Annotated in this window: 47 protein-coding genes and 1 riboswitch (2 of these 48 running past the window's edge); of the genes, 19 read left to right on the plus strand and 28 right to left on the minus strand. The window is 66.4% G+C overall.

The window, feature by feature from the left end; genetic code table 11:
• From AC5P6X_RS13315 to pnuC, 7 genes are all read left to right on the plus strand, one after another.
• Positions 1-313, plus strand: partial view of a response regulator gene (locus AC5P6X_RS13315; RefSeq protein ID WP_005407620.1) — the end only. The gene continues 326 nt to the left of window position 1, outside the view; 313 of the gene's 639 nt are visible here — the last part of the coding sequence; its start codon lies off the left edge, out of view; the stop codon is at positions 311-313.
• A 378-nt stretch (positions 314-691) separates the two neighbouring features.
• Positions 692-1,462, plus strand: a complete 771-nt coding sequence (locus AC5P6X_RS13320; RefSeq protein ID WP_049449306.1) for a hypothetical protein — start codon at positions 692-694, stop codon at positions 1,460-1,462.
• Positions 1,463-1,574: 112 nt separating this feature from the next.
• Positions 1,575-3,566 carry a peptidoglycan-binding protein gene (locus AC5P6X_RS13325; protein ID WP_049449557.1) on the plus strand — a complete coding sequence of 664 codons (1,992 nt, stop codon included), beginning with the start codon at positions 1,575-1,577 and terminating at the stop codon, positions 3,564-3,566.
• 245 nt (positions 3,567-3,811) lie between these two features.
• A complete protein-coding gene (locus AC5P6X_RS13330; RefSeq protein ID WP_014645533.1) occupies positions 3,812-4,219 on the plus strand; it encodes a glycine zipper 2TM domain-containing protein in 408 nt (135 codons plus the stop codon).
• A 125-nt stretch (positions 4,220-4,344) separates the two neighbouring features.
• Positions 4,345-5,469 carry a phosphotransferase enzyme family protein gene (locus tag AC5P6X_RS13335; protein WP_049449304.1) on the plus strand — a complete coding sequence of 375 codons (1,125 nt, stop codon included), beginning with the start codon at positions 4,345-4,347 and terminating at the stop codon, positions 5,467-5,469.
• A 123-nt stretch (positions 5,470-5,592) separates the two neighbouring features.
• A riboswitch (TPP riboswitch) is annotated at positions 5,593-5,688 on the plus strand.
• Positions 5,689-5,758: 70 nt separating this feature from the next.
• Entirely contained in the window at positions 5,759-7,948 is a 2,190-nt protein-coding gene (locus AC5P6X_RS13340) for a TonB-dependent receptor (protein WP_329755839.1), read from the plus strand.
• An 8-nt stretch (positions 7,949-7,956) separates the two neighbouring features.
• Positions 7,957-8,526, plus strand: a complete 570-nt coding sequence (pnuC, locus tag AC5P6X_RS13345) for a nicotinamide riboside transporter PnuC (RefSeq protein WP_049449555.1) — start codon at positions 7,957-7,959, stop codon at positions 8,524-8,526.
• A gap of 104 nt (positions 8,527-8,630) precedes the next feature.
• Here pnuC and AC5P6X_RS13350 read toward each other — a convergent pair whose 3' ends face one another.
• The 5 genes from AC5P6X_RS13350 to AC5P6X_RS13370 all read right to left on the minus strand — a co-directional run bounded on the left by AC5P6X_RS13350 (position 8,631) and on the right by AC5P6X_RS13370 (position 12,132).
• Positions 8,631-9,047 carry a hypothetical protein gene (locus tag AC5P6X_RS13350; protein WP_329755838.1) on the minus strand — a complete coding sequence of 139 codons (417 nt, stop codon included), beginning with the start codon at positions 9,045-9,047 and terminating at the stop codon, positions 8,631-8,633.
• A gap of 84 nt (positions 9,048-9,131) precedes the next feature.
• Positions 9,132-10,106, minus strand: coding sequence for a Dyp-type peroxidase (locus AC5P6X_RS13355; RefSeq protein WP_024957753.1), 975 nt, complete (start codon positions 10,104-10,106; stop codon positions 9,132-9,134).
• 123 nt (positions 10,107-10,229) lie between these two features.
• Positions 10,230-10,598 carry a VOC family protein gene (locus AC5P6X_RS13360; protein WP_049449296.1) on the minus strand — a complete coding sequence of 123 codons (369 nt, stop codon included), beginning with the start codon at positions 10,596-10,598 and terminating at the stop codon, positions 10,230-10,232.
• 67 nt (positions 10,599-10,665) lie between these two features.
• Complete coding sequence (locus tag AC5P6X_RS13365) at positions 10,666-11,433, minus strand: helix-turn-helix transcriptional regulator (RefSeq protein WP_329755836.1); 768 nt, start codon at positions 11,431-11,433, stop codon at positions 10,666-10,668.
• A 123-nt stretch (positions 11,434-11,556) separates the two neighbouring features.
• The gene (locus AC5P6X_RS13370) at positions 11,557-12,132 is read right to left on the minus strand and encodes an OmpO family porin (protein WP_005411880.1); all 576 of its coding nucleotides are present in this window, start codon (positions 12,130-12,132) and stop codon (positions 11,557-11,559) included.
• A 206-nt stretch (positions 12,133-12,338) separates the two neighbouring features.
• Between AC5P6X_RS13370 and AC5P6X_RS13375 the strand changes: the two genes are divergently transcribed.
• From AC5P6X_RS13375 to AC5P6X_RS13385, 3 genes are all read left to right on the plus strand, one after another.
• Entirely contained in the window at positions 12,339-13,289 is a 951-nt protein-coding gene (locus AC5P6X_RS13375) for a DUF2268 domain-containing putative Zn-dependent protease (protein ID WP_088435799.1), read from the plus strand.
• 214 nt (positions 13,290-13,503) lie between these two features.
• Positions 13,504-13,776 (plus strand): hypothetical protein, encoded by a 273-nt coding sequence (locus AC5P6X_RS13380; RefSeq protein WP_005407606.1) that lies wholly within the window; start codon positions 13,504-13,506, stop codon positions 13,774-13,776.
• A gap of 157 nt (positions 13,777-13,933) precedes the next feature.
• On the plus strand, positions 13,934-14,626 hold the full coding sequence (locus AC5P6X_RS13385) for a L,D-transpeptidase family protein (protein WP_049402849.1): 693 nt from the start codon (positions 13,934-13,936) through the stop codon (positions 14,624-14,626).
• A gap of 34 nt (positions 14,627-14,660) precedes the next feature.
• On the opposite strand, the gene arsH is transcribed toward AC5P6X_RS13385, so the two are convergent.
• Positions 14,661-15,389, minus strand: a complete 729-nt coding sequence (gene arsH, locus AC5P6X_RS13390; RefSeq protein ID WP_049402850.1) for an arsenical resistance protein ArsH — start codon at positions 15,387-15,389, stop codon at positions 14,661-14,663.
• 17 nt (positions 15,390-15,406) lie between these two features.
• Between arsH and AC5P6X_RS13395 the strand changes: the two genes are divergently transcribed.
• The 4 genes from AC5P6X_RS13395 to AC5P6X_RS13410 all read left to right on the plus strand — a co-directional run bounded on the left by AC5P6X_RS13395 (position 15,407) and on the right by AC5P6X_RS13410 (position 18,182).
• Complete coding sequence (locus AC5P6X_RS13395) at positions 15,407-15,736, plus strand: ArsR/SmtB family transcription factor (RefSeq protein ID WP_024957759.1); 330 nt, start codon at positions 15,407-15,409, stop codon at positions 15,734-15,736.
• A 37-nt stretch (positions 15,737-15,773) separates the two neighbouring features.
• Positions 15,774-16,277 (plus strand): arsenate reductase ArsC, encoded by a 504-nt coding sequence (locus AC5P6X_RS13400; protein ID WP_329755835.1) that lies wholly within the window; start codon positions 15,774-15,776, stop codon positions 16,275-16,277.
• A gap of 8 nt (positions 16,278-16,285) precedes the next feature.
• Positions 16,286-17,317 carry an ACR3 family arsenite efflux transporter gene (gene arsB / locus AC5P6X_RS13405; RefSeq protein WP_329755833.1) on the plus strand — a complete coding sequence of 344 codons (1,032 nt, stop codon included), beginning with the start codon at positions 16,286-16,288 and terminating at the stop codon, positions 17,315-17,317.
• A 490-nt stretch (positions 17,318-17,807) separates the two neighbouring features.
• Positions 17,808-18,182: a hypothetical protein gene (locus AC5P6X_RS13410; protein WP_081113750.1), complete on the plus strand. Its 375-nt coding sequence runs from the start codon at positions 17,808-17,810 to the stop codon at positions 18,180-18,182.
• 60 nt (positions 18,183-18,242) lie between these two features.
• Here AC5P6X_RS13410 and AC5P6X_RS13415 read toward each other — a convergent pair whose 3' ends face one another.
• On the minus strand, positions 18,243-18,917 hold the full coding sequence (locus tag AC5P6X_RS13415; RefSeq protein WP_049449282.1) for an Ivy family c-type lysozyme inhibitor: 675 nt from the start codon (positions 18,915-18,917) through the stop codon (positions 18,243-18,245).
• Between the two features lie 136 nt (positions 18,918-19,053).
• On the opposite strand from AC5P6X_RS13415, the gene AC5P6X_RS13420 reads away from it, so the two are divergent.
• Positions 19,054-19,509 (plus strand): YybH family protein, encoded by a 456-nt coding sequence (locus tag AC5P6X_RS13420; protein ID WP_049449279.1) that lies wholly within the window; start codon positions 19,054-19,056, stop codon positions 19,507-19,509.
• Between the two features lie 149 nt (positions 19,510-19,658).
• Here the strand turns inward: AC5P6X_RS13420 and AC5P6X_RS13425 are convergent, their stop codons facing one another.
• From AC5P6X_RS13425 to AC5P6X_RS13445, 5 genes are all read right to left on the minus strand, one after another.
• Positions 19,659-20,684: an NAD(P)H-dependent glycerol-3-phosphate dehydrogenase gene (locus AC5P6X_RS13425; protein ID WP_005407597.1), complete on the minus strand. Its 1,026-nt coding sequence runs from the start codon at positions 20,682-20,684 to the stop codon at positions 19,659-19,661.
• 20 nt (positions 20,685-20,704) lie between these two features.
• Complete coding sequence (secB, locus tag AC5P6X_RS13430) at positions 20,705-21,223, minus strand: protein-export chaperone SecB (RefSeq protein ID WP_005407596.1); 519 nt, start codon at positions 21,221-21,223, stop codon at positions 20,705-20,707.
• 99 nt (positions 21,224-21,322) lie between these two features.
• Positions 21,323-21,760, minus strand: coding sequence for a rhodanese-like domain-containing protein (locus tag AC5P6X_RS13435; RefSeq protein ID WP_005411869.1), 438 nt, complete (start codon positions 21,758-21,760; stop codon positions 21,323-21,325).
• A gap of 57 nt (positions 21,761-21,817) precedes the next feature.
• Positions 21,818-22,243, minus strand: a complete 426-nt coding sequence (locus AC5P6X_RS13440) for a hypothetical protein (protein WP_005407594.1) — start codon at positions 22,241-22,243, stop codon at positions 21,818-21,820.
• A 32-nt stretch (positions 22,244-22,275) separates the two neighbouring features.
• Positions 22,276-22,743: a YiiD C-terminal domain-containing protein gene (locus AC5P6X_RS13445; RefSeq protein WP_005407593.1), complete on the minus strand. Its 468-nt coding sequence runs from the start codon at positions 22,741-22,743 to the stop codon at positions 22,276-22,278.
• Between the two features lie 35 nt (positions 22,744-22,778).
• Here AC5P6X_RS13445 and AC5P6X_RS13450 point away from each other — a divergent pair, with 35 nt between their 5' ends.
• The 3 genes from AC5P6X_RS13450 to AC5P6X_RS13460 all read left to right on the plus strand — a co-directional run bounded on the left by AC5P6X_RS13450 (position 22,779) and on the right by AC5P6X_RS13460 (position 25,972).
• On the plus strand, positions 22,779-23,588 hold the full coding sequence (locus AC5P6X_RS13450; RefSeq protein WP_108269931.1) for a uroporphyrinogen-III synthase: 810 nt from the start codon (positions 22,779-22,781) through the stop codon (positions 23,586-23,588).
• Between the two features lie 104 nt (positions 23,589-23,692).
• On the plus strand, positions 23,693-24,670 hold the full coding sequence (locus AC5P6X_RS13455) for a uroporphyrinogen-III C-methyltransferase (RefSeq protein ID WP_049449273.1): 978 nt from the start codon (positions 23,693-23,695) through the stop codon (positions 24,668-24,670).
• A gap of 6 nt (positions 24,671-24,676) precedes the next feature.
• The gene (locus tag AC5P6X_RS13460) at positions 24,677-25,972 is read left to right on the plus strand and encodes a heme biosynthesis HemY N-terminal domain-containing protein (protein ID WP_012478739.1); all 1,296 of its coding nucleotides are present in this window, start codon (positions 24,677-24,679) and stop codon (positions 25,970-25,972) included.
• Positions 25,973-26,054: 82 nt separating this feature from the next.
• On the opposite strand, the gene AC5P6X_RS13465 is transcribed toward AC5P6X_RS13460, so the two are convergent.
• Positions 26,055-27,350 carry an acetyl-CoA C-acetyltransferase gene (locus tag AC5P6X_RS13465; RefSeq protein WP_088435804.1) on the minus strand — a complete coding sequence of 432 codons (1,296 nt, stop codon included), beginning with the start codon at positions 27,348-27,350 and terminating at the stop codon, positions 26,055-26,057.
• 93 nt (positions 27,351-27,443) lie between these two features.
• Between AC5P6X_RS13465 and AC5P6X_RS13470 the strand changes: the two genes are divergently transcribed.
• Positions 27,444-28,331, plus strand: coding sequence for a hypothetical protein (locus AC5P6X_RS13470; protein WP_005407588.1), 888 nt, complete (start codon positions 27,444-27,446; stop codon positions 28,329-28,331).
• 309 nt (positions 28,332-28,640) lie between these two features.
• Here the strand turns inward: AC5P6X_RS13470 and AC5P6X_RS13475 are convergent, their stop codons facing one another.
• From AC5P6X_RS13475 to AC5P6X_RS13545, 15 genes are all read right to left on the minus strand, one after another.
• The gene (locus AC5P6X_RS13475; RefSeq protein ID WP_012478735.1) at positions 28,641-29,267 is read right to left on the minus strand and encodes a superoxide dismutase family protein; all 627 of its coding nucleotides are present in this window, start codon (positions 29,265-29,267) and stop codon (positions 28,641-28,643) included.
• Between the two features lie 31 nt (positions 29,268-29,298).
• Positions 29,299-29,868, minus strand: coding sequence for a superoxide dismutase family protein (locus AC5P6X_RS13480; protein ID WP_005407586.1), 570 nt, complete (start codon positions 29,866-29,868; stop codon positions 29,299-29,301).
• A gap of 93 nt (positions 29,869-29,961) precedes the next feature.
• The gene (gene ntrC, locus AC5P6X_RS13485) at positions 29,962-31,410 is read right to left on the minus strand and encodes a nitrogen regulation protein NR(I) (RefSeq protein ID WP_012478733.1); all 1,449 of its coding nucleotides are present in this window, start codon (positions 31,408-31,410) and stop codon (positions 29,962-29,964) included.
• Entirely contained in the window at positions 31,403-32,464 is a 1,062-nt protein-coding gene (locus tag AC5P6X_RS13490) for a two-component system sensor histidine kinase NtrB (RefSeq protein ID WP_088436486.1), read from the minus strand. Before AC5P6X_RS13490 ends, ntrC begins: the two co-directional genes overlap by 8 nt.
• Positions 32,465-32,578: 114 nt before the next feature.
• On the minus strand, positions 32,579-34,624 hold the full coding sequence (locus tag AC5P6X_RS13495; protein ID WP_123959343.1) for a TonB-dependent receptor: 2,046 nt from the start codon (positions 34,622-34,624) through the stop codon (positions 32,579-32,581).
• Positions 34,625-34,731: 107 nt separating this feature from the next.
• Complete coding sequence (locus AC5P6X_RS13500) at positions 34,732-35,046, minus strand: hypothetical protein (RefSeq protein WP_049423150.1); 315 nt, start codon at positions 35,044-35,046, stop codon at positions 34,732-34,734.
• Positions 35,047-35,154: 108 nt separating this feature from the next.
• Positions 35,155-36,321, minus strand: coding sequence for a murein transglycosylase A (gene mltA, locus AC5P6X_RS13505; protein ID WP_123959341.1), 1,167 nt, complete (start codon positions 36,319-36,321; stop codon positions 35,155-35,157).
• A gap of 67 nt (positions 36,322-36,388) precedes the next feature.
• A complete protein-coding gene (locus AC5P6X_RS13510) occupies positions 36,389-37,135 on the minus strand; it encodes an N-acetylmuramoyl-L-alanine amidase (protein WP_049449259.1) in 747 nt (248 codons plus the stop codon).
• A gap of 146 nt (positions 37,136-37,281) precedes the next feature.
• Positions 37,282-37,674: a hypothetical protein gene (locus AC5P6X_RS13515; RefSeq protein WP_099605664.1), complete on the minus strand. Its 393-nt coding sequence runs from the start codon at positions 37,672-37,674 to the stop codon at positions 37,282-37,284.
• Between the two features lie 94 nt (positions 37,675-37,768).
• Positions 37,769-38,092: a hypothetical protein gene (locus AC5P6X_RS13520; protein WP_142807956.1), complete on the minus strand. Its 324-nt coding sequence runs from the start codon at positions 38,090-38,092 to the stop codon at positions 37,769-37,771.
• Between the two features lie 339 nt (positions 38,093-38,431).
• The gene (locus AC5P6X_RS13525; RefSeq protein WP_142807957.1) at positions 38,432-38,776 is read right to left on the minus strand and encodes a DUF596 domain-containing protein; all 345 of its coding nucleotides are present in this window, start codon (positions 38,774-38,776) and stop codon (positions 38,432-38,434) included.
• Between the two features lie 269 nt (positions 38,777-39,045).
• Positions 39,046-39,390: a DUF596 domain-containing protein gene (locus AC5P6X_RS13530; protein ID WP_099605663.1), complete on the minus strand. Its 345-nt coding sequence runs from the start codon at positions 39,388-39,390 to the stop codon at positions 39,046-39,048.
• Positions 39,387-54,482 (minus strand): hemagglutinin repeat-containing protein, encoded by a 15,096-nt coding sequence (locus AC5P6X_RS13535; RefSeq protein WP_329755829.1) that lies wholly within the window; start codon positions 54,480-54,482, stop codon positions 39,387-39,389. Before AC5P6X_RS13535 ends, AC5P6X_RS13530 begins: the two co-directional genes overlap by 4 nt.
• Before the next feature lie 106 nt (positions 54,483-54,588).
• Positions 54,589-56,313, minus strand: a complete 1,725-nt coding sequence (locus AC5P6X_RS13540) for a ShlB/FhaC/HecB family hemolysin secretion/activation protein (RefSeq protein ID WP_329755827.1) — start codon at positions 56,311-56,313, stop codon at positions 54,589-54,591.
• Positions 56,314-56,620: 307 nt separating this feature from the next.
• Positions 56,621-57,671 carry the 3' portion of an ammonium transporter gene (locus tag AC5P6X_RS13545; protein ID WP_099605661.1) on the minus strand. 380 nt of this gene lie beyond the right edge of the window, so 1,051 of the gene's 1,431 nt are visible here — the last part of the coding sequence; its start codon lies off the right edge, out of view — the gene reads right to left on this strand; the stop codon is at positions 56,621-56,623.

The following is a 57,671-nucleotide window of genomic DNA, read 5'->3' on the forward strand; positions in this document are numbered from 1 at the left end:
CTCGTCGATGGACGAACTGCCGCAGGCCATCCAGGCGGTCTATCGGGGCCAGCCCTACATCAGCCGGAGCCTGCGTGAGCGGGTCGAGGCTGCGGGCAGCTGGCGCATGCGCGAGGGCGACGGCAAGCCGTTGTCGCCACGCGAGGTGGAAGTGCTGCGGCTGCTCGGCACCGGCATGACGGTGAAGGAGATCTCGCTGCAGCTGCACAAGAGCGTCAGCACCATCAGCCGGCAGAAAGGCGACGCCATGCTCAAACTGGGCCTGAAGGGCGACGCCGAATTGTTCGACTACCTGCGCGACGGCAAGATCTGAGAACCAGATCACACTGTAAGGGCATCTGTCACCGCCCTCTTTGACCGGCCGCCGTTCTGTGCCAAGATGACCCGGCATGGGTTTTCAATGCGAGGTCGAAGGAATCGACCGGCTCATGTCCTCGCTCCCGTCCCAGGTGGATGGGGTGCGGTTTCCTGCCGGCCGTCTGGCCCGGCAACGCTGACCATGGAGAGGCGCATGCATCACCCCCCCGAGCCATGTTGGACCCTGCCGTTGCGGCCCCTGCGCGCATTCGCGGCGTGCCTGCTCGTCTCTCTTTCCGCTGCGGCCTGCAGCGCCGCCGATCCGGCCCCCTCGTCCTCCCAGCCTGGCGCCCCCGTGCAGGCTGCCGATGCGTCCCGACAGGATGTTGCCCCGATGCAGAACACCTCTCCCGACACCGCCGTCACCCCGCCCGACGCGCCGACCGTGATGTATTTCACCTACCAGGTGGACGGTGATGGCGCGACCTCCTACGAGGTCCAGAACGGCAGCGTGGCGACCTTCTGGTTCGGCCACACCTTCACCCTCGATGGCACCACGTATTACACGGGTTTCTCCTGGGATACCCGCGAGCACTACGGCAAGCCGGGCGAGCAGACGCCGGCCGGCCCGGATGATCGCGCCAACCTCGCCGAGGCCACTTTCGTGCTGGCCGGCGCCGACGCGAAGAAGCCATGGAAGTTCCGTGGTCAGGAATGGACCATCGGCGCGCTGGGCGCGTACGACAAGGCCGACGATGTCGATACCCGGCGCAAGCCGCTTGAACATCGCACCGCCGACGGTCGCCTGCTGCTGGCGGTGCCGACCAGCAGCTTCGACCGCGGCATCAGCAGCACCGGCTATGCACTGCTGCTGTTCAACCCCAAGCGCAGCGAAGACGACGTGGACAGCAAGGTCTGGCGCTATGTCGGCTCGGTGCGTACGGGCGAGGACAACAGCGCCGCCTGCGACGAAGGCAACGTGATGCCCTGCACCGACAGCGATGGCGAACTGGCCTTCGCTGCCGACGGCAACGGCCTGCCGCGACTGACCGTGACCTTCAAGGGCACCACCATCGAAGGCCCCGGCAAGACCCGTGCACTGGGCGCCGGCGACGCCGTGCACTACACCTTCGACAGCGCGACCCAGCAGTACATCGCGCCCTGATAGCACCCGCCCACGCGCGGGTTTCCTGTTGACCGACATGTTCTTGACTCACGGATGAGTCCGGTTGGCGATTCGCGGCATGCGCCGCTCCATCAACCCCGAGGAAAACGTCATGGCACAGCATGACTACAGCAGAAAGGAAGTCCTGGACATCGTCGAGCAGGTCGCCCGGCAGAAAGGCCTTCCGGTCGATGACTTCATGCGCTTCGCGCACATCGAGACCGGCGGCACCTTCAACGAGCGCGCCCACAACACCTCGTCCGGCGCCAAGGGCCTGTTCCAGTTCGTGCCCGGCTCCGCGCGCCAGTACCACCTGACCGGCCACGAGTTCGACCCGACCCGCAACACCGAAGCGGCCGCAAAGATGTACCAGGACAACCTGGACTCGATGGCACGCCGCAACGAGCGCACCGGCCACCCGTACCTGTCCGGAGGCAGTACGCCGACCGGCCTGGACCTGTACCTGGCCCACCAGCAGGGCAGCGCCGGCTATGGCTCGGTGCAGACCGCGATTGCCACCGGCACCTTCGGCGTGGTCCGCAACGGCCACGGCGAAGAGATCAACATGCGCCGCAACGTGCTGAACCAGATCGGTTCCGACGCGAAGGCGCTGACCGGCCACACCCTGGCCGAGATGCGCGGCATGAACGATGGCGACCTGGCGCGGACGTTCTCCAGCTACTACATCCACAAGTACGCGGCGATCAGCATTCCGGAAAAGAACATCGAACCGCAGGCGGTGGCGCAGGGCCAGGGCCAGGCCCCGGCCGCGCCTGCACAGGCCAGCGCAGCCGTGGCGGCGGGTGCAGCCACGCTGGCGGCAACCGCAACGGCGGCTGCCACACCGAAGCCGGGCATCGAACTGCAGGCCGCCTACGAGGCCGGCGTGAAGTACGACCACGTGAAGTACGCCATCAACATTCCGGGTCACGCGCTGTACGTACCGGGCAAGACCGGCAAGAACGTGGAGCAGGGTTACATCGACTGCTCCGGCTGGGTCGGCACGCTGCAGAACCGCACCATGGACGAGATCAACCAGAAGGCCGGGCATGCGGTCTTCAGCAAGGCCGATCGCATCGACCTGGGCAACCTGGGTTCCGGCGGCATCGTGCGCAAGGCATTCGACCAGTCCGGCGTGCTGCTTGACCGCGACGCGATCCTCAAGCCCGGTGCGCTGAAGGAAGGCATGATCATCGGCCTGGATACGGCCAAGACCCGCCATGAGCACTGGAACGGCATCGACCACATCGTGATGGTGGTGCGCGACCCCACCACCGACAAGCTGCTGATCAGCCAGTCCACCGGCAGCAAGGGCGTGCACACCATGCCGGTGGAGGACTACCTCAAGCAGGTGAAGGAGCACCCGAACTGGAAGCTGTACGCCTCCGATCCGCTGTCCAAGGCGCGCGACCTGCTGGAAAACCGCACCCCGTCGCACGAGCAGGCCCAGGGCAAGCCTGCCGCCGAGCACAAGGCCGCTGCCACCCCGCACGCCGAACTGTACAAGCAGGGCGCGCACAGCGAAGGCGTGCGCAAGGTGCAGGAGCAGCTGGGCCACCTCGGCTATGTCGGTGCCGACGGCAAACCGCTGGTCGAGGACGGCCGCTTCGGCCGCAACACCGACGCGGCGGTGCGCCAGTTGCAGAAGGACAACGGCCTGGTGGTCGACGGCATTGTCGGGGCGAAGACGCTGGAGGCCATCAAGGAAGCCCGCGAGCGCCCGCTGCTGAACGACGAACGGCACCCGCGCAATCCGCTCTTCATCCAGGCCAGCAAGGGTCTGGAACTGTTGCCGGCCGGCACCTTCAAGGATCGCCACGCGCTGGAAAGCGCCGCCGCGGCCCTGACCAAGGAGGCGCATGCCGCCGGCCTGCAGCGCATCGACTCGGTGGTGCCCAGCCCGAACGGTGAACGCCTGTTTGCCGTGCAGGGCACGATCGGTGACCCGGCGGCCAGCCGCGTGGCGGTGGAGACCCGAGCCGCCAGCGAGCAGAGCATCGCGCTCAGCAGCGGTGCCGTGCAGGGCGCGCCTAACGTGCTGCACCAGCAGCAGGACGCCCAGCAGGAGCAGGCCCGGCAGGCACAGAAGGCGATGGGCGTCTGAGCCCGCAACGCCTTGGCAGAGAAGGGAGGGCCACATCCGCGTGGCCTTTTCCCTTTCTGCCAGCTGAGCGGCCGAGGCCGCTTTCAGCCTTGCTTCATGCCGCCTGCCGCTAGATGAATGCGCAAGCCGCACGGTGGACCAGGCAATGTTCCGGCAATGTTGGAACGTCAGCGTGGTCTCCACGGCAGCCGGGGCGCCCGCGCCCTCCCTGCCCAGCGTGGCATGCACCTCACAGGAGAACGAACATGCTCAGTACTTCCACACTCAGCTTCCGTGGTCTGGCGATGGCCCTGGCACTGGTGGCCGGTGTCGCCGTGGTCAGCGATGCCAGCGCGATGTCGAGGAAGGACAAGCGCACCCTGGTCGGTGCCGTGGTCGGTGGCGTGGCCGGCAACCTGCTCTCCAACGGCGATCCCGCTGCCACCGTCGGCGGCGCCGTGGCCGGCGGCGCGATCGGCAACCTGACCACCTCCGACCGCCGCGACCGCCGTTACTACGACAATCGCCGTTACGACGACCGCTACGATCGCCGTTACGACCGTGGCTACTACCGCAGCGGCTACTACGACCGCGGTGATGACCGTCGCTGGCAACGCGAGCGCTACTACGACAACCGCTACTACCACGACCGCGGTCGCCATCGCGGCTGGTAAGCAGCGCGGCATCTTCCATGCCGATGCACGGACGGGCGGGTCGATGACCCGCCCGTTTGCGTTGGCCGCGTGCATGGCGTTGAATGCGCAGCCTTGGATGTGACTTTCCCCACTGGGGCTGCGGCATGACTTCTTCCTCCCACCGCGTGCAGGGCCTCAACAACGACGAGGTCGCTGCCGACTGGCCACCGATCAGCGCGGCGGACATCGCGTGGCTGCGCCAGCGCTACCCGCAGCTGCACATCGGCAGCGAACCGCGCTGGCACAGCCCGCGGCCGCTGTCGGCTGCCGCCATCGTCAACGGCGCGAACGGCGCGGTGTTCGTCAAGCGCCATCACCACAGCGTGCGCAGTGCGGCCTGCCTGGAAGAAGAGCACCACTTCATCGCCCATCTCGCCGCAGCGGGCGTACCGGTGGTGCAGGTGCTGCCAGCGGCCGATGGCCACACTGCGGCCGAACATGGCGAATGGACGTTCGAGCTGCATGCGATCGGCGTCGGCGAGGACCTGTACCGCGACGCCGTGTCGTGGTCGCTGCTGACCGATGTCGCGCAGGCCCGCGAAGCCGGGCGCACACTCGCGCAGCTGCACCGGGCCGCCGCCAGCTACCACGCGCCCCAACGCAGCACCCATGTGCTGGTCGCGCGCGACGATCTGATCCGTGCCGACGATCCGATCGCGGCCATCAAGGCAGAGCTGCACGAGCGTCCCGGGCTGGCCCGCTATCTCGCGCGCATTCCATGGGAAGCGCAGCTGCAGCGCGACGTGCTGCCGTGGCATGCCGGCCTGGCCGAGCGCCTGCGCGATGAGCCACGATTGTGGGCGCACAACGACTGGCACGTTTCCAACCTGCTGTGGCGCGATGGGCAGATCAGTACCGTGCTGGATTTTGGCCTGGCCTCGCCCACCAGTGCGCTGTTCGACCTCGCCACGGCGATCGAGCGCAACGCGGTGGCGTGGCTGGAACTGGAGCGCGGCATGGAGGCGGTGCGCATCGATATCGCGCTGGCCCTGCTCGACGGCTACCGCCAGGTGCTGCCGCTGTCGGCGGCACGCGTGCACCTGCTGGCCGACCTGCTGCCGATGGTCCATTTCGACTTCGCACTGTCCGAAGTGGAGTACTTCGAAGGCGTCACCGGCTCGACCGCCAATGCCGACGTCGCGTGGCAGCCCTTCATGCTGGGGCATCCGGCGTGGTTCCACAGCGCGCCGGGACAGGCACTGCTGCAGGCGCTGCACGCGGCGGCGTGACCCGGTTGGCGCACCATTGGGATCAGGTCCCTTTCCTGCGGAAAGGGATCTGACCCCGCAGCCTGGACCCCGCAGCCTGAAGGACGCCGGCTCGCAAATCCGTACCATTTGTAGTGAAATGGTCACCTGAAGCGGGGGTGCCTGGATCTGCCAGGCTGAGAGAGTCCCTTGGAACCTGATCCGGTTTGCACCGGCGTAGGGAGCTTTGAGCCGCAGCCACACCCCCATCATGGGCCGGTGCACCTGCGCGCCGTCGCTTCGTCTCCCTTGTTGTCCGAAGACGAACCGAATGAACCGCTGCCTGCGCCCCACCCTGCTCTCCCTCGCCCTCTGCGCTGCGCTGCCACTGCACGCCAGCGAGGCCGATGCGTCCCCTGATGCGGCTGCCACCGGCGCCGAGCGCTCGCCCACCGAACTGGCGGCGGTACGCGTGCAGGCCGGCAAACCGAAGGCCGATACCTCATGCGTGAACGCCTTCGGTGGCGGCAGCTGGAAGGACACGCCGGCCTCGGTGAACGTGCTTGAGCGCGATTACCTGGACCGTCGCCAGGTGCGTTCGCTGTCCGAGCTGGCCAGCAACGATGCCTCGCTGGGTGATGCGTATGCGCCGGTGGGTTACTACCAGAACATCGCCATCCGTGGCTTCGCCCTGGACGCCGCCACCGGCTACCGCTTCAACGGCCTGTCCATCGCCGGCGAACAGCGCCTGGCGCTGGAGAACGTGCAGTCGGTGGAGATCCTCAAGGGTGAAGCCGGCCTGGCCGCAGGCGTGATGGCGCCGGGCGGCATCATCAACTACATCGGCAAGCGCCCGGCCGAAGTGCGCACCGCCACGCTCGGTACCGATTCGGAAGGCTCGCGCTACGTCGCCGTCGATGTCGGCCACTGGATCACCCCGCGTTTCGGCCTGCGCCTGAATGCCGCATGGGATTCCAGCAACTCCTATGTCGAGCACGCCGACGGTCGCCGCAACTTCTACTCGCTGGCCGCCGACTGGCTGATTGGCGAACGCGGCAAGCTGGAAGTGGATGCCAACTACCAGACCAGCTCGCAGCGTTCGGTGTCCGGCTACCAACTGCTGGGCGCACGCGACCTGCCGCGTGGCGTCGACCGCGAACACCTGCTGGGTTACCAGCCGTGGCAGCGCCCGGTGGATATCGCCAGCACCAACATCACCGCGCTGCATACCTACGACTTCAACGAGGCCTGGCAGTCGCGCATCTCGGTCGGCCACAGCCGTTCGGTGATCGATGACAACGTCGCCTTCGCCTACGGCTGCTACTACGCCGTGCTGTGCGCCGATGGCAGCGTGCCAGGCAACTACTTCGCGCCCAACGGCGACTATGACGTCTACGACTACCGCAGCCCGGACGACACCCGCCGCAACCAGCAGGCCCGTGCGGAGCTGCGTGGCCGCTTCGAGACCGGCAGCGTCGGCCATGAGCTGACCGTCGGTGCCGACTACTTCCGGCGCACCGTGGACAAGCGCCCGAGCGTCAACGAGTACGTCGGCACCACCAACATCCACGAAGCACCGGTGCCGGTATTCGCGCCGTCGCCGAAGATGCCGGGACCGTCCGCACGGCGCCTGGACAGCCGCCAGACCGCGTTCTTCGCGCTGGACCGGATGAGCTTCGGCGATGACTGGCAGTGGCTGGCCGGTGGCCGCTTCGTGCGCCTCGATGAGCGCGCCTACGACAAGCGTGGCACCCCGCAGCGGCACAGCCGCCTGTCGCGCTTCCTGCCGCAGACTGCGGTGGTGTGGAAGGCCACCGACCAGCTCAATGCCTATGCCAGCTACGTGCGCGGCATTTCGCTGGGCCAGGAAGCGCCGTTCTGGACCAGCAACGCCGACACCTTCCTGCCGTCCGTGCAGTCGCGGCAGCTGGAAGTGGGCGTGAAGTACGTGCCGGTCGAAGCGCTGACCCTGGGCGCGGCCGTGTTCCGCATTTCGCAGCCGTACCAGTACGCCAGGCCGGACAGCAGCGACGTCGGCTACACCTTCGTCGAGGAAGGCACGCAGACCCACACCGGCCTGGAGCTGACCGCCAACGGCCAGCTGACCGATGCGCTGCAGATCGTGGCCAGCGCCAGCGTGCTGCAGGCGCGCGCGCGCGACACCGGCACGCCGGCGTATGAAGGCCATCAGCTGGTGAACGTGCCGAAGGTGCGCGCCAGCGTGCACCTGGCCTATGCGCTGCCGTTCGTGCAAGGCCTGGACGTGACCGGCGGCTGGCGCTATGCCGGTGCCAACGTGGCGCGCGCCGACGGTGGCGTGCGCGCACCCGACTATTCAGTGTTCGACGCTGGCCTGCGTTTCCAGCATCGCCTGCGCGAGCGCGCAGTGACCTGGAACCTGTCGGTGGACAACGTGTTCAACCGCTTCTACTGGCGCGATACCGGCAGCAGCGGCGGTGACTACTACCTGTTCCCCGGCGCACCGCGACAGGCCCGCCTGTCGGTGACGTTCGCGCTGTGAGCGGCGTGATGCTCGAGTGGACCGCCGCACTGTGCAGCATCCTCGGCGTCTGGCTGATGGCCCGGCGCCGGCTGGCGGCGTGGCCGGTGGGCCTGCTGTCGGTGGCGCTGTATGGCCTGGTGTTCGCCGAGGCCAAGCTGTACTCGGACACCCTGCTGCAGGTCGCCTTCGGTGGTTTCCTGGTCTATGGCTGGCTCAACTGGCGACAGCATGCCGCCGATGAGGGCAGCATCCGCATCGTGCCGCTGGCACGCGGCACGCTGCTGCGCGACCTGGCCATCGGCCTGTGCGGTGGCGTGGCGCTGGGTGCAGCCATGCACAGCTTCACCGACGCTGCCCTGCCGTGGTTGGATGCGCTGCTGACCGGTCTGAGCCTGGTCGGGCAATGGTGGCAGGCCCGCCGCCACGTGGCCTGCTGGTGGGTGTGGATCGCAGTGGACGTGGTCTATGTGGGTGCGTACCTGTTCAAGTCGCTGCACGTGACCGCCGCGCTCTACGTGTTCTTCCTCGGCCTGGCCGTGTTCGGCCTGCGCGCATGGAGCGCCGCCGCTCGCGAGCCACAGGTGGCAACCCGGTAGAGCCACGCCATGCGTGGCTGGGCCACCGGTAGTCGCCAACCTTGGTTGGCGTGCGTGCCGACCAAGGTCGGCATCTACCCAGAACATCCACGCATGGCGTGGATCTACTGGGTAAGCACCAAACCCAGCCGCAGCGGCTGGCGCATGTCGGCCGGTGGCGCGGTCTGCAGGGGTGCACTCTGCAGGGTCGCGCGCAGGTCGGCGTCGACCTGGGCATCGCCCAGGCTGTCGAATTCCAGCTTCGAGATGCGGCCATCCGCCGCGATCCACACGCTCACCGGTAGCGGCGTCGGTGCGTCCGGATGTGCCTGCAGCCATTCCAGCACGCGCTGCGCCTGCGGGTCCTGCTCCTGCTGCAGGCGCTGCTGCAGCTGCCCCCCCACGGCGGCGGCATAGGCCATCCAGTGCGCAGGGGCTTCCTGTGCGGACACTGCGGCACTCCCCAGTGCCAGCGCACCGAACAACGCGGCCAGTGGCCGCCACCAGCGGCGTGCACCGGTTGTGTTTCTTGCCATCGCCATCGCCCGCCCCTGCGCTCTCATCCAACGGCTGATGGTCGGCGCGGTAGATGACAGGCAGATGGCGGCCGCTGCTACCCGGCGCGATCAGTCGCCCAGGTCGGCCAGCACCTTGCGCGAGGGCGCGAAGAAGGTCACGCCGGTGGTGGCGGTGGAGAAATCAAGGATGCGGTCATGCAGCGGTGCGGGATTACCGATGAACATGCGCTCGAGCATCTTCTCGATCACCCACAGGCGGCGCGTGTAGCCGATGAAGTAGGTGCCGTACTCGCCGCGACCCGGGTTGGCGAACGGCATGTTGTCGCGCAGGATCTCGTGCTCGCCGTCGGCATCCTCGATGGTGCACAGCGTCTTGTGCGACTTCTGCGCATCGGCCGGCGCATCGTCCAGCTCGATGTTGTCGTGCTTGGTGCGGCCGATGATCGCTTCCTGCGCTTCGGTCTTCTGCGCGCGCCAGGCATCGAGGTTGTGCAGGTACTTCTGCACCACCACGTAACTGCCGCCGGCATGCTCCGGGTCTTCCTCGCCCACGATGGTGGCTTCCGGCAGTGACAGCCCTTCCGGGTTGGCGGTGCCGTCAACGAAATCGAGCAGGTCGCGGCCATCGAAATAGCGGAAGCCGGCCACGTCATCGACCGTCTCCACCGCATCGCCAAAGGCCATCAGCAGGTTGCGCTCGAACGCCACGATCAGATCCATCGTGCGTGCACGGATGTGGTACAGCAGGTCGCCCGGCGTGGACACAGCGGTATGGGTCGCGCCCTTGATCTCGCGGAACGGCTGCAACTCGCGCGGCGGCGTGGTGCCCACCAGCGGCTTCCACACGCGGTGGCCGATGGCCACGTTGCAGGTGAAGGTGCGTTCGATCTCGCGGATGGCGGTGTTCTTGATCAGGTCGTCGGTGCTGGCCAGCACCTCGCGTGCCTTGGCGATCGACGCCTCGTCATCCTTCACCTTCAGCACCAGAAACGCCGCCGAATGGGTCAGTGGCGCGGTGATCTGCTGCGGCTCGTTGTCGAGCGTGTGGTTGACGGCGGTGATCGGTGCGGGCTGGGAGTTCACGGCGGTTCCTGCTGGCTTGAGGCGGACGCATCGCGTGTGGCGATGTGCGGGCGATCATAGCGGAACCGCCTGACCGGGGACGGAGCGGTTCTCGTTCCGTCCACCGGCGAAGCTACGAAGGCCTCAATCCACATCACTCCAGACCGCCAGTTCGTAGCCATCCAGATCGCGGAAGTGGAAGCGGCGACCACCCGGGAAGGCGAACACCGCCTGCACCACCTCGCCACCGGCGGCGATCACGCGTTGCTGTGCATCGGCCAGGTCCGCGCAGTAGAGGATCACCAGCGGCCCCCCGTGGGCACGCACCGGCGCGTCGGCCACGAAGCCACCTTTCAGACGGCCGTCGTCGAACTCGGTGTAGGCCGTGCCGTAGTCCGTGAAATGCCAGCCGAACACCTCGCCGTAGAAGCGCTTGCTACGGGCGATGTCGGCGACGTTGAGTTCGATGTTGTCGATGCGGCGTTCGGCATCGTGGGGCGCGGCAGGATTCATGGCGTGGCTCCGTGGTGGGAGCCCAGCATCGATCAATGCAGCACAGTGGTCTTGAACAAAACGGCCATCATTGTCCCCACTCCAGGCGCAGCTCGCTGGCGGTCATGCCCGCCAATTCACGCGCCTCGCGGCTGAGATGGGCCTGGTCGGCATAGCCGGCATCAGCGGCCAGCATCGCCAACGAATGCAGTGGCAGCGCGCGACTCTGGCGCAGGAAACGTTGCAGCCGCAGGATCCGCTCCAGCGTCTTGGCGCCGTAGCCGAACTGCGACTGGCTGAAACGCCGCAAGCTGCGCGGGCTCAGGCCCAAGTGCGCCGCCAGCGTATCCAGCGTGGCATTACCCGCGGCGAGCGCCTGGAACAGGACATGGGCGCGCTGCGCCGGCGTATCGAGCGCGGCCGCACCCATGTGCTGTTGCAGGCAGTTCGCCATTCGCTGCAGGCGCTGTGCAGGCGCGGTGTCGCCGATGGAGGCCGCCGCCTTGTTCACCCACGCGCCCTTCAGGTCGGCCAGTGGCACGGCCTGGCCGATGATCGCGGCCAAGGGCAGGCCCAGCGCGGCCAATGCCTGGCCGGGACGGAAGCGTGCGCCCAGCACCTGCGCACCGGGTGCCAGCGCCGGGTGCGCGGCCACGCGGTCCGGGCCGACGACGAACAGCGCACCGTCGCGCCAGAGGATATCCACGCAGCCATCGGGCAATACGGTGATGTGCCCATCGGCATCGGCAGGAAGCTGGCTCTGCCACAGCTGGCCAAAGTGGCCGCGCAGCGGCGCAGGCGCCAGATGCTCCTGGTAGGTCGTGCCGGTGCCTGCAAGAGAGGAAGGGTCGCCCATGCCGCATTGTGGCGCCACGGGGCCCATAAAAGTGAAGCCCGGCGCGAGGCCGGGCTTCGGTTGGCGTGTGGGAGAGAGAGAGAGTCACACGCCAGCACAACACGCACTAACGACAGGCGTTTGTTACCAGGTGAAGCGCGGGCCCACGAACCACTCGCGGTCGCCGGCCTTGGCCAGCTTCACTTCGCCACTCAGGCCCCAGTTCTGGTTGAACTTGGCGGTGGCGCCGACACGGCCATAGAACTCGCCGTCCGGGTTGATGCCGTGCTTCTTGGTGTAGTCCTCGTAGCCGGCCATCACGTAGCCTTCCACGTACGGGTTGAACGCGGTGCGCACGCCAACTTCGGTCGAGTAGCCGTTGAAGTCCAGGCCATGCTTCATGTCGAACTTCTGGTACGCAACGCGAGCCACCAGGTCGGTGTTCGGTGCGATGCCGTAGTTGTAGCCGGCGCCGATGCGCCACTGGTCGACGTCATTCTTGAACTTGTCGGTCTCCTGCGCGCTGTAGTCGCCGAAGATGTGGAAGTTCGGGTGCACCGCCACGGAACCCTTCACCTTCCAGCCGTCGGCGTCGCCGCCCTTGGCATCGGTGTTCACGTAGCCGCCTTCAACGTAGTTGTACGACAGGCCATCGGTTGCCGATGCAGCGAACGGCAGAGCAGCCAGAAGACCCAGGGCGAGCAGCGAATTCTTGTTCATCGGGACACACCTTTAATTATTTTGGTTTCGTCGGCCGCCTCCCGGGAGGGGGAGAGAGAAGAGGCGGTCGACAGGTGTGAATTATCCGTTAGGGGGTCTAATCAACCCTGAATATTGAACTGACTGGTGTATAAATAAGGCTGGCGTTCAGGGAACTCCGCATGGGACCGCTGTCGGCTTCTTGCGCGCACCACGCTCGATGCTTGATGCGGGCTCTGATCCTGATCGCCTCGCCGGTTGTGCTACTGCAGGCACAGGCCGCTGAGCGCATCGTTTCTGCCAGGCACATCGTCGTACAGACAGACGATGTCACGCGCTTCTTCAAGGTGCTGGACGCCAACCAAGGGCGCCCAAGCGCCGATGATCTGCAACACGGCTATCTGGATGCGGGTACGGATGCCCTGCGCAGCTTCACCGACCGCCGTATCGGCTCGATGGAGCGGCTGGCCAGGGCCATCCAGGACAAGCCGGCATTGTTTGCGAAAGCGAGAACCTGCGCGACCGCATTGCCATCGATCCGCACGCGCGTCGCCGCTGCCGTCGATCGACTTGGCGCCCTGTTGCCGTCTGCGCGCTTTCCCCCGGTCACCGTACTGGTGGGCCGCGGCAACAGTGGTGGCGTGACTACCGAAGCAGGTGTGGTCATCGGACTGGAAGCACTGTGCAACGCCGACTGGATGCAGACCGACGTAGGTGACCGCTTCGTGCATCTGATCGCGCATGAGTATGTGCACGTGCAACAGCCCGGTGCACGCGTGGACATCGAGCAGCCCACCCTGCTCTATCAGACCCTGCTGGAAGGGGGCGCCGAATACGTGGCCGAACGGATCTCCGGGCAACCGGCCAACGCGCATCTGCAGCGTTGGACGCAGGGTCGCGAGTGTGCGCTGGAGCGTGCGTTCCTGCAGGACAGCATGGGTACCGATCTTTCAAGGTGGCTGTACAACGGTCCCGGCGACGATACGCGCCGCGGAGATCTCGGCTACTGGATCGGCTATCGCATCGCCCATGCCTATGTTGCGCGCGCGGCCGACACGCGCAGCGGCGTCGCCGAACTGCTGGATGTCCAGCCCGGGAACGCTGCGGCGCTGCTGGAAGCAAGTGGATGGCAACCTGCGTGCGGAGTAGGCGAAAGCACGCAGACGCGCATGCCGTGATGCCGGCTTCATGCAGGTGAATGGGTAACGTTTAACAGGCACAAGGCGCTTCGCCGATGCAGATCAGTTCGCTTGATCCCGCTTGTTAAGGTTTGTTGATCTACAGGCCTTCACAGCCCATCCACGTACTCAAATTCCAGCTGAAAGCACGGGCTAGCGCCGGGAACAAACGCCGCTATATTCCAGCTTCCCCAGACGAAGGAGGGAGTTGGAAATGAAACTGACCAAGCAGCACATCAACGCAGCACGCGCCATCACCGTCGCCATCGTGGCCACCGTAAGCCTCGGCGCTTGCGCCACCTACAAGGACGAGTTCGCAACCATCAACTCGCGCCTCGATCAGCTCGACGTAAAGGTGCAGGGCGCTGCCCAGAGTGCCGAGTCCGCCAACCAGTCGGCGCAGCAGGCCAACCAGCGTCTGGACCAGATCGAAGGCCGCGTACAGCAGCTTGAAAGGGCACCGGCCGGTCGCAAGCCGCGCGGCTGATAGCTCCCTCATCCTTTGAATTGATCCACCTCTGTATCGGGAACCAGTGGCCTTCGCCGGCCACTGGCATCCTTCCACCCAGGATTGCATTGCAAGGAGCCGTCCCATTCGTACCTCCTCCTCCCCTGCACGCCGCGTCCTCCATGCCGCACTGGCGATGGCACTGGCCGTTGCGTGCAGCGGCGCAGCCAGCGCCAAGGGCAAGGACAAGGAAGCGCCTGAACAGCGAATTGCTGCCGTTGATGAACTTCCACCCGACCAGAGCGTGTCCGAAACAGTGATCGAGCTGGCCGGCTGGGTGGTTGCCAGCAAGGACAACCAGGGCTACCCGTTCGCAATCATGGACAAGGCCGCCGCGCAGGTCCTGATCTTCGGCGGCGACGGTAAGCTGCGCGGCGCGGCACCGGCGCTGTTCGGTTCGGCCATCGGTGATCACTCGGCCCCTGGTGTTGCCAAGCTCGCACTGAGCGCGATTCCCGGCCATGACCGCACCACCCCTGCCGGCCGTTTCATTGGTGGCTACGGCCCCTCCGACGATGCCGGGCGCGTGCTGTGGGTGGACTACGATTCCGCCGTCTCGATGCACCCGCTGCCGCCAGGCACCCCGAAAGAGAAACGCGCCCAACGGCTGGCAACGCCGACGCCGGACGACAACCGCGTCACCCACGGCTGCATCAACGTCTCGCCCGCGTTCTACGAGCAGATCGTGCAGTCCACGTTCGAGAAGGGCGGTGTGTTCTACATCCTGCCGGACAAGGATTCGATCGCGAAGACGTTCCCGGAGTTCGCGCAGAGCCGTGGCGATGCGAAGGACGAAGACGAGAAAGGCGCGCGGCGCGCAAGCAAGTAGAAGTGGGTAGTGGAAAGCGTTTGCGTACTGGAAGTCAGGAAGCCGCAGCGCCCGCCGCCCGCGCCAATGCAGCGGCATGCGCATCGCCCTTCCTCTCGCTGTAACGGTCCACCAGGTAGTCCGTCCTGCCACGCGTCAGCAGCGTGAACTTCACCAGCTCTTCCATCACATCCACCACCCGATCGTAGTACGGCGAGGGTTTCATCCGGCCGTCGTCATCGAATTCCTGCCAGGCCTTGGCCACTGACGACTGGTTGGGGATGGTCAGCATGCGCATCCAACGGCCGAGCACGCGCAACGTGTTGACCGTATTGAACGACTGCGAGCCGCCACTCACCTGCAGCAGCGCCAGCGTCCTGCCCTGCGTGGGCCGCACGCTGCCATCTTCCAGCGGCAACCAGTCGATCTGGTTCTTGAACACGCCGGTGACCGTGCCATGCCGCTCGGGGCTGACCCAGACCTGGCCTTCCGACCACTGCGACCATTCGCGCAGTCGCTGCACTTCAGGGTGGTGCGGGTGCACGCTGTCCAGCATGGGCAGCGCATGCGGATCGAACACGCGGGTCTCGCACCCCAGGTGACGCAGCAATCGCTCGGCTTCCAGCGCCAGCTTGCGACTGAACGACTGCGGCCGAAGCGAGCCGTAGAGCAGGAGGATGCGTGGCGGTCCCGGATCTGCCGCAGCGAGCTGGTGGTGATCGGGCTGGGGCAGCGAGGCGTCTACCAGATTCGGTAGATGGGGGCTTGTGATGGGCTTATTCATTCGATTATTCTAGAAATATGGAAACGTTGAATGCAATTGCTGCCCTGACTGCTCTGGGCCATGCCACCCGCCTGGCTGCCTTCCGCCTGCTGGTGGAGGCTGGCCCGGCAGGTCGCATGGCGGGCGACATCGCCACGGCCCTGCAGGTGCCCCCAGCCACGCTCAGCTTCCACCTGAAGGAGCTGGTGCAGGCCGGCCTGGTGGAGAGCGAAAGCCAGGGTCGCCATGTCTGCTACCGCGCCAACTTCGATGCGATGAACGGCTTGATCGAGTACCTGACGCACAACTGCTGCGCGGGCTCGCCAACCGAGCAATGCATGCCCACGGCGCCCGCCTGCAAGGGCTGACCCCACACAGATCCTCTCCTCTCAAGGCAATTGCTCCATGACCCGCAATGTCCTGTTCCTCTGCACCGGCAACAGCGCCCGCAGCGTGCTTGCCGAAGCCACCCTGCGTGCATGGGGCGGCGATCGCTTCAGCGCATTCAGTGCGGGCAGCCAGCCCAATGGCCAGATCAACCCCTTCGCGCTGGCCCAGTTGCAGGCCGAAGGAATGCCCATTGAAGGGCTGCGCAGCAAGTCGTGGGATGAGTTCGTGGATGCAGCACCGATGGCTCTGGTGATCACCGTGTGTGATGCAGCCGCAGCGGAAGCCTGCCCTGTGGTGTTCGGTGACTTCGTCCGCAGCCACTGGGGCCTGCCCGATCCGGCGGCCGTGGCAGGCAGCGATGCCGACAAGGCCGCAGCCTTCGCGCTGGCCCATGCCATCGTGAAGGCGCGGCTGCGTGCGCTGCTCACACTGCCTGCATCATTGTGGTCCGACCGCGAGACGCTGCAGCAAACGCTGGATCGGATCGGACAGCTGCCGCCAACTGATCGCATGCCGTGACTTCCCGCATGAATCTGTTCGAGCGCTACCTGACGCTCTGGGTCGGGCTTTGTATTGCGGTCGGCACGCTGCTGGGCCACTTCCTACCCGCTGCTTTCGCGGAGTTGGCCTCGGCCGAAATCGCCAAGGTCAATCTGCCGGTTGCCGCCCTGATCTGGTTGATGATCATCCCGATGCTGCTGAAGGTCGACTTCAGCGCAATGCGCCAGTTGCAGCAGCACTGGAAGGGCATCGGGGTGACACTGTTCATCAACTGGGCGGTCAAGCCGTTTTCGATGGCGCTGCTGGGCTGGCTGTTCCTGCGCCATGCCTTCGCGGACTGGTTGCCGGCGGGGCAGATCGACAGCTACGTCGCCGGGTTGATCCTGCTGGCAGCCGCGCCCTGCACTGCCATGGTGTTCGTCTGGAGCAACCTGTGCCGCGGCGATGCCAACTTCACCCTGAGCCAAGTGGCGTTGAACGACGCGATCATGGTGGTCGCATACGCACCGGTGGTGGCGCTGTTGCTGGGCCTGTCAGCGATCACTGTGCCGTGGGACACGCTGCTGTTGTCGGTGGGTCTCTACATTGTGGTGCCCGTGCTGGTGGCCGCCCTGCTGCGGCACTGGATCCTTTCGCGCAGCGGCGAGGCGGGCCTGCAGCGTGCGCTTCGAAGGCTGGGACCGCTGTCCCTGTCAGCGCTGCTGCTGACGCTGGTGGTGCTGTTCGGGTTCCAGGGCCAGCAGATCGTGAAGCAACCGCTGGTGATTGCACTGATTGCAGTGCCGATCCTAATCCAGGTCTACTTCACTTCAGGCCTGGCCTACCTGCTCAACCGCCGCTTGGGCGTGGCGCATTGCGTGGCCGGCCCTTCAGCGCTGATTGGCGCCAGCAACTTCTTCGAACTGGCTGTGGCCACAGCGGTGGGACTGTTCGGCGTGCACTCGGGAGCGGCGCTGGCCACCGTGGTGGGTGTGCTGATCGAGGTGCCGGTCATGCTGTCCGTGGTGCGGATCGTGAACCGTACTCAAGCCTGGTACGAGAGACGCGAAGAGCACTGACACACCGGAGTGCGCCGAAGTCGATTTACGTTCTTCGCCCCGCACTGTCGTCATCGGCCTGGTGGAGTGCCCGTACGCCACGTCATCAACTTCGACCCATGTCGCATATTCCCCATGCCGCTACGGACGTTGCGGCGCCTGCGTCTGCGACGGCTTAACAGCATGCAAAAATGCCAAAAGCGTCTTTGATCCAGCGTTGAATGCAACTCTTCTGATTGGCGTTGCGCAGCGACGGCGGTACAGATGGTGGGCCGCCGGAAAATGGGTGGCCGGGCCTCGAAAACCCGTTAGATCACGAACGTTGTTTGCGCTTGCCAGCCGGCGTCACCCCGCGTGGCGCCGGCTGGCATTCCGTCTGCCGGCTATGGCGGGCGGAGCGTGGAGGCCTTGCGCCTGCCGGTCTTGTTCGTGATCTCCCGGTTTTCGAGCCACGTCTCCGCCCGCCACCTCTATGTGGCGGTTACCGTCTGTCCTGCACGGAGCCCTTGCCATGAGCACACCCGAATCCTCCCGCCTGCGCGCGCAGTACGTGCCCGCCAACGCGGACGCGCCCTCGGAAGCACTGCACCCGCACGATCCGCACGGTTTCATCGCCACGCTCGACCGCATCGGCAAGGGCGCCGCCGCCGACGGCCAGCCCTGGCCGGAACGTCATCAGATGCCCGGCCGCCGCATGGCCTTGGCCGACGCGGATTGCGCATTGACCGGCCTGCGAGTGGCGCTGGAAATGCTGCTGGCTGCCGAGCGCGTGCGCCAGAACGGACCCGACGAGGAGTACGTGGGCGACCGTGTGATGGAGGGCCTGATGATGGTCAGTCTGTCGCTGACAGCACAGGTCAGCGCACGCATGCGGCCGGAAGGGTGATACGGGGAACAACGCTCACTGCAACGCCGGGCACGGCCCGGCGCTGCGGCGCGCGCCACATCACTCGCAGAGTGCGCTGTCTTCCTTCAACGCGGCATCCTGCAGTGGCTGGCGCTGTTCGATCTGCGCACGTTGTTCCGCCGTCGGCTCGCCCAGCCACCATACACGGCAGCGCGCGGTAAGACGGCCAACCATCTTCGACTGATCGGGCGAATACAACATCGCCAACGCCGTGCCGGGGCAGTCGTGGGCCTGGCAGGCGGTGTAGAACCACCACGGCTCACCCTGCAGCACTACCAGTTCGCCAGGACCGCTGGGCCCGCTCAACAGGCGTTCGCGCAGCGATGGAATCTCCTTGTCAGCGGATTCGGCTGCGGCCGTGTTCTTCATCAGGGCGTTGAACGCGGCCAGCACCTTCGGATCCTTGCGGCCGCAGTCGTCCACGGTATTGCCGCCCACCAGGGTGAAGAAATGCGTCGCCAGCGGGTTGTCCGCGCAGGTGAGTTCCCCGCCGGCGCTCGGGTCTTCCGGTTCGCCTTCGTTGTCCCACACCGAGGGGTCCACACCGTTTTCGGCGGACGGTTCCTTCTCGACCACCGTCGCCGCGGCGGCCGGTGCTTCGGTGGTCGGTGCCGGCGCCACAGCAGGTGCAGTCTCGCCAGTCTTCTCCGGTGCCTGTCCGCAGGCTGCCAGCAGCGCGGCCATCATCGCCATCCCTGTGATTCGCATCTTCATTCCGTGTCCTTGTCTGATCTGCGCTGCATCCACCAAATCGGCGGCCGCATGATTCTAACCAGCGGCGCGCTAGGATGCGTCTGAAGCCTTCCCATCATCTCCAGGGCCTGGACGCATGCGCCGCACACGACTCGCCATGATCTTCTGCAGTGCCCTGCTGATGGCATCGCCGGCAATTGCCCACGATGCAGAAGGCGCGAAGCCCGCACAGCCGCTTCCCGATATCGCGCTGCCCGCATCGCTGGACCGTGTACTGCGCGACTACGAGCAGGCGTGGCGCACGGGTGATGCCAAGGCACTGGCTGCGCTGTTCGCCGAGGATGGTTTTGTGCTGCAGAGCAACCAGCCGCCGGTGCGCGGCCGCAGCGCAATCGAGGCCGCATATGGCGGCCAGGGCAGCAGTCCGTTGCGGCTGCGTGCGTTGGCGTATGCGGTGGAGGGGAATACGGGCTACATCATTGGTGCGTACAGCTACGGCAACAACGTGGGCGATACCGGCAAGTTCACGCTCACGTTGAAGCGCGTGAGTGATGGGCCGTGGTTGATCTTTTCGGACATGGATAACACCAGCGCGCCGCCACGGGCGCGGTGATCGGCGTTGCAGTAGATCCACGCCATGCGTGGATATGCAGCGCGCATGATGCCAAGCAAGCTTGGCACCCACCAAAGCCTGTCTCCCGTCCGGCACCCGCGTGTACTCCCTGATGAAAAAACCCCGGCACTGGGCCGGGGTTTTTCGATTCACTTGAACAGCGTGTCCGGATACTCCGGTTTCTGTTCCCGCGCCAGCAATGCGCGCAGGCCTTCTTCCGGCGTCTGCTCGCCATGCAGCACGGCACGCACGCGGTCGGAGATCGGCAGGTCGATGCCATGGCGGCGCGCCTGTCGCATCACTTCGTCGGCGGTCTGCACCGATTCGACCACCTGGCCGATTTCGCGCACGGCATCCTGCAGCGTCTGGCCACGGCCCAGGGCCAGGCCCAGCCGGCGGTTGCGCGACAGGTCGCCGGTGCAGGTCAGCACCAGATCGCCCAGGCCCGCCAGGCCCATCAGCGTTTCCGGCTTGGCACCGATGGCAGCGGCCAGGCGCAGCATCTCGTTGAGGCCACGGGTGATCAGGCCGGCACGGGCGTTGAGGCCCAACTGCATGCCATCGGCCACGCCGGTGGCCACGGCCAGCACGTTCTTCATCGCGCCGCCCAGCTCGGCACCGACCATGTCGTCGCCGGTATAGGCGCGGAACGCCGGGCCATGCATCGCCTCGGCCACCGTCTGCGCGAACTCGGGCACGTCGCCGTGCACGGTGATCGCGGTCGGCAGGCCCTGGGTGACTTCCTTGGCGAACGACGGCCCGGTGACGACGGCCAGCGGCACGTCCTCACCCAGCACTTCGCGCGCCACTTCATGCAGGAAGCGGCCCGAACCGGGTTCGAAGCCCTTGGTGGCCCAGGCCACGCCGGCACCGGCAGGACGCAGCGGCGCCAGCGCACGCACGGTTTCGCCGAAGGCATGCGAGGGGGTCACCACCAGGATCCAGGCCGCGCCCTCCACCGCCGACGCCAGGTCGGTGGTGGCACGCAGGCTGTCCGGCAGCGGGATGCCCGGCAGGTAACGCGGGTTCTCGTGGCGCTGGTCGATGGCTTCGACCACGGCAGCATCGCGCCCCCACAGCACGGTCGGATGACCGTGCCGTGCGAGCAGGCTGGCCAGCGCGGTTCCCCAGGAACCGGCGCCAAGCACGGCGATCTTGTCAGCGGTAGTGCTCATCCGTGACGTCGCGGCAGGAATCAGGCGTTGCCAGCCGGCTCGGAGTCAGCCAGCGACGGTGCGTCGCCCTGCTCCTGGCGCTGGCGCAGGGTTTCTGCGTACAGGCCTTCGAAGTTGATCGGCTGCAGGAAGAACGGCGGGAAGCCGCCGGCCTGGATCAGGTCGCTGATCAGCTGGCGCACGTACGGGAACAGGATGTTCGGGCACTGGGTGCCGAGCAGCACGTCGATCGACTGCGGGTCCAGGCCGACCAGGCCGAACACGCCGGCCTGCTTCACTTCGGCCACGTAGGCGGTGCGCTCACCGGCCTGGCAGGTCAGGGTCACGGCCAGGACCACTTCGAAGGCGTTCTCACCCAGGCGCTGCACCTGCTGGTTCAGGTTCAGCTGCAGCTCCGGCTGCACCTGGTCATTGAAGATGGTCGGAGCGTTCGGCGACTCGAAGGAGACGTCCTTGACGTAGATCTTCTCGACGGTGAAAGCGGGGCCGGTGGCGGCATCGACCGGCGCAGCAGCGCCGTTGGTGATCTCTTCGGACATTTCCAGTAACTCCAATGAATGCAATGAAAACGATGGTCGAATTACTGCGATGGGGGCGGGATCAGGCCCATACAAGGCCGGATCCGCCACCTGCGGCAATCAGTTGCGGCCCTTGACCAGCGGCAGCTCGGCCTGCTGCCAGGCGGGAATGCCGCCGTCGAGCACGTAAACCTTCTCGAAGCCGGCCTTCTTCAGCGCCTTGGCGGCGGTTTCCGAAGCGTTGCCGCTGCGGCACACCAGCACCACCGGCGACTGCTTGGCGTTGGCCACCAGCTTGTGGTCCGGGCCGAAGGCACTGGCCTGGGCGTTGCGGCTGCCGGCAATGTGGCCCTTCTCGAAGTCACCGCTGGCCGACAGGTCGACCACCACCGTGCCGCCCGCGTTCATCAGCTGGGTCAGTTCGGCGGGCTTGATGCCCTTGAAGCCCCGGAACAGGCGGCGGATCTCGGTGACGATGATGGCCACGGTCAGGCCGACCAGGGCCGCGGACAGCATCGGGTTTCGGCCTGCAAAGGCCAGCAACTCTTCGTAATTCACTCAGGTCACGGGTCGATTAAGCGGGCGCCGATTGTCGCACAAGCCGGACGCGGCCCGTCACTGCCCCTTCCACAGGTCCGGCAGGCCGGCGGTCTGCCACCAGCGCTTGGCCTCCGGATCCCAGCGCCAGCGCTCGACCACCATCACGGTGCGTTCGGCCTGCGTGTTCTGGTTGATCACCCCGATTTCGACCCGGCGCTCGACCAGGCCGCCTTCCAGCGCCGCGCTGCTGCGCTCGCGGTAGGACGACACGCGCAGCTGCGCGTAGCGGTTGAGCTCGAACTCGGTGGGCGGCTTTTCCTTGCGCAGCTTGGGGTCCAGATAGCCGATGGCATCGTCCATGCTGCCCCAGCGGATGGTGGCGCCGTAGGCGATCTGGGTCTCTTCCAGCAGCTTGCGCTGCTTGCGGCTCAGGTCGTCGGCCGAAGCCACGGCGCTGACCAGCAGCAGGGAACACATCAGGAACTGGATGAGGCGGCGCATCGGTGGTTTCCCCAGAACGTCAGCCTGCCATCCTACCCTTTGGCGAAGGCAACAAAGCGACCGCTGAACTCTGCGGCAGGCTTGCCATCGGCACCGGGCTGGGTGGCGATGATGCTGATGCGGGCCTTGCGGCGCTGGCGGAAGGTGTTCAGGAAGGCGTCCCAGCCGGTGGCCTCGGCCGCTTCGGCGTGGGCGTGCAGGTCTTCGTAGACCGGGGCCAGGTAGCGCAGGTTGCTGTCGGCCACGTAGACCTCGGCATCGTGGCCGGCCAGGCGCAGGCGCAGGCTGACCAGCGCCCAGCCGGACAGGGTCAGCACCGAGGCCAGGCTGCCACCGAAGGCGTTGCCCTTGTCGTTGACGTTGGCGGCCAGCGGCGCGGTGATGCGCAGCACGCCATCGGCATAGCCGTCGAGCTGGATCTGCATGGCGCGCACCGCCGGCATGCAGTCCAGCACGTCCTGCAGGGCGGCCAGCGAGGAAGTCAGAGCATCAACGGACATCGGAGCAGAGACCACGACAACGAAGGGCCCGCATAATGCAGGCAATGGCCGACCATACGATACCCACTGGCGCCGCCGGTTCCGAGCCGGGCTGGACCTTCATTTCGCTGCGACCGCAGGGCCAGAATTCCGCACTGCGCCGCGCCGTTGCTGGGCTGGGCGGGCATGTGGTGGCCCTGCCACCCTGGCGCCTGCAGCGCTTGAACGGCATGCCAGTGGTGCGTCAGCTGCAACGCGCGCTGAACTGCGATCGGGTGGTGTTCACCAGCCCGGCCGCCGTGACCGCGGCCGCCACCCTGCTGCCACTGGCCGAGGCGCAACGCAGCCCGTGGCTGACCGTGGGCGAAGGCACCGCGCGCGCACTGCGGGCGCAGGGCGTCGGCGAGGTGCATGCACCGCAACGGATGGACAGCGAGGGCCTGCTGGCGCTGCCGGTGCTGGCCGAGGCGCGGGGCCTGCGCATCGGCCTGGTCACCGCGCCCGGCGGACGCGGGCTGATTGCTGCACACCTGCAGGCCGCAGGCGCCACGATCGAACGTGCCGATGTCTACCAGCGCCGCCTGCTGCGCCTGTCGCCCCGCACGCTGGTTCGATTGGCGCATTCAGCGCAGCCGTGGGTGCTGGCGGTGAGCAGTGGCGAAGCGCTGCAGCATTTCTGGCAGCAGCTTCCGCCGGCATTGCAGCAACGCCTGCAGACCCAGGCCACCGTCGTCGTGGCCAGCGAACGGCTGGGCGATCAGGCGCATGCACTGGGGCTGCAGCGCGTGGTGCGCGCGGCCGGGCCCACCACGGCACAGCTGGTGGCCGCTGCACACGCCACGCTCACCGTCCCGGCAGCGACCTGAACAGGGACGTGGGTCACGCTTGCCGCTGTGGTCGGCAACAGTGATGCTGTGCACAACGCGGCCTGCCGGATCCTGACCGGCGACGTTGCCGACAAGGAAGCCCCATGAACGAGACTCCGCCCGTTTCCCCGCCCCGTCGCCCCGCGCGCTGGCTGCTGCCGCTGGCCGGGGTGGTCGTGCTTGGCGTGGGCGGCTATGCCGGCTGGTACGTCTGGCAGCAGCAACAGCACGAACAGGAAGCGCAGGCACAGACCATGGCCGTGCAGCTGCAGGGCCTGGAGGCGACGCTGGATGCACTGCGCCGCGACCAGCGCGCGACCAGCCAGCGCCTGCAGGATGCGGCGACCACCAACCGCGTGCTGCGCGACGAGATGCTGGGCCTTTCGCAGCGCAGTGCGCTGCTGGAAGAGAACCTGGCCAAGCTGGCCGACAGCGCCAACCAGGGCCGCCAGGCGGTACAGCGCGATGAGGCCGAACTGCTGCTGACCCAGGCGGCGCAACGGCTGAATTATGCCGACGACGTGGAAGGCGCGCGCCGCCTGTATGCACAGGCCGCCACCGCGCTGGCCGATCTGCCCGACAGCGATGGCCTGAACCTGCGCCAGGCATTGGTGCAGGAGCGCGATGCACTCGATGCGCTGGGCGCCGGCCCGCGCGTGCAGTCGCTGCAGCGGCTGGATGCCTTGGCCAGGGCACTGCAGGGGCTGCCGTCGCAGGTGACCGGCAACGCTGCGACCGACACCGCAAAACCGTGGTGGCAATCGACGCTGGCCCCGTTCGTGGACATCACCCCGAGCCGCCAGAATGGCCCGCTGACCGCCGCCGAACGTCGCAATGCCGACGACGCCCTGCAGCTGGAACTGACCCTGGCGCGCGCCGCGATCGAACGCGGCGACCGCACGGGCCGCGATACCGCACTGGAACGCGTGGAGCACTGGGCACAGCGGCGCTGGCCGGATTCACCGGCCCTGCGCGCGCAACGTGCTGAACTGAAGGCCTTGCGCGAGCTTCCGCTGCAGGCCAGCAACACCGTGCTTGGCAGCACCCTGCAGCAACTGCGCACCCAGACCGACCGGAGGTAATCCCGCATGAAACCCCTGCAATCCCTGGTTGTGCTGTTGCTGGCGGTGGCCATCGGCGTGGTGGCCGCGCAATGGCTCGGCGCCGATGACCTCAACCGTTTCGGTGAAGTGACCCTGCGCTACGGCGGTTACGACTACCACAGCAACCTGCCGAAGGTGGCGCTGCTGTCGGTGATCGCAGTGCTGGTGCTGTGGCTGCTGTGGAGCCTGATTGCCGCACCGTTCCGCGCCTGGGGCCGCTACCGCCGCAAGCAGGGCCGGGTGCGCCTGATCGACGGCCTGCAGGCCTACGAGCACGGCCAGTGGCAGCGTGCCGAGAAGCTGCTGGATGGCGCTGCCAAGGACCCGGAAGTGAGCGCGGTGGCGCTGGCCAATGCCGTGCGCAGCGCACAGGCACGTGCCGACGGCCCCGCCGGTGAAGCGCTGCTGCAGCGTCTTGGCGAGAGCGATGCCACCCTGCAGGCACTGCTGCGCGCCGAACAGCTGCTGGCGCGCGATCTGCCGGTGGATGCGATCAATGCATTGGACGTGGCGGCGATCCAGCCGCTGCCGCCGCGCGGCCTGTGGCTGCGTACCGAAGCGCTGGCGCGTGCCGGCCGCGCACACGAGGCCTATGGCCAGCTGGGTGCGCTGCGCCAGAGCAAGGTACTGCCGGCCGAATCAAACAGCGAACTGGAAGCCCGCTTGGCCGCACAGGCGCTGCTGGAAGCGGCCGACGTCAACGCATTGGCCGCACAGTGGGAAGCCACGCCGAAGGCGCTGCGGCCGACCCCGGACGTGGTGGGCGCCTATGCCAGCCGCGCGGTGGCCCTGAACTGGGATGAGCCGGCGCTGCTGGCGCTGGAACAGGCGCTGGACCAGCGCTGGGACGACGAACTGGTGGCGCTGTACGGCCGCCTGCCGGCCGAGCGCCTGGCCACCCGCCAGGCCAACCTGGCGCGCTGGCGCAATGTGCATGATGGCTCGGCCGCACTGCATCTGGCGCAGGGCCGCGTGGCCCTGGCCCAGCAGCAGTGGGATGCCGCCGATACGTTCCTGCACGAGGCCATCGCTGCGGGCGCCGGTGCCCCGGCGTGGGAGGCACTGGGTGAACTGTTCGCGCAGCGTGGCGAGCACGCGCTGGCCGCGCAGTGCCTGGCCAATGCGCTGCGACTGCAGCGCGGCGAGGACAGCGTGGCGCTGGTGCGCGGCAGCGAGGCGCCACTGCGTGCCACGGTGGAAGAGCAGCCGATCGCGGTGCAGCCCCCGGTGTATGACGCCAATGAAGAGCGCGACGAGTTCGGCAACCCGCGGTTGCCGTGAAGCGTGCCGACCAACGGTCGGCATCCACCGGACAAAAAAACGCCGCCCGATGGGCGGCGTTTTTTTTGTTCGATGAATGCGATCAGCGTTCGACGATCGCCACCACGCCCATGCCGCCGGCGGTGCAGATCGACACCAGCGCGCGGCCACCGCCGCGTTCGGCCAGCTGCTTGGCTGCGGTAGCAATCACACGTGCACCGGTGGCGGCGAACGGATGGCCGGTGGCCAGCGACGAGCCCAGCAGGTTGATCTTGTCCGGGTCGATGCGGCCCATCGGTGCATCCAGGCCCAGGCGGTTGCGGCAGTAATCCTCGCTCTCCCACGCACGCAGGGTGCACAGCACCTGTGCAGCGAAGGCCTCGTGGATCTCGTAGATGTCGAAGTCCTGCAGGGTCAGGCCGTTGCGCTTGAGCATCTCCGGCACGGCCACGGTCGGTGCCATCAGCAGGCCTTCGCCATGCACGAAGTCCACCGCAGAGACGTGCGCATCGCGCAGGTACGCCTGCGGCTCATGGCCGTGCGCACGCGCCCACTCTTCACTGGCCAGCAGCACCGCGGCGGCGCCATCGGTCAGCGGCGTGGAGTTGGCGGCGGTCAGGGTGCCACGGCCGGAGACCTTGTCGAAGGCCGGCTTCAGCGTGGCCAGCTTTTCCAGCGAGGTATCCGGACGCAGGATGTTGTCGCGCTCGACGCCACGGAACGGTGCGATCAGATCGTTGAAGAAACCGCGCTCATAGGCAGCGGCCAGCTTCTTGTGCGAGGACACCGCCCACTCGTCCTGCGAGTCGCGCGAGATGTTCCATTCCTTGGCCATGTCCTCGCAGTGGTCGCCCATGCTCTTGCCGGTGCGCGGCTCGGCCACGCCCGGGAACTCGGGCTTGAGCTCGGAGAACTTGAAGCCGGTGGTGAGCGCGCGGATCTTGTCGCCGGTGCTCTTGGCACGGTTGGCGGCCAGCAGGCGCGCGCGCAGCTTCTTGCCGTAGACGATCGGCACGTCGGAGGTGGTGTCCGAACCGCCGCCGATGCCCGATTCGATCTGGCCCAGCGCGATCTTGTTGGCGACGGTGATGATGCTGTCCAGCGAGGTGCCACAGGCGCGCTGCAGGGTGATGCCCGGGGTCAGCGGCGACAGGCCGGACGACAGCGTGGCTTCACGGCCCAGGTTCCAGTCGCTGGAGTGCTTGATCACCGCACCCATCGCCACTTCACCCAGCTGCTGGCCGTGCAGGCCGAACCGTTCGACCAGCGCGCCCAGCGTACGGACCGACATGCCGAGGTTGCCGACATCCGAATACGCGGTGTTCTGGCGGCAGAACGGAATGCGGACGCCACCGAGGATGGCGACGGGACGAGCGTTGGGCATGGAGATACCTGGCATGGATGAGGGTGTCTGCAACATGGCCTGCACGGCGGAGCAGGCATAATGGAGCCAAGTGTAGCTGCCGCCCTGTGATGGGCCAACCGTGGAACCATGAGCAAACCCGACCCCGCGATGAATGCCCTTGGCGTGCTGGCCCTGGAACTGGCCGGCGGCGAAATCCCCCGCCAGGCGGTACTCAGCGCCGAACAGGCCGGTGAACTGGCCGATCGCGTCGGCCGCGACCTGTCCAAGCTGGTGCCGCAGGTGGCCGAGCTGGACCTGGTGTTCGCCGCCGCCCATTTCGACCCGGCCGAAGTGCTGCGCCCGGGCTGGCCGATCCATCGCCGCCTGGAAGAACTGCAGATGCGTGCCCCGGGCCGCAACCAGGGCCCGCGCCTGCTGGCCTTTGGTACCGACGCCCAGGGCGACGTGCCGCTACCGTTCCAGGCCGATGCCAGCCTGGTGGGCGGTGGCCTGCGCGTGGTGCCGTTCCTGCTGACCGGCAGCGACGTGGCGACGACCAATGCGGTGGCCGAGGCGCTGGAAGACACGCTGCTGGCCAACGGCATGGCCCATGCCGACACTGCGTTGATGGCGCAGAACACCTTCGGTGCCCGCATCGAGCACGCGCGCTATTTCACCGTGAATGATCTGGCCGCGATGATGTCGATGCAGTACGACAACCAGGGTCTGGCTGCGCTGTGGCCGCTGATCGAGACCGCGATCATGGCCCCCGGTGAAGACGAATGGCTCAACGCCGCGCCCGAGCCGCTGCTGCGTTACACGCATGGCGAAGCACGCATGGCGCTGTTCGATCCGGCCGGCTGGTGCGCGCACTACGATCACGGCAAGAACGATTGCGACCGCCTGAAGGGCATCTACGAGCAGTTCCTGATGCGCCAGCGACAGATGGCCGCCGTGCTGGAAGCGCATGGCGTGCCGGTACTGTTCGTGCACTGCGAGGCCGGCCAGGACGCGCGCGAGCTGCTGGCGCGCTGAAGACGGGTAGTGCCGGCCGCTGGCCGGCAACATCCGGATCTACGATTGCCGGCCAGCTGCCGGCACTACCGATCAGGAAAAACGCCGGCTTGCGCCGGCGTTTTCCGTTTCAGCAGAAATAGCCGCAGTGCTGTTCGTGCACTGCGAGGCCGGCCAAGACGCGCGCAAACTGCTGGCGCGCTGAAGACGGGTAGTGCCGGCCGCTGGCCGGCAACCTCCGCATTTGCGATTGCCGGCCAGCGGCCGGCACGACCGATCAAGAAAAACGCCGGCTTGCGCCGGCGTTTTCCATTTCCAGCAGGAGCGCGCTTACTGCGCCTTCTGGATCACCGCACACGCCAGGCGCGCGCCGGCGTTGCCGGTCGGCTGGGTCTTGTAGTCATCCGCATCGGCATGGACGATCAGGCCACGGCCGATGATGTCGAAGTCATCACCCTTGCCGATGTTGACGTTGCTCGACACCGGGCCGTCGATGGTGGCCACGCCCTTGTCGTCGGCCTTGATGTTGGGCATGTCGCCGCCGTGGTGCGGATCGGTGGCGACGTTGCCGTGGTCCTGCTTGCCCGGGTTGAAGTGGCCACCGGCGCTCATGCCGTCCGGGGCGCTGCAGTCGCCCTTCTCGTGGATGTGGAAGCCGTGCTCGCTGCCCGGCTTCAGGCCGCTGATCTGGCCGGTCACGTGGACCTTGCCATCGACCACCTTGAAGGTGACGCTGCCCTTGGTCTCGTTGCCCTGGGTCGGTGCCAGCTCGGCGCTGGCCGTAGCATCGGCAGCCGGTGCAGCCGCCGGGGCCGGCGTTGCAGCCGGTTCGGTGGTGGCACCGTCGGCCGGCGCGGCCGGCGGGGTTTCAGCCTGCGGCGCGGCCGGCTGCTGGTTGCAGGCCGCCAGGCCCAGCGCAGCAATGGCTGCGAACAGCGAAGTGTGGATCAAGCGCATGGAATCTCTCCCTGGATGATGCCTGCAGTGATCAGCGGACAACCCGGATCACGCCACAGGCGATGCGGACGCCGGCATTGCCGGCGGGCTGGCTGCGATAGTCGTCGGCGTTGGCATGCACGACCAGTGCACGTCCGGCGATATCGGTGGCGGCGCCTCCGCCAAGGGTAACGCCCTTGAGGTGGATATCGACGTTGGCGCGGCCCTGGGCGTCGGCACGCAGATTGTCCATGTCGCCCAGGTGGTGCTTGCCGGTGCCGGCGCGGCCATGCGCAGCGCCACCGGGATTGAAGTGATTGCCGGCACTGCTGGCATCCACCGCACTGCAGTCGCCGCGCTCGTGGATGTGGAAGCCGGCCTGCTGCATCGGCTGCAGGCCACCGATCAGGCCGGTGATGTGGATACCGCCGGGCTCCACCATCAGTGCGATGCGGCCACTGACAATGCTGGCCGAGGCCGGCGCAAGATTGGCCTCGCCCTGCTTCGCTGCGCTGACCACGGTCGGCGGCGGCGGAGTAGGTTCGGTCTTTTTCGGCGCGCTGCCGCAGGCAGACAGCAGCACGGCGGCGGACAACGGCAGGATGGCAAAGGACAGACGCATCAAAGACTCCTTGCAGATGACACTAAGCGTTGCATCGTCCATGAACGATCAACAGTTCGGCAAGCGGGCGCGAGGATCGCGTGCAGGGGCCGTTCAATGGCCCCCGCGGCGGCGTCCGGCGCCCAGCTTGCGGGTAAGGGTATTGCGGCCAAGGCCCAGGCGGGCCGCGGCTTCGGCACGGCGGCCGTGGGTGATCTGCAGCGCGGCCTCCAGCAGGGCATGGTCGACCCGCTCGCGCACCTGCGCGTGCAGCCCTTCCACGCCTTCGGCCAGCTGACGGCGTGCCCATTCGGCCAGCAGCGCTTCCCACTGCCCTGGATCGGCGCTGGTGGTGCTGCTGCGACGACCGCGCGTACGGTTGAGCGCGGTATCGACGTCGGCCACGCCGATGGTGTCGGCGGCCGCCAACGCCGCCATCCGCCAGCACACGTTTTCCAGTTCGCGCACGTTGCCCGGCCAGTCGTGTTCGCGCAGCGCCTGCAGTGCGGCCGCGGTCAGGCGCTTCGGCGGTGTATCCAGCTTGCGCGCGGCGGCGGCCAGGAACGTACTGGCCAGCTGTGCGATGTCCTCGCGGCGCTCGCGCAGCGGTGGCAGCTGCAGGCGCACCACGTCGAGGCGGTGCAGCAGGTCGGCGCGGAACTTTCCTTGTGCAACCAGCCCTTCCAGGTCCTGGTGGGTGGCGGCGACCACGCGCACGTCGACGCGGATCAGTTCACGGCCACCGACGCGGAAGAACTCGCCCTGCGCCAGCACGCGCAGCAGCCGGGTCTGCAACGGCAGCGGCATGTCGCCGATCTCATCCAGGAACAGTGTGCCGCCATCGGCCTGCTCGAAGCGGCCGATATGGCGGCGCTGCGCGCCGGTGAAGGCGCCGGCTTCGTGGCCGAACAACTCGCTTTCCAGCAGCTCGGACGGGATTGCAGCGGTATTGAGCGCGACGAAGGGCCCCTGCGCGCGCGGTGATTCGCGATGCAGCGCATTGGCCACCAGCTCCTTGCCGGTGCCGGTCTCGCCGGTGATCAGCACCGCCAGCGGTGCCTGCGCCAGGCGACCGATGGCGCGGAACAGCGCGCGCATCGGCGGGGTATCGCCCACCAGTTGCGGCGGTTGGTCGCTATGCGCTTCGGCCGCAGGTGTGGCCGCCGCCAATGCCGGGGCGACGGCCGGCAGCACCCGTTGCGCCAGTGCCACCGCATCGTCCAGATCGAACGGCTTGGACAGGAATTCATGCGCGCCACCGCGGAACGCGCCGGCCGTGCTGGCTACATCGGTATAGGCCGACATCACCACCACCGGCAGCTGCGGCAGCGCGGCCTTGAGCTTGTCCAGCAGCACCAGGCCATCGTCGCCGGGCATGCGCACATCGGTGAACAGCAGCGCCGGTGGCGGGCCTTCGCTCAACGCCTGCAGGGCGGGTGCGGCGCTGTCGAAATCGACGACCTGGTAGCCCGCCTCGCGCAGCGCGGTGCACAGCACGAAGCGCACGGCCCGATCGTCATCGACCACCCAGATGCGCTGCGGGGACGAAGAAGACTCAGACATCGCGCGGGGCCTCCTCGGCCGGGGCAGCGCCGCTGACGATCGGCAGCAGCAGCGTGAACACGGTATGGCCCGGGCGCGAGCGGTAGGTCAGCGTGCCGCGATGCTCGCGCGCCACCTGCTGGGCCAGCGCCAGGCCCAGGCCAGTGCCTTCGGCACGGCCACTGACCAAGGGCAGGAACAGGTGTTCAGCCAGTTCCTCGGGAACGCCACGGCCGTCGTCGGCGATTTCCAGGCGCAACGCCAGCGTGTGCAGCTGCTCGGCAATGCGCACGCCATGCTCCACGCGGGTACGCAGGGTGATGTTGCCGGCGCCGGCCTGGATCGCGTTGCGCACCAGGTTCCAGACCGCCTGGGTGAGGCGGTCGGCGTCACCATGGAATTCGGGAATGCTGGGGTCGTAGTCGCGCTGCAGGCGCACCGCCCAGCCGGCTTCGCTCTCGGCCAGGCGCAGCACGCGCTCCAGCGCGGCATGGATGTTCAGTTCGGCATGCGGCGCGGCCGGGGCCGGCGACAGCAGCTGGTCGAGCAGGCCGTTGAGGCGCTCGATCTCCGAACCGATCAGTTCGATCAGCTCACGTTCGCTGGCGTCGCGCTGCGCCGCACGCCGGGCAAGCAGCTGGGCCGCGCCCTTCAGCCCGGCCAGCGGGTTGCGCAGCTCGTGGGCCAGCCCCTTCAGCGCCGCACTGAGCGCGCTGGGCAGCGCCTGGGTGGGATCGAGTCCTGGGAACTCATCGACCGGATGCGCCTCCAGCAGCCAGCCGCCATCGTCGCGGCGGCTCATCCAGCCCTCGGCGAAGCGCGGTGCTTCGCCGGGCACCGCCAGCGCCAGCCGGTTCAAGCGCAGGCTGTCACGCTCATCGCGGGCCAGGAAATGGGCCAGGGCTTCGCCCTGCACTTCCAGTGCGGCCAGCGGCCGACCCAGCAGGCGCCGGATGCTGACGCCCAGCCAGCGGGCGAAGGCCGGATTGCAGCCGGCAATGCAGCCATCGGCCCCGGCCCAGGCCAGCGGCGTGCCCAGGGCATCGAGGGACGGCGGGGGTGCGGGGTCGGACATTGCACCAATGTAGTGCAAAACGGGGGTCCGGGGTCGGATCCCTTTCCGTCAGGAAAGGGCTCTGACCCCTGCCGCAGGTCGAGCAAGCTCGACCACTACCAGATGCGTGGCCGGTTACAGCTTCATGTTCAGGCCGACGAACACGCTGCGGCCCGGGGCCGGCGAGAACATCGGGCGGGCGCTGTCCCAGAAGAAGCTGTCGTACCAGGCGTAGGCGTACTGGCGGCCGGTGACGTTCTTCAGCTGCAGGTCCACGCTGAAACGCGGGGTGAGCTGATAGGCAGCACTGAGGTCGAGCACGGCGAAGCCACCGAACTTGCCGGCCACGTTGCGTTCTTCCAGGTAGTAATCGCCCTGTGCACGCGCCTGCAGGCCCAGCCGCAGCGCATCCGTGGCGCGGTAATCCACACCCAGATTGCTGATATGGCGCGGGGTGGCAGCCACTTCGCGGCCCTGCAGGGAAATGCCGGCATCGCGGTCGTCGCGGGTGATCTTCGCTTCCTGGTAGGCGTGCGAGGCCCATACCGTCCAGTCGTCGCCCAGTTGCAGGCTCAACTGCGCATCCACGCCGCGTCGGCGGGTCTTGCCCAGGGTGACCGTGGTGCCGGTGGCCGGCATGTTGGATACCTCGTTTTCCGCGTCCTGCTGCCACACCGCCAGGCGCGCCTGGGCGCCCTGGAACGGCTGGAACTTGAGGCCCAGCTCCATGCCGGTATTGGTGGACGGCTGCATCGGCGCCTGCCCCGGAGTGAGATAGGCCGGTGCGGTGGAGCCGGTCAGCACCTGGAAGGTGCGGCCCCAGTTGGCATAGACGTGGGTGGTCTGGCCCAGGCTGTGGATGACGCTCAGCTTGGGCTGACCGATGGTGCCGTAGTCCTGCAGGCGTCCGCGGACGCCGTTCATCAGGTGCGTGCTGCCACTGAAGCGATCGATACGATAGGCCGGCACGATCTTCCACGCCTCGGCGGGCCGGTAGATGGCCTGCACGTAGGCGCCCCAGTTGTCGAAGCTGTGGCGGTCGTCGTTCTGCACGCGCACCGGCGGCTGGCTGTAATCCGTCGGTTCGGCGTAGGCGTAGCGCTCGCGGATATAGCCGTTGTCCTGCTGCTCGTAGTTCAAGCCGCCTTCGAGGGTAAGCGCTGGGCTGGCCTGCCAGGTCAGCGTGCTGAGCAGGCCAGTCTGGCGCTCATCCCACACGCGGCGCTGACGCGGCAGGTTGCCGGTGGGCAGGTCGCTGAAGGTCACGCGGCGGTCGTCTTCATAGCGGTTGTAGTAGAGCCGCGTGCCGAAGGTGAGTGCGTCGGACAGCTTCATATCCAGGTGCGCGGCAAGCTGGCGCATGTCGCGGTCATCACCGTCGTTGCCGTTGCGCAGCTCGCTGCCACGGCGGTGCGTGCGCAGTTCCTCGGCGGTCATGAAGCCGGGTTCGTCGGCCTCATGGTGATAGGCGCGCGCGGTCAGGCCCACGCGCAGCCCTTCGTCCAGCGTGCCGAAGAACCACTTGCCGCCCAGCGAGTACTTCCTGGAGGTGTCGTGGTCGCGATAACCATCGCTGGCCTGGGTGCCGACGAAATAGTTCTGCGCGAAGCCATTGGCTTCGCGGCCAACCGCCAGCTGTGCATCACGGGTGTTGTAGCTGCCGTAGGCGAGGCGCGCATCGGTGTAGCTGCCGCCTTGGCGCGTACCGAAGTTCACGTTGCCACCGATGTTGTGCAGCCCATAGCGCGGGTCGTTGGTCCCGCGCACCACTTCGATGTAGCTGATGTCCAGCGGGAACAGCATGTCGATGAAGCGCTGGTTGCCGCTGTTGACGTTGCTGGGGATGCCGTCGATGAGGGTCTTGATGGCGTTGAGGTAGCCCTCGCCGTTGAAGGCGCGGAAGCTGACCTTGCCCGATTCGGCGCCCTGCCGGGTTTCGGTGAGCTGGATGCCGGGCATCTGCCCGAGCAGTTCCCAGCTGTGCGAGACATTGCGGTTTTCGATCTGGTCTGCACCCAGGACGTCCACCGAGGTCAGCACCTGGTGCGCACTGAGCTGGCCTTCGCCGTGCTGGTGCACCTGCACCTTGCCGAGGGTGAGCGCGGCATCGGCGGACTGTGCGAAAGCTTCAGGGGCGAGCGGCGCGGCCGCCAGGGCGGCCACAAGGGTGGGAGTCTTCATGGGAAGGGGCGGCTGCGGTGAAATGTAATCATATAACATTTCACATGCCCGCTTTTGCAGCGTCGAGCAAGGCTCGGCGCTACAAGGGCGGGTGCCGGGGGCTGGGATTACACCGGGTAGCCGGTGGCTTCCCGCGCCTTCTTCCAGGCGCTTTCGAACTCGCGCGCACTGATCTCGTCATCTTCGTCGAAATCCAGGAACGACACTGGCTGGTCGGCCAGCAGGAAGCGGTCATCGCTGTGGGCGTGCTCGTCGGCCCAGACCATCCTGGTGCCGTAGATTTCCACCTGGCGCACGATCTTCTCGCCACGGGCTTCCATCAGCACGTTGCCCTTGCCCAGGCCCGATTCGGCCCAGTGCTTGTAGTACTTCTTTGCGGCGGACTTCGCGCCGGGTTTTGCGTTGTGCTTTGCGTAGGTCATTGCAGGGGTCCTGGCCGCAGGCGCGGCCGGAAAGTTCGGAATGGCGCCATTATCAGGCATCCGGGGTGAGAGCCCTTCCCTTTGGAAAGGGATCCGACCCCTGCTGGTTCAGTTCGGCAGGGGCACGCCCTTCGGCCACAGCATCCAGATATTGCCCTTCTGCTTCATGTCGCCGGCCAGCTTGCCGGCGGCATCGCCGCTGCCCCAGTACAGGTCGGCGCGCACCTCACCGGCGATGGCGCCGCCGGTGTCCTGCGCGGCCACCGGGCGCACCACCGGGGTGCCGTCCGGGCGCGTGGTGGAGAGCCACAGCAGGCTGCCCAGCGGCACCACGCTGCGGTCCACCGCCACGCTGTAGCCGGCGGTGAGCGGCACGTTCAGCGAACCACGCGGGCCTTCCGGGCTGTCCGGGTTGCGCACGAAGAACACGTAGCTGGGGTTGCTGCGCAGCAGTTCCGGCACGCGCGCGGGGTTGGCCCGTGCCCAGGCGCGGATGGCGTCCATGGTGACGTCTTCCTTCTTCAGCTGGCCCTGGTCCACCAGCCAGCGGCCGATGGCACGGTACGGGTGGCCGTTCTGTTCCGCATAGGCCAGCCGCACCTGCTTGCCATCGGCCAGGCGCACGCGGCCGGACCCCTGGATCTGCAGCAGTTGCAGGTCCATCGGGTCGGTCAGCCAGGCCAGCACCGGGGCGTTGGCACCCTTGGCCGCGATGGTACCGGCGTCGTCATAGGGCTTGAGCACCTTGCCTTCGACGCGACCGCGCAGGCGCTTGCCCTTCAGTTCCGGGTAGAGGCTCTCCAGCTGCACCACCACCAGATCATCGGGAGTGCCGTAGACCGGCACCGTCGCCTTGTCGGTGCGGGTCAGGCTGCCGGCATAGATCGGCTCGTAGTAGCCGGTAATCAGTCCGTCGGCCTGGTGGCCACCGGCACGCAGCGCATAGACATCAAGGTCGCGCTGCAGGAACTGGCGGATCGCGGCCGGGTCCTTGTCTGACACCGCTGCGGCGGTGGCGCAGGGTTTGGCCCAGACGGCATCGTTCTTCAGGCGGGTGCAGCTGCTGCGCCAGGCAACGAAGCCGGCCTGCAGATCGGTATCGGAGACCGGGGGCAATGCGCTCCATGCAGCCTTGGCATAGGTGGCCGCGGGCGGCGTGACCGGCGTCGGCACTTCAGATCCGGTGCGGGGGGCGGTGGTGGCGCAACCGGCGAGCACGGCCGCTGCCAGCAGGATGCAGTGCCTGCGCTTGAAGAAGGTGGCGGAATCGATCATGCCGCCATGGTGGCGGGCCGGCCGCTGGGCGGCAACCCGGCGCGGGGTCAAGCGTTCATGCGCGGGGTCACGGCGTCTGCAGCAGCAGCGAGTACAGGATGCGCGCGTCTTCGGCATCCAGCGTCTTCGGCAGGTCGTCGCGGCCACGGAAACGGCGGTGGAAGGCGGCGACGGTGGCTTCGCGGTTGTCCAGTGGATAGCCGAAGCGGGCCAGCGCATTCCACGCGTCGAAGCCTTCCGGTGCCGCGCCGTCGGCGGCGCGCGGCCATACCCCGAAGCCAGCCTCGGCCAGCTGTTGCCAAGGGAAGAAGCGGCTCGGATCCTGCTTGCGCGTCGGCGCCAGGTCGGCATGGCCGATCACCTGTCGCGGCGGAATGTTCAGACGCGTGGTGAGATCGCGCAGCAGCACGATCAGCGATTCGATCTGCGCCGCACTGAACGGGCTGCGGCCATCGTTGTCGAGCTCGATGCCGATCGAGGCCGAGTTGAGATCGGTGATGGTGCCCCAGCGCCCCGCGCCCGCGTGCCAGGCGCGGCGCTCATCGGCGACCAGCTGGTAGCGATGGCCATCGGCGCCGACCAGGTAATGTGCACTGACCGGTCCACCGCTGTTGGCCGTGCGCAGCGTATGCAGGCTCTGCTGCACCGACTTCTGCTCGGTGTGGTGGATGACGATGATGACCGGCGTGCGCGCGTTCTGGTTGGGTGATGGCACCCAGGTGGCGAGCGGGTTGTGCTGCACGGGCGCGGTGGCGGTGCAGGCCGCCAGGGCCAGTGCCAGCAGTGTGGAAGCCAGAAGGCGGGGGCTGATCATGGGCAGATTGTAACCATGGACCGGACCGCAGCCGTGGTTCGACGCGGCGCGCCGAACGACATCGCCCGTGGCTTCGCAGTCCGCGTGCTGATGGCCGTGCCTGATCATGAAGGTGTAGCGGATCACATGAAAAGAGCGAAGCGGCACTAAGGGGCAGCAGGACCCGGAAAGATCAGATCCTGTCCAAATCTTGCGGCATAGATGCTCTCGAACTGGAAGGAAAGCACGAACCGCGATTCACATGCCGCAGCATAGCGCTTGATGAAACGGCAAATTTCCTCCCAAGCGCATTCAAATCCGCTTGCGCGGAAATGGAACGAACCCAGCAGCCCCACGCGCCACTCGGCCTCCAGCCCTTCTGCGACGACAGCCTCCGGCGGCTCAACGATGCGGAACCCGAACCCCGTGTTGGACGCTGGAAGATACCCCTGCAGCTTGTCCAGACCATCGGAATACTCGGCCTGGATCGAATCCAAGGCTCGTTGCACGGCTTCGAGTTTGGAACCAACCTCGACTTCAAGAAACAGCGAAATGCTCATCGTCGAACCTTTACAGCGGCGCCATCGTCAAAGGTCTTATGCTACGGCAGAGCGTTCTCATCCGCGTACAGGGCATTCGGACGTAATGATCCCTCTACCCGCTGAGCTCACCCATGAACTCCGCAATCAACATCCGATCAGAATCATTCTTCCCCACTCGATCCAGAACTGGACCAAGATGGTAGGCGAGAAGGTCACGATAGGCACCGGCCTCTGGAATAAAAGCATCAAGACAACTCAAGAAGGACCTTACCGACATGAACGAAAGAAAGACCTCGTAGGGATATGAGCTCGCATAAGGAACAGCCTGCAAATAGTAGTTGGCCAGCTTTTTCTGCTCTGCCCTGGGCCAGGAACGGCACTTCATCAGAACAAATGCATCCCGATAATTGTCCGACCTCAAGGCGGCGTAGTTCATCAACCACTCCGATGCGGCCGCAGCGTCCATTGCAGAGATCTCGCCGCAGAGCTTTCTAATTCTTTCATCCATAGATCTGCAGCCGACCTGATGATTGCTTCGTTGTAGATTGCTTCATTCGCCGACTTCGGCATCAACTGCTATTTGTGCCCCTTCCTCTGCGAGGGCTCCCAACAGCGCATGTGGATAGTAATCATCCTTCGACAGTAGATACATATATCACCCGGCGACTTCGATCACCGAGGCATTGCGATACGGAATCTCGAAAAATTACTCACGAGAGAGGACTTCAGCTTCAAAAAGCCATCCCCGCTTCATCCGATGAATTCCACACTCAAATCAGGTCCAGACGTCTCCCTCAGGCGCGGTCCAAACCAATCCAAACGGTGCATCCGTAAGAAACCAGAATCCATCCTCATCGAGATCTTCCTGATCTCTTGTAGCAGGCCAAGCGTGACGCAAAACATCCAGTTGCGCATCGATATCGCCATCGGCGAAGACACCATCCGAGGCAAGCTTCAGCTTCCCTTCCTGCATCAACATCCTAAGCATCGAGAAGAACTCTTCCGTCTGCTGCTCAAAAGCGACACTCCCCGCATCAAACTCCATGTTCATATTTCTCCATAGAACTCCCATGGAGTAGCCATAAGAGTAATGAAGAACATTCCTGATTACGCCAGACATTTCTTGGATCTGCTGGGGGTGATGCCTCTGACCTATCGATTGCTCCAATTGAATAGCGAGGCCAATGCTTCCATTGAAAGCTGATTCAAACTTGGATGACAGGCGACCATTTTCTTCATATCCGAGAATAGATCATCCCACCCCTGCAGTTCACGGCAAGTACTGAGCGCAAAACACTTCTCAAGCAAGCTTCATCAAAGCTCGGTGTCGTTACAAGCCCTGACCCATTCGTCAGGATCATCGTGGCGCCACCGACATGAATCGGACTACTACGTCCAGTGTTCACGGCCATCTGCGCCGATCCAAACCAGACCCGCCGGAGCATCGGTCAAGAACCAGAGGCCGAATCCATCGATATCATCTTCACCAGGATTTTCGGGCCAAGCGTTTGAGATTAGCGTCAGCTGCTCCCTCCAGTCGCCTTGCAAGAACACCCCGTCCGTTGCAAGCCTCACTTTCCCTTCCCTCAACAAACGACCCATCAACTCGAAGAACGCGTCTTTTCTTTCGGAGATCCCAACACCTCCCATTTCCATCGTCATGTGCTGCCAGACGGTACCCATTGATAACCCAAACGAAGAAGTCACCACTGCACAATAAATCCCATCTTTCATTTGAACTTCACCTCTACTCGCTTTCCATTATTTATGGATTTATCCTGCACATCAATTGTCCAACTCGCACCAGTCTTCTGCGCGCTCGTTGAAAAATCTCTAAGAGTTATCTTTGCACCAGAGCTCGTGGTTGCCGTATAAAGAAGACCCTTTCCAGGTACGACCTTCGCGACAGGCATGCGATCAGTTCCAGTCAGCTGTCTGAAATACAGCATGACATCGGATGTGCTTGCACCAATATAAACCGGAGCACCCGTACTGACTTGAGCATCGGCCTTCAAGACCTTTGAACCAAGATTCAGCTGAAAATCCTTAGGATCCAATGACTTGCTATTGTATTGGTGTGCGAGGTCATCAATTCGCTTTTGCGAGTACGCCTGAAGAACGGATTCAGGTTGTTTGAGAGACAAATCGGGCCCTGCCGGGCGACCTGCGATTCTCTCCAGTGCGGACTTCTCCGCATCCACTTGCGTCCCGCTTGAGGTATTCGGTGTCCCATCACTCCGTCCGCTCCCAAAGCCTCCGTTGCCGCCGACTATATTGACCATTCCATAGCGTCGTGCCAGCAACTGTGCCAGCCCAAGGCCTACTTCGCCTGCAGTCTCCTTGGACCACAGCCCATATTGATCGATGGAAGTGTCGACACCGGCGGTCCACTGCGCCAGCGCGGCCACCGTATATTCCTGAGGCAGGATATAGACGGGCTGGAGCCCCCCGTTCTCAAAAATCAGCTCGCGATAGGCACGTCCATTCATGGAGTGAGCGAACGAGGAAAGCGCCTCGCTGCTACGGCCGAGATCATCGAACAGTCCAAGCTCTCCGGGCCACGAGCCATACTTGTAGGAAACGGCCGCATTCACAAACGCCTGACACGCAGGGCTCGCCGAGTTCGCTGTACAAACCGAGAGCAGCTCATAGTCCATTCGCTCCGACAGTTGCTTGGCAACGTCACGCACCATCTTCTGACATGACGTGTCGCTGCCGCACTCGTCGAGTTGCTGCTTCATTACTCGAGCCTGATCCTCGGCAAGGAAGTTGTTCTCAACCGAGTTCTTGGCAATCCCCGCATTCAACGCGATCCCAGCCAGATCCTGCCCCGACAGCCCACCCGCCAGCGCACCCACCGCCTGCGACAAAGCCAGCACCATCTCCTTCTGTTCCGGACTCAATCTGGAAGGATCTCCCCCGGTCAACGTATTGGTCAGCACCTTCGCAGCCAACTCGCCGCCTGCCGCCGACACGGCACCGGTCCCCGCACTGCCACCATTGGCTTCCGCCAGCAGCGCACCCAACACCGCATGCGACAGCAATTGCAGCGTCGCATTGGGGTCGCTGCCGTGGTTCGGGTCAAGCGTGCTGCCGATGAAGTAAGCGGCATAGGGCGCCAGTGCATTGGACGCGACCTGACCAGCACCTTGTCCCGCTACGCCTCCCACAAGCGCTGTCGTCACCGCGTTCAATGCACGGTTGTATTCGCCGCCCGTGCCCCACTTCTTGGCATTTTCGTAGGCTGGGCTGTTTGCCGTCAGCACCGCATCGCGTTGTTCCGCACTCAGCGCGTTGAACTCCTTCTTCTGTTCCGTTGACAGGCTGTCGTAGTACGCCTGGGTTGCCTTGTTGCTCTGATAGGCCTGCACATCCACGGCGACCTGCTTGCTGGTGGCGAGCACCGTGCTGGCTGCGTTCGCCATCGCCTGCTGATCGGCCAGCAGCTTGTTGGCATCAGGCATCGCCTCCAGCGCACGGTGTGCCGCAGCCGCATCGGTATTGACACCAAGTTCGGCCGCCGTGGTCTTCCTGCCGCCGATGGTGATATTGCCCTCGGTCAGTGTTGCACGCGTGCTTGAGCTGTCGCTGCCGCTCTCATGCATGGGCAGCCCGCCACCCATTGAGACTCCCGTCGGCCCCTCCAACTTGCCCGTCACGATGCTCGTGCCGATGCCCTTCAGCTGCTCGCCGGCCCCCACGCCCTTGCCAGCCGGTCCCTTGCCCCCGTTGCCGAAGCCACCGCTGATGCTGCCCGACGTGGCCTTGTAGTCCATGTGGTTCTGCAGGTCGGTAAACGTCAGCGAATCCGCAGTCAGCTCGCTGTTTCCTGCATTGGTGCTGGCGATCGCGCCGCCCACCAGATTCACGTGGCCAGCATCCACGTGATAACCACCATTGCCGGCAAACAGGCCGCTCTGCTGGCCAACGCCCTGATAGCTACCGTTTGCCTTGCCTGCACTGGCGTAGCCGTCGGCATTCCACGCGGTGCCGAACGACACCTGCACGCGGCCACCCACCTGGCTATTCTTGGACATGCTCTCGGCGATGTCCTGCAGCGATTCGACGGTCAGCGTGCCACCGGTCTTGACGTCGATGCGGTCGGCGGTGGCGGTCGCGCCGCGAAGGGTGGTATCGCCCTCGGCCTTCATCGAGATGTTCTTGCCGGTCAACGTGGTGTTCTGCCAGGTGCTGCTCTCGGCATTGGACTTGCTGCTGCCCACACTCGCTTCGGCGTAGGCATACACACCGGTCTGCGCACCCACCGCGACGCCCACGCCGACTTCGGCGCCGGCATTGCTGCTCTTGCTGCGGTCGGCCACATGCGCTTTGCCGGCTTCCAGCAGGATGTCACCGGCCGAATCCAGACTGAGCGTGTTGCCCGCGCTCAGATTGCCCTGCACCACGTGGATGTCGCCCTGGGTGCTGGTCAGGTTGACGTTGCCGCCGCCCTGGATGGTGGAACCACGCGAGACCTGGCTGCTGCCATCGGCACTGCTGCTGGAGGTCTTGAAGCCGACGCCGGCCTCGGCACTGAGCAGCGCCCCGCCTCCGCCCTTGCCGGCCATGCTGGAGATGGCACTGGCGGCCTGATAGGCATTGGCACCAGCAGCAAGCCCCTGCATCTTCTGCAGGCGGTCGTCGGACTTGCGGGCGGCGTCGACATTGTTGAGCAAATCGATCAATGGCGACTTCACCCGCGCGAAGGCACCGATCTTCAGGTCCTTGTCGCTCTGCGAGTAGTGACCACTTTCGTCAGCGGTCAGCAGCTCGATCTCGGCAGCGGTGATGTCCACGTCCTTCGCTGCCACCACATTGCTGGCGCTCTGCGTGTACTTGCCACCTGCGGTGAGGTTGACGTTGCCGCCGAGGCTGCCGACGGTGCTGGCCACCTGCGAGACCTGCGCGCTGTCATCGCGATGCTGCTCGCGATGCCAGCCGGAGAACTTCTCGGTATCGGAGATCTGCACAGTGCCGATCGCCTTGCTGTCCGAGCGGTTGGCATTGCTGACCGTGTCCTGCCCACTACGGATCGTCAGGTCGCCCGCAGCGCGGATGCTGACGTCCTTTTCCGCCGCGATGCTGGCGGCGGTCAGGCTGATATCGCCCTCGGTGGTGGCCATGCGTACACCACCACCCACCGACAGCTGTGTGCCGGTGATGGTATCGCTCTGGCCGGCGCCCTCGCTGCGCGAATTGTTGGTGCCAAACGGCAGACCGGCGGAGTTGGTGGCGATACCCCAACCCTTGCCCCGGCTGTCGCTGTCACTGCGCTCGGTGTTGTGCGCGACATCGAACACGATGTCCTTGGTGGCCAGCAGGACAGCATTGCCCTCGGCCGTCATCTGCGCACCCTGGCTGGTGATCGAGCCGCCATTGGCGATCAGCGAGAGATTGCCGCCAGCATTGAGGTTGCTGACCCGGGCGTCACTGGTGGAGTGGCTCTGGTTGCTGTTCGAGCGCTGGCTGCCGGCCGTGATCGCCGGCAGCACGGCCGCCGACACGCCGGCCGCTACGCCTTCAGCGGTACGCGTGATCCGGCCCATCATCGTGCCACTGTCGGCCATGCCTTCGGTGGCGTTGTCGCGTGCAGTGCGGTACGCCTTGGCCGGGTCGTAGGTGACGCCCACCGAGAACCCGCTGGACTTGCTCGACTGGCTGGCCTGCGTATCCACCGTATCCTGGCGGGCGAGCAGGTTGATGTCCTTGCCGACCAGGGTCAGGTCCTTGCCTGCGGCCACGTCGGACGCGGCGATCGTCAGCTGGTTGCCGGCGTTGATCAGCACGCTGCCTTCGCGCGAGGCGATGGCGGAGCCGACCTGAGTGGTCGACTTCTCGGCAGAACTGCTGCTGTTCTTCGAGCTGCCGTAGCCGATCGAAGCAGTTCCATTGGAGAAGCCACCGGTGAAGCCGGACTTCTTCCTGCTCTCGCTGGACTCACTGCTGTGATGGTCTTCCGCAGAAGTGATCAGCACATTGTTGCCCGCACCGAGGACCACTGTGCCGGTGGCATCAACCACCGCGCCTACGGCGGTCAGATCGCGGCCGGCGGTGACGCTCACGCTCTCGCCCATCAGGCCGGTGCCAATGGCGTAGCTGTCGCTGCTCTCGGCGTGGCGGGTGGTGGTGGTGCTCGACAGGGTCTTCTTTTTCTTGTCGTAGCTGTCCAGGCTGAAGTCATGCGTTTCGTTGGCCGAAAGCAGGTTGACGTCGCGACCGGCCGCCACACTCAGCGTGCCATCCGAGCTGGCAACCTGGGTGGCAGTCAGGTTGATATCGCGGTTCGCTCTCAGCACTACATTGTCGCCAGCCTGCAACTGGCTGCCACGCGCGGTCTCGTCACTCTGGCTGATCTGCAGCGAACTGCGCTTGCCACCGGCACTGAAATCACTGCTGCGGCTGTCTATCAGCACCTGGCTGTTGATGTCACCACCGGCCTGCAGGGCCATGCCGCCATCGGTCTTGATGCGGGTTGCGGCCAGGTTGATGTCCTTGCCCGCCGCCAGCACCACATCGCCAGCGCCCTCAATCGACGTCACCGCATGCGTGGTCTGGCTGTTGCTGGTGTGGTTGCGGCTGTCGTGGTTCAGCGCACTGCTCTGGCCCAGCGTCTGCGCAACCAGTTCCAGGTTGCCACCGGCAACCAGCTGGGTGATGCCGTGGGTACCAGCATTGCGGATCTCCGCTGCCTTGAGGCCGATATCACCGCCGGCCACCACCGACAGCACGCCATCGCCACCGGGGTTGGTGACATACAGGCCGGCCACGCGATCCAGCGTGGTCTTCTGCTGCGACAGGCGGTCGCCCTGGTCCTTCCATTCCGAGGTGGTCGAGGCCACGGTGATGTTGCCACCGGCCTTCAATGCAATGGCATCGGTGGCCTTGACGGTACTGCCGATGATGTCGATGTCCTGGCGCGCCGACAGGCCCACCTGCGCACCGCTGATCTGGCCGCCGGACAGGTTGCGGATGTTGCCGGCATCGATGCTGACCAGCTGCCGGCCGGCAATCGTGCCGCTGTTGACCAGGTCGCCGCGCAGCTTGACGTCCACCTCCGCGCCGGCCAGCAGGGCGCCGTCGTTGCCGAGGTCGCCCGGCATCACCCGCAGGTAGACCTGCGGCACCAGCGCGCGCACCACCGAGCCATCGGCCAGGGTGACGTCCTTTTCCACCAGCCAGACGATGTCGCTGGTCAGGCGTGCCATCTGCTCGGCGGTCAGCGCCACGCCGGGACGCAGGCCCCATTCGCTGGCGACCGTGGCGCCGGCCTCCAGCAGCGCGCGGTACTGCTCTTCGTCGCTGGCGTGCCCGGTAAGGAAGCGACGGCCGGTGAGTTCGCCGATCTGCTCGCGCACCAGCTTCTGCTCGTAGAAGCCGTCGCCCAGGCGCTTCTGCGTCTGCGAGGGCTCGAAGCCTGCCCGCTGCAGCAGGTAATCCGAGCTGAGCCAATCGCGATAGCTGGCAAAGCGCGGGTCGGTTTCCACGATGTGGTTGCCACGGTTGGCGTCCACATTGAACAGGCTGGCGGTGGGTGCACTGGCATTCGGGCTGGTGGTGATCACCACGCGCGGATCAGCACCGGTTGTCGTCGTGGCCTGCTTGCCATCCACTGCGGCATTGCCACCACTGCCGGCATGCTCTCCGGCGCGCACCGCCGCCGGGCCGTTGGCATTGGCCTGCCCGGCCTGGGCGGCATTGATGTCCTGCGCCGTGCCAGCACCCGCCCCGGCGTTGCCGGCCTGGCCGGGGCCCTGGGCACCCGCCGCGTCCGCGCGCACGCCGTCGGTCTGGGCGACCGCCTGCTGATGGCCACCGTTGGCGCCCTGCGCCGCGCCAGCGGTGCCCGGCCCCTGTGCGTCCACGCTGCCGGCACCCTGTCCTGTGCTCTGGCCGGGCCCCTGCACGCTGCCCGCGCCGGGGCCGACCGCACCTGCACCGCGGCCGTTGGTATCCAGCTGCGCGGTGCCCTTGCCACCACCGGCGTTGGGGTTGCTGCCCCCGTTGTTGTCGTTGCGCAGGTTGCCGACATCGATGGTGAGCTTGCCACCGGCGGTTATCGACGAACCCAGCGCGCCGGTCTTCTCGGTGATCGGTGCCGCCTTCCAGCGGCTGGAGGAGCCACCGTAGGTGATGGACTGGTTGTCGAAAGTGCTGGTACGGGTCAGCTGCTCGGCAGCATTGATCACCTCGGACTGATCGCGGTTCAGGCCGACGATGGCCAGGTCGCGACCCGCGGCGATGTTGGCGAAACGGTTCTCCAGCCGATCGGTGCTGATCCGCATGTTGCCGCCCGCGTTGATCACGGCGTTGTTTCCTGCCGAAACCACAACGTCTTCCACGGTGGTGCGGGTGGCAATGCGGGTCTTCTCGTTGCCGCTGGTCTCCTGCGGGTGACGCTGCATGTTGATCAGCGTCGCTTCCGGATTGTCATAGTCCGGATAGGTGATGATCTGCACGCAGGTCGTGGTGCAGGTGCCATAGGCGTTGCTGTACCGAAGGGTATCGGTCACGTACTCGATCGGCGGCGACCCCGGACCACGGGTGGACAGATCGCGGAAGGGATCTTCCGCGCCTGCGCCGAGCTGATCGGGATTGTTGCGGTTGTCGGCGCGGCTGACGTAGTAGATCGTGACCGTGCCGTCCTGCACGCTCAGGCGCTCACGTGACGCGCGTGCGCCATGCACGCCACCGCGGGCGAACGCATAGGCGCTGGTGTTGCTGGACAGCCGGATCACCGCCTTGCGGATCTGCTGGCCATCCGGAGTGACATAGGGGGTGTCTTCGAGGATGTCCGCCGGGTTGAGGTAGTAGATCTCATACGGCTGGTAATTCGAGGTAGCGCGGAAATCCCGGTTGTTGTTGTTGGCGTTCTTGAACCAGCCGGGTTGTTCCAGCCGCACCGGTGCATGCACGGTGGTGACCTTCTCCACGACCACGTTCTCGCGGATGTTGTTCACCGCCAGCGCGGACAGGTCCAGATTGCCGCTGACCTCGATGGTGGAGCCGATGTTGTCGACCTTCTGCGCGCTGCCTACCGCGCCCAGACCGTTCAGGCCACCGCCGATGGCGGCGTCGCCATCGCTGAAGATCAGGCTCTTGCCGCTGTTGGTCAGCGTGCCGACGCCGAGGTCCAGGCGCTGGCGCGCAGCGATGGTACCTGCACGGTCCACGCCACCGATGTTGGCTGCCACGTTGTTGAGCGAGCCCGCCTGGATGGCGACCCGGTCACCGTAGATGCGGCCGCTGCCGATGTTGTCGACGGTCGCAGCGGTGATATAGGTGACGTTGCCGTCCAGCAGGCCGTAGTTGACCAGTGCGCCGCCCGCTGCAAGGCGGGTCAGGCCGATGCTGCTGATCTCGCCGGTGGAGGCGTTGGTGATGTTGCCCGCATTGATGTTGACGTTGGCGCCGGCCAGCTTGCCGGTGTTGTCCAGGTTGCCCTGGATGGACAGGCTCAGCGTGCCGTTGGCCACCATCTCGCCACGGTTGGTGTGGCTCTGGCCCAGCTCCAGAGTCATGTCACCCTGCGACATCAGCCGGCCATCACCGATGATCTCGCGGGTGCGGAGGGTCTGCTGCCTGCCGGCCACCAGGGTGCCGCCGCTGTTGACCAGGGTATCGGCGCGGACATCAGAGCCCAGCGCCGCCGACACCAGGCCACCGCTGTTGTCCAGGCGCTGGTTCACCTGCAGCACGAGGTTGTCGGCAATCACCTGGCCGTTCTGGTTGTCCAGGTTGCTGGTGGTCACCTGCAGGGTCTTGCCCTGCAACCCCAGTGCAGGACCATTGCCCGGGCTGAGCGTATTGCGGTTGTCGACACGGCCGGCCTGCAGGTCGAGGCGGCCGGTCGCGGCCACCAGGCCGCCACTGTTGAGCAGCGCGCCCTGCAAGCTGATGTCGGCATTGCCACCGGCGGTCACGCTGCCACCGGTGTTGGCCAGCTGCTGCGCGCGCAGCAGCAGGTCGGCCGCACTCACCAGCGAGCCGCCGCCACTGTTGTCGATGTCGATGGCCTGCACGTCGGCACCGGCCTTGGCGGACACCGCGCCACCACGGTTGTCCAGATCGCCGCTGCGGATCTGCAGCGTGCCACTGCTGACAATGCCGTTGCCGTTGGAACCGGCGTTGATCAGCCGCTGTCCGGCGGTGTTGATGCTGAGGGCTGCCGCCGACTGCAGCAGGCCGCCTGTGTTGTCCAGGGCACCGCTGCGCAGCTCTGCGTTTCCGGAAAGGCTGGCAATGATGCCGCTGCGGTTTTCCAGCGCCTGGCCGCGGGTATCCAGCTGCAGGTCGTTGGCGATGATCCGGCCACTGTTGTTGTTCAGGCCGCTGGCCGAGACCTGCAGGTGCTTGCCGGCCTGGACCAGGCCGCCCTGGTTGCGCAGCGCATCGGCGCTGGTCAGCTGCATGTCCTGACCAGAAGCCACGGTGCCACCATCGTTGTTGATGGACTGTGCCTCGGCCAGCAGTGCGCCTCCGGCAGACAGGGTGCCCTTGTCGCTGTTGTCGAGCAGGCCGTCGACGCGCACGGTCAATGCGCTGCTGCCATCGCTGTGCACGATGCCGCCGCGATTGTCGAACGCGCCTGCGATGAGGGTGGCGTCTCCTGTGGTCAGGATGCGGCCACCGCGATTCTCCAGCGCGTGGGTGATCGCCAGGGTGCTGATACCGCCGCCGGCAGCCTGGATCGTGCCCCGGTTGTTGAGCAGCTGAGCGCTGCGCAGATCCAGCGTGCCATTGCCGGCAAGCGTGCCACCGCTGTTGTCCAGCCTGTCGCGCGCGGACACCTTCAATGCATTGCTGCCAGAGGCGATGATCGAACCGCCCGCGTTGAGCAGCGTGCCTGTATCCACGGCGATGCGGGTAGCCGACAGCGTGCCGTCACGCAGGTCGGTGGTTTCGCCGGTCAACTGCAGGGCGCCATTGCTGAGCAGCTTGCCGCCCTGGCCATTCAAGGTGTGTGTGTTGATGGCCAGCATGCCGGTGCCAGCCTGCTGCACGGTGCCGCCGGCATTGCTGAACACTGCACTGGTCAGTGTCAGGTCACCATTGCTGGCGATCAGGCCGTTGCCGCCATTGTCCAGTGACGTGGTGGCCTGCACGGTGCTGGCCTGCGTGCCCGTCGCCAGCAGCTTGCCGTTCTGGTTGTCGAAGCGGTCGGCGTTGAGGGCGAAGTGATCGGCAGTGAGGGTGGCGCCGCGATGGTCCACGGTCACCGCATCCAGCTGCAATCCGCCTGCCGTGGCGATGCTGCCGCCGGCGCCGTCCAGCTGGGTGGCCTGTACGGTCAATACGCCCTTCCCTGCATGGACGATGCTGCCCGCGGCATTGACCAGTTGCCCGGCATCGACACGCAGATTGCCGGCATTGCTGGCGAGGGTGCCGCCGCCGTTGTTGAAACGGCCGGTGACGGTGATCCGGCTGTCGGACGTACCTGCCGAACTTAAGGTACCGCCCGCATTCGATAGCGAACCGGCGCTGATCTGCTGCGCACCGTTGGCAGCGATGGTGCCGCCGTCATTGCCCAGCGCGCCGCGTACCTGCAGCGACATCGCCTGGTTGCCGGTAGCGGTCAGCGTGCCCGCCGTGTTGTCCAGCTGGCCGGCCTCGACGCTGACCTGCTGCGCGGCCATGGTGCCCGCACTGAGATCGATGGTCTCGCCCTTCAGTTGCAGCTCGCCATTGCTGACGATGCGGCCGGCATGACCCTGCAGCGTGTCGGCATCGATCTGCAACAGGCTGTCGCCCGCCTGCTCGATGCTGCCGGTGCGGTTGTCCAGCGAAGCCGCTGACACGCGCATGCCCGCACCGCTGGCGATGACACCCTTGTTGCTGTTGTCGAGCAGGCCATCGGCCTTTGCCACCAGGCGTGCAGCGCTGTGCAGCGTGCCGCCCTGGTTGTCGATGCTGCCGGCGGTGATGCCGAGCCCGCCGTTGGCCAGGATGCGACCGCCACGGTTGTTGAGGTTCTGGCCGATGTTCAGCTGGCTGGCCGCCGTACCGGCGGACTGCAGCGTACCGCCAGCATTGACCAGCGCGGCGCTGCGCAGGTCCAGCCCACCGTTGCTGGATACGGTGCCACCGCTGTTGTCGATGCGTTCGCGCGCGCTCAGCCGCAGCGTGTCGCTGCCGGTCGCGGTGAGCGTGCCGCCGGCGGTGATCAGGGTGCCGGTATCCACCTCGATCCGCTTGGCCGAGGTCACACCCGTGCGCAGGTCGGTGGTGGTGCCCTTGAGCAGCAGGCTGCCATTGCTGACCAGCGTGCCGCCCGTACCGTTGAGCGTTCCGGCGTTGATCGACAGCACGCCTTCGCCGGCGTGCTGCACGGTGCCGCCGGCATTGCCGAACACCGCCGCCTGGATGCCCAGGTCGCCATTGGTGGCCAGCAGGCCCCCCTCACCGTTGTCCAGGCTGCCGACCACGTCGATCCGGCTGCCCTCTGCACCAGTCGCCATGACCTTGCCGGCCCGGTTGTCGAATGACTGTGCGTCCAGCGCGATGTGCTCGGCCTGCAGGGTGGCGCCGCGATGGTCCACGCTGCCCGCCTGCAGGGTGATGCCGCCTGCGCTGGCGATGGTGCCGCCCTGGCCATCCAGTTGCCCGGTGCGCAGCAGCAGGCCCTGGCTGCCGGCATGGCTGAGCGTGCCCCTGACGTTGGCCATGCTGCCGGCGTCGATCTTCAGCGCCGCACCATTGCTGGCCAGCATGCCGTTGCTGTTGTCGAACAGGCCGTCGATGCGGAGCTCAGTGGACGCGCTGCCGGCCGAACTGAGCGTGCCGCCACGGTTGGAGAGCTCACTGGCTTCGATGTGCTGGGCACCGTTGCTGGCAATGGTGCCGGCGTCGTTGGCCAAGCGACCGCTGATCTGCATCGCCAGCGTTCCACTGCCCGTAGCGCGCAGCGCACCCGCACTGTTGTCCAGGCTGCCGGCCACGATATCGAGCTGCTCGGCCGCCACGCTGCCGCCGCGGAGATCCAATGACCCGCCCTGCAGTGACAGCGCGCGGGCGGCACCGATGCTGCCGCCCTGGCCCGACAGCGTTTGCGCTTCGATGCGCAGGTTGCCGTTGGCGGAGATCGCGCCGCTGCGGTTCTCCAGCTGCGCGGCGCGGATTGCGGATGCAGCATCACCGGCGGCAATCAACTTGCCATGGTCGTTGACGAAGCGGCCTGCGTGCACATCGACCGCACCATTGCTGCCCAGCGTTCCGCCGGTATTGTCGAGCAGCCTACGGGCCTGCAGCTGGAGCGCCTGGGTGCCCAGCGCACTCAGCTGGCCACCGGCGGTGATCACGGTGTCGCTATCGATGCTGATGCGCTGCGCGGTGGTAGTACCGTTGCGCAGATCGAGGGTGTCGCCCTGCAGCTCCAGCGAACCGTTGCTGAGCAGGGTGCCACCGGCGCCGGTCAGGTCCTGCGTGGTGATGACCAGGCTGCCGTATCCGGCCTGCTGCACGGTTCCGCCGGCATTGCCGAAGGTACGCGCGTGGATATCCAGGTTGCCATTGCTGGCCAGGGTGCCGCCATTGCCGTTGTCCAGCGTGCCCTGCACGCGCAGCGTATTGCCACCGGTGCCGGTGGCGATGATGCGCCCACCGCGGTTGTCGAACCCGGTCGCCGAGATGTCCAGCTGCGCGGCAGCCAGCGACGCGCCCTGGTGATCGACCTCGGCCGCCGTGAGCTGCAGGGCGCCGGCAGTGGCGATCTGTCCCTTTGCTCCGTCCAGGCGCCCGCTGTCGATGACCAGGCCGTCGCTGCCCGCATGGCTGAGGGTACCGCCGGCATTGACGAGCCCGCCGCTTTTCAGCTGCAGGTGGGCGGCATTGCTGGCGATGCTGCCGCCACTGTTGTCGAGCGTGCCGTCGACCTGGATCTGCGAAGCTGCCGTTCCCGCCGAATTGAGCGCACCGCCGCGGTTGGACAGCGCACCCGCCTGGATCTGCTGCGCGCCATTGGCGCTGATGCTGCCGCCGTCGTTGCGCAGCAGGCCCTGCACCTGCAGCTGCATCGCGTTGTTACCCAGTGACAACAGGCTGCCGCCACTGGTGTCCAGGCCGGTGGCCGTGATCTTCACGTCACGGGCGCGGGTGCTGCCCTTCTGCAGGTCCAGCTGCTGCCCACTCAACTGCAGCAGGCCATTGCTGGCGATGCTGCCAGCAGCTCCCTGCACGGTGGTCGCGTCGATCTGCAGCGTGCCGGTGCCGGCATGGTCGATGCTGCCACTCTCGTTCAGCAGGCCATCGGTCTTGATCTGCAGATCGCCATTGCCGGACAGCAGGCCGCGCTGGTTCTGCAGCCGCTGGCTGGCGTGGATGTGGCTGGTGCCGGTGCCTGCGGCGATCAGCTTGCCGCCGTCGTTGATGAGGATGCCGCTGTTGATGTCCAGCGCACCATTGGCGCCCACGGTGCCGCCGCTGTTGTCCAGGGTGCGCGATACCTGCAGCTGCAGGGCATCGCCGCCGGTCGAGGTCAGCGTGCCGCCGGCGGTGGTCAGGTCGCCGGCGCGCACGTCGATGCGCTGCGCGGCGGTGGTGCCATTGCGCAGGTTCAGGGTATCGCCGTGCAGCTGCAGGGTGCCGTTGCTGAGAACGGTGCCGCCCTGGCCCTGCAGGCTGGCGGTGGTGATGCGCAGGTTGCCAGCGCCCGCCTGCTGCACGGTGCCGCCGGCATTGCCGAAGAACGCTGCATCGATCTGCAGGTCGGCATTGCTGGCCAGCAGGCCACCGTCGCTGTTGTCCAGGTGATTGCGGACGTTGAGCGTGCTGGCCTGCAGCCCCGTGGACAGCACGCGGCCGCCGCGGTTGTCGAAGTCCTGTGCGCTCAGGCCGAGCTGGCGGGCGACCAGCTGCGCACCACGGTGGTCGGCGCGGCCCAGCTGCAGGTCTGCCGCGCCGGCGGTGGCGATGCTGCCCTGCACGCCATCCAGTACCTCCGCACGCAGCAGCAGGTCCTCGCTGCCGGCGTGGTTGATGCTGCCCCGGGTGTTGACCAGGGTGCCGATGTCGAGGCCGAGCCGCGTGGCATTGCTGGAGATGCTGCCCTCGCTGTTGTCGACCTGGCCGATCATCCAGGTCGTCTCGGCGCTGCCACCGTGAGCAAGGCTGCCGCCGCGATTGATTGCCGATTGCGCCTTCAACTTGAAACCACGGGCGAAGGTCATGCGGCCGCCGCTGTTGTCCAGCTGTTGCACCTGCGCGCTGGCCGCGCCCTGGACCTGCAGGGTGCCACGCATGTTGCGCAGCGCCTGTCCCTGCACCTGCAGGGTGCTTGCGCCCAGCGTGCCGTCGCTGTTGTCCAGGCTGTTGCGGGCGCTGAGCTGCAGGTCGCCACTGGCTTCGATGCGGCCGCCGTCGTTGTCCAGCGTTCCTGCGATGTTGAGCACACCGGCCGCCAGCGGCGGAAGCGGCGTGACCGGCGGGGTGCCGCCGCCGGTGCCGGGAGTGCCAGTGCCGGGAGTGCCAGTGCCGGGGGTACCTGTGCCTGGCGTACCGGTACCTGGCGTACCCGTACCCGGCGGGGTGCCGGTGCCGCCGGTGCCGGTGCCTGGCGAAACGCTGGACACGGTGCCGATGCGGCCCTGCAGGTTGCTGAGGTCGGCGGCCTGCAGCTGCAGCGCCTGCGTTCCAAGCTGTTCGATGCTGCCGCCGCGGTTGCGCAGCGCATCGGCATTCACTTCGATGCGTCGCGCATTGAGCGTGCCGCCACTATTGTCGACATCTGCCGGGGTCTGCACGCGCAGCTCGCGCTCGGCACTGAGCGTGCCGGCATTGGCGATGCCCGCGCTGGCGTCGATGCGCAGGTCCTGCTGCGCATGCATCGCGCCGGTATTCTGCAGCCGGCCGTCGGCGGTGACCACCAGCTCGCCGGCCTGGGCACCGAGCTTGCCGGCATTGCTTACGCCCACGCCATGTTCATTGCCGACCAGCCAGATGCGGTTGGCATACATGCCGCCCAGCGCGCCCACATCCAGCGCGAAGGTGGGCGCGGCGGACGTAGGCTTCTGCTGCTGCACGCTGCTGTGGTCGGCACTGACCACGTTGCTGCCCAGGCTGGCCTGCAGCTGGTTGGCCCAGATGCCGGCATTGACCTGCAGCGAACGGGTGATGATGTCGGTGTAGTCGGCGCGGCTGGTATCCAGGCCCGTGCCACCGACACCGATGCTGCCACCTTCCACGCGATAGCCTTCCAGCACGCCATTGCTGACGATCGGCGTGCCGGTGGTCAGGGTCACCCGGCTGGCGTTGAGGAAGCCCGCGCCATTGACCTGGATCCCGGCCGGGTTGGCGATGACCACCTGCGCCCGCGCACCGGCCACCTCCACATAGCCATTGAGGTGGCTGGGATTGCTGCTGTTGACCTCGTTGAGGATGACCCGTGCGGTGCCCGTGGCCAGCCACGGATTGCCCTGCACCCAGCCACCCAGCTGGGTCTGCACCTCGCCGCGCGAGTTGTTGAGGATCACGCCCTGCTGGCCGACGTCGAACTGCTGGTAGGTATTGCGCGACACCCCGCCCGCACTGGGCGTGGTGATGTTGACCTGTGGCGTGCCGTTGGCCGAGGTGATCACCGTCGGGCGCTGGTTTGCCGGCGCGCCCGGGTCGGCGGCGATGCGGCCCGGGTCGGCCGGCGCCTGCTGCGCTGACAACGGCTGCACCAGCCCCACCCAGCCCAGCACCAGCCACAACGCGAAACTGATCGGTCGCAGGGTGCCGACCGTGCGGCCTTCACGATTGTCGGCACCGCCGTGCGCGGCGTTGACCAGCTCGGACGCAACCTGCATGACCCCGAGCGTACGGTTGAAGACCAGACGGTAGACTTTGTTCACGGCGCTGATTCCTTTCGGTGCTGTTGGGTGGTGTGCGCAGCGGGCTGCGCGGTACCGCATCGTGTTGGCCGCGCTGCAGGCAGCGCAGGCCGGCCATGCGCAGGCGTCAGAACGAGACGCCCATGTTCATTCCGAACGTGGTGTAGGCGGTCTGGAAGCCGCGCGGCCTGGACAACGGGCTGCCGACGAAGGCATCCCAGTTGATGTGGCGGGTGCCACCGCGAAGGCCGAGCGCGGTACCGGTGAGCCGGTCGCCGAGCAACCGGGCCGTGGACGGACCGCCGACGCGGCCGTGATCGACCGCGACGTAGGCCTCCACGCCACTGCCCAGGGGTACGCCCACTTCATTGCGCAGCAGCCAGCCGCGCTCGCCGGTCAGCGACATTTCGCCATCGAAGCCACGCACGGTGTAGCGGCCACCGATCGAGAACCGATCCTGCGGTACCAGCGGCGAGCGGTTCCACTGCGCACGCCAGCTGCTGGTGTAGCGCAGGCTCTGGCGGCCCCACTGCATCGGCACGACCAGCTGCGCATCGGCGGTGAAGATGCGGCCATGCGCCGTGCCTTCGCCAAAGACCTCTTCCGGTGCGCGCAGCGCGTTGAAGGCGCCGGTCCCCTTGCGGTATGCCAGGTTCACATCCAGCGTCGCCTTGCCGATGAAGTGCCGGTGGCCCAGGCCCAGTTCCCAGCCCGCCATGCGGCGGCGCTGCACTTCGATCTCGGTATCGTTGATGAAGTTGTCCGATTCGCGGTACCAGCCGCGCGCGTACATGCTGGTCTTGGCGCGCGCGTTGCGGAACAGCATGCGCGTCAGGCGCAGCTCGGCGTTGCGGCTGGAGCCGCTGTAGACGTAATTCTCGAATGCGCCGGCAACGGTCTGCTCATAGTCGAAGTTGCTGGCGTTGGCGCCCAGCAGCCATCCGCCCAGCGGCACGCTGTAATGCACTGCCCAACTGTCGGTGCCACGCTCGCTGCCGTTGAACACCGATCTGCCCACGTTGATGTAGAACAGGTCGCTGAGGCCGGCCGCGTTGTCCACCGACACCGTGGTGCCGGCCTGCATCTTGCCGGTGGACTGGCTGCCGGCATCGTCCAGGGTCAGGTTGACCCGTACCAGGCGCGCCTGCTGCCAGCTGATCACCAGATCACTCTCGCCCGGCTTGGCCGCCGCGCCATCGGCCGGGGGCGCGATCTGGATGTCCACCTGCGCGGTCGGCACGCGCTGCAGGTTTTCCAGCGCCTGTTCGATGTCACGCAGGTTCAGTACTTCGCCGCGTGCCACCCGCACCGCGTTCCAGAGGGCGGGGGTGCGGCCTGCGCCGTCGGCAAAGCGGATGGCATTGACGCGGCCCGGGACGACCGTGAGCGTCAGGATGCCGGTCTTCAGGTCCTGCGGTGCGGCCAGGATGCGGGTGGTGACGTAGCCGCGCTCGATGATCGCGTTCTGCACGCGCTTCATCACGATGTCCACGCCGGCGGTACCCAGGCAGCGCCCGGTGGCGGGGTCGCTGCGCGGATCGGCTGCCGCCAGTGCCCAGCGGAAGCGGTCGGCCTGGTCACCCTGCAGCTCGATGCGGTTGATGGTGAAACAGGGTGATTCGTCCACCGGCAGATGGCCGAGGTCTTCAGTAGCCGGCTGCAGCCGGACATCCGGCGTGGCTTCCTGTTGTTCGCGCAGCGCGCGTTCGCGCTCCTGCTGCCGGAGCAGCTCCTGCTCCGGTGACACGACCTGCGCCCCGGCCGGTGCCTGGAAGCCGGCGATGGCCAGTGCCACGCCCACGGACAACCGCCAGTGCAACGCGCGGCTGCGTACATTACGTCCCTGTTCCACGATGTCCTGTTCCCTGCAGATGGCTGCCAGACCGACGAAGATGCGGCTGGAAGAGGCAGCACTGTAAGGGAATCGCGTGGCAGGAAACAGAGCCGGCAAACTGCCGCCGGCCCAGCCCATCCGGGCAAAATGTGATGTCCGACGGACGGCGTTCCGCCAGCGGGCGGCGCCCCGGATCTACACCCGACCCAGCGCAGGTCCGCCAGTACGCCGACAGATGCCTGCGGCACTGGGGAAACCTGTGCCCGGCCCCCGCCACTGCAGGCGACGCAGCAGTGGCGGGGTACCTTTGAAACCGTGAAGCCCGTCAGGCCTCGTAAGCCGACTCACCATGCGAGGTGACATCCAGGCCGGTGCGCTCTGCTTCCTCGGTCACGCGCAGGCCGACCACGCTGCGCACTACCAGCAGGATCAGCGTCGTCACCAACGCCGACCACACCACGGTGAGGCCGACGCTGACCACCTGCACCCAGACCTGGTGCGCGATATCCAGATCCGCCTTGGTACCACCCAGCGACTGTGCACTGAACACACCGGTAAGGATCGCGCCGACGATGCCGCCGACACCATGCACACCGAACACGTCGGCGGTGTCGTCCACTTTCAGCAGGCGCTTGAGGCCCGTGACGCCCCAGACGCAGACCACGCCGGCAACGAAGCCGATCACGATCGCGCCGAGCGGGCCGACCGTGCCACATGCCGGGGTGATGCCGACCAGGCCGGCCACCGCACCCGAAGCAGCGCCCAGTGCCGATGGCTTGCCCTTGCTGATTGCTTCCACCAGCGTCCAGCCGAGCACGGCGGCGGCGGTGGCCAGCACGGTGTTGAGGAAGGCCAGCGAGGCCACGGTATCGGCTGCGGCAGCGGAACCGGCATTGAAGCCGAACCAGCCCACCCACAGCAGCATCGCGCCGATGTAGGTGAACGGCACGTTGTGCGGCTTCAGCGCGGTCTGGCCGTAGCCCAGGCGCTTGCCGACAAACCAGGCAGCCACCAGGCCAGCAACGCCCGCATTGATGTGGACCACGGTGCCGCCGGCGAAATCGATCGCGCCCAGCTCGCCCAGGTAACCGCCACCCCAGACGATATGTGCCATCGGAATGTAGCTGAGGGTGAACCACAGCGCCGAGAACAGCAGCACCGCGCGGAACTTGATGCGCTCGGCGAAGGCACCGACGATCAGCGCGGTGGTGATGCCGGCAAAGGTCGACTGGAACGCGACGAACAGATAGTCCGGCAGTCCCTTGATCGGCGTGTTGCCGACCGACTCGGGGGTGAAGCCCTTGAGGAAGGCGAACTCGGTGAACGAACCGAAGAACGGATTGCCCGCGCTGAACACCGCGCTGTAGCCGTAGGCC

The sequence above is a fragment of the Stenotrophomonas sp. YJH_SMC_40 genome, from assembly GCF_059368615.1.

Bases quoted from the DNA above. Each gene is read 5' to 3' on its own strand.
- AC5P6X_RS13320 (WP_049449306.1), top strand. From the start codon at position 692: ATGCAGAACACCTCTCCCGACACCGCCGTCACCCCGCCCGACGCGCCG.
- AC5P6X_RS13325 (WP_049449557.1), top strand. From the start codon at position 1,575: ATGGCACAGCATGACTACAGCAGAAAGGAAGTCCTGGACATCGTCGAG.
- AC5P6X_RS13330 (WP_014645533.1), top strand. From the start codon at position 3,812: ATGCTCAGTACTTCCACACTCAGCTTCCGTGGTCTGGCGATGGCCCTG.
- AC5P6X_RS13335 (WP_049449304.1), top strand. From the start codon at position 4,345: ATGACTTCTTCCTCCCACCGCGTGCAGGGCCTCAACAACGACGAGGTC.
- AC5P6X_RS13340 (WP_329755839.1), top strand. From the start codon at position 5,759: ATGAACCGCTGCCTGCGCCCCACCCTGCTCTCCCTCGCCCTCTGCGCT.
- pnuC (WP_049449555.1), top strand. From the start codon at position 7,957: ATGCTCGAGTGGACCGCCGCACTGTGCAGCATCCTCGGCGTCTGGCTG.
- AC5P6X_RS13350 (WP_329755838.1), bottom strand. From the start codon at position 9,047: ATGGCGATGGCAAGAAACACAACCGGTGCACGCCGCTGGTGGCGGCCA.
- AC5P6X_RS13360 (WP_049449296.1), bottom strand. From the start codon at position 10,598: ATGAATCCTGCCGCGCCCCACGATGCCGAACGCCGCATCGACAACATC.
- AC5P6X_RS13365 (WP_329755836.1), bottom strand. From the start codon at position 11,433: ATGGGCGACCCTTCCTCTCTTGCAGGCACCGGCACGACCTACCAGGAG.
- AC5P6X_RS13370 (WP_005411880.1), bottom strand. From the start codon at position 12,132: ATGAACAAGAATTCGCTGCTCGCCCTGGGTCTTCTGGCTGCTCTGCCG.
- AC5P6X_RS13375 (WP_088435799.1), top strand. From the start codon at position 12,339: ATGCGGGCTCTGATCCTGATCGCCTCGCCGGTTGTGCTACTGCAGGCA.
- AC5P6X_RS13380 (WP_005407606.1), top strand. From the start codon at position 13,504: ATGAAACTGACCAAGCAGCACATCAACGCAGCACGCGCCATCACCGTC.
- AC5P6X_RS13385 (WP_049402849.1), top strand. From the start codon at position 13,934: ATGGCACTGGCCGTTGCGTGCAGCGGCGCAGCCAGCGCCAAGGGCAAG.
- arsH (WP_049402850.1), bottom strand. From the start codon at position 15,389: ATGAATAAGCCCATCACAAGCCCCCATCTACCGAATCTGGTAGACGCC.
- AC5P6X_RS13395 (WP_024957759.1), top strand. From the start codon at position 15,407: ATGGAAACGTTGAATGCAATTGCTGCCCTGACTGCTCTGGGCCATGCC.
- AC5P6X_RS13400 (WP_329755835.1), top strand. From the start codon at position 15,774: ATGACCCGCAATGTCCTGTTCCTCTGCACCGGCAACAGCGCCCGCAGC.
- arsB (WP_329755833.1), top strand. From the start codon at position 16,286: ATGAATCTGTTCGAGCGCTACCTGACGCTCTGGGTCGGGCTTTGTATT.
- AC5P6X_RS13410 (WP_081113750.1), top strand. From the start codon at position 17,808: ATGAGCACACCCGAATCCTCCCGCCTGCGCGCGCAGTACGTGCCCGCC.
- AC5P6X_RS13415 (WP_049449282.1), bottom strand. From the start codon at position 18,917: ATGAAGATGCGAATCACAGGGATGGCGATGATGGCCGCGCTGCTGGCA.
- AC5P6X_RS13420 (WP_049449279.1), top strand. From the start codon at position 19,054: ATGATCTTCTGCAGTGCCCTGCTGATGGCATCGCCGGCAATTGCCCAC.
- AC5P6X_RS13425 (WP_005407597.1), bottom strand. From the start codon at position 20,684: ATGAGCACTACCGCTGACAAGATCGCCGTGCTTGGCGCCGGTTCCTGG.
- secB (WP_005407596.1), bottom strand. From the start codon at position 21,223: ATGTCCGAAGAGATCACCAACGGCGCTGCTGCGCCGGTCGATGCCGCC.
- AC5P6X_RS13440 (WP_005407594.1), bottom strand. From the start codon at position 22,243: ATGCGCCGCCTCATCCAGTTCCTGATGTGTTCCCTGCTGCTGGTCAGC.
- AC5P6X_RS13445 (WP_005407593.1), bottom strand. From the start codon at position 22,743: ATGTCCGTTGATGCTCTGACTTCCTCGCTGGCCGCCCTGCAGGACGTG.
- AC5P6X_RS13450 (WP_108269931.1), top strand. From the start codon at position 22,779: ATGCAGGCAATGGCCGACCATACGATACCCACTGGCGCCGCCGGTTCC.
- AC5P6X_RS13455 (WP_049449273.1), top strand. From the start codon at position 23,693: ATGAACGAGACTCCGCCCGTTTCCCCGCCCCGTCGCCCCGCGCGCTGG.
- AC5P6X_RS13460 (WP_012478739.1), top strand. From the start codon at position 24,677: ATGAAACCCCTGCAATCCCTGGTTGTGCTGTTGCTGGCGGTGGCCATC.
- AC5P6X_RS13465 (WP_088435804.1), bottom strand. From the start codon at position 27,350: ATGCCAGGTATCTCCATGCCCAACGCTCGTCCCGTCGCCATCCTCGGT.
- AC5P6X_RS13470 (WP_005407588.1), top strand. From the start codon at position 27,444: ATGAGCAAACCCGACCCCGCGATGAATGCCCTTGGCGTGCTGGCCCTG.
- AC5P6X_RS13475 (WP_012478735.1), bottom strand. From the start codon at position 29,267: ATGCGCTTGATCCACACTTCGCTGTTCGCAGCCATTGCTGCGCTGGGC.
- AC5P6X_RS13480 (WP_005407586.1), bottom strand. From the start codon at position 29,868: ATGCGTCTGTCCTTTGCCATCCTGCCGTTGTCCGCCGCCGTGCTGCTG.
- ntrC (WP_012478733.1), bottom strand. From the start codon at position 31,410: ATGTCTGAGTCTTCTTCGTCCCCGCAGCGCATCTGGGTGGTCGATGAC.
- AC5P6X_RS13490 (WP_088436486.1), bottom strand. From the start codon at position 32,464: ATGTCCGACCCCGCACCCCCGCCGTCCCTCGATGCCCTGGGCACGCCG.
- AC5P6X_RS13495 (WP_123959343.1), bottom strand. From the start codon at position 34,624: ATGAAGACTCCCACCCTTGTGGCCGCCCTGGCGGCCGCGCCGCTCGCC.
- AC5P6X_RS13500 (WP_049423150.1), bottom strand. From the start codon at position 35,046: ATGACCTACGCAAAGCACAACGCAAAACCCGGCGCGAAGTCCGCCGCA.
- mltA (WP_123959341.1), bottom strand. From the start codon at position 36,321: ATGATCGATTCCGCCACCTTCTTCAAGCGCAGGCACTGCATCCTGCTG.
- AC5P6X_RS13510 (WP_049449259.1), bottom strand. From the start codon at position 37,135: ATGATCAGCCCCCGCCTTCTGGCTTCCACACTGCTGGCACTGGCCCTG.
- AC5P6X_RS13515 (WP_099605664.1), bottom strand. From the start codon at position 37,674: ATGAGCATTTCGCTGTTTCTTGAAGTCGAGGTTGGTTCCAAACTCGAA.
- AC5P6X_RS13520 (WP_142807956.1), bottom strand. From the start codon at position 38,092: ATGAACTACGCCGCCTTGAGGTCGGACAATTATCGGGATGCATTTGTT.
- AC5P6X_RS13525 (WP_142807957.1), bottom strand. From the start codon at position 38,776: ATGTCTGGCGTAATCAGGAATGTTCTTCATTACTCTTATGGCTACTCC.
- AC5P6X_RS13530 (WP_099605663.1), bottom strand. From the start codon at position 39,390: ATGAAAGATGGGATTTATTGTGCAGTGGTGACTTCTTCGTTTGGGTTA.